The following is a 55,411-nucleotide window of genomic DNA, read 5'->3' on the forward strand; positions in this document are numbered from 1 at the left end:
TCAGGACGAACAGCCGTCACTTCGATCTCAACACGCCATGCCGGGTTAGCCAGCTTTGCCACCTGAACAGTAGTGCGGGCCGGAAGTTTGTCGGTGTTCTTTTCGTTGAAGAACTGGGAATAACCGGCCATAAAACCTTTGAAGTCCATATTGCCGTTAGTTTCATCGCCGCCGACCAAAAACACCTGCATTTTGACGACATCTTTCATTTCCAGCCCGATTTTACCTAGATGGCTTTGGATCTGTGCTAGCACATTAATGGTCTGTGCTTTGGTATCACCATATGAAGCCAGAACGCCTTCAGGTGCATCTTTCGCGATTTTCGTCGGGACTTTTCCGCTGAGGAAAACAATGGCTTTGTTGCTGCTGACTTCCACAGATTCGGCGATCGGCATACCTTCCAGTTTGTGGTAACGAACACCTTCAGCGTTGGCAACACCCCAAACGAATGGAATAACGAACAACATGTTTTTTAAACGCATAATACCCCCTATTTACGAATTGAAACGCGAGAGACTGAATGGTGTCGGGTCAATGACTGGCTTTTTGCCCATGACGATATCGGCCGTAATTTCTGAAGCTGCTGGCCCTTCAGTCATACCCCAAATCGTTGCCGTGTTAATGACAAGCCCCGGATATTCCTTCACTTCCGAAATGATCGGAAGCTCGTCTGGAGCTGGGCTTACTATCGCCCCCCATCGTTCGACAACTTTAGAATTTTGGAACACGGGAAATTCAGCTTTCATAAGCTCAAATACCGCATCCAAGTGCGCATTGCTTTGCGTTGCCGTTACAATACGGTGAGTTTCAAATGGCGAGATTTCATCCAACTTCCACTGAGTAGGCATTTTGAAAGAATTGAACAGATCTTTACCTAGCGAGAAATAGAGTGGTAGCTCGTCACCACTCAGCAAATGAACGAATTTCGGCCCCAGAAGGAAACTGTCTTTCACGATGGAACTGGTGAAAATTCTCGGCGCTACGGCATAGGTTCCGTCTGCTTGCTCGCGGAAATGAATGCCGGTCGGTAGATGAACGTTGCCATGAGGTGCGCCGGGTACGCCGGAAACACGTTGTTGTGACAGATAGACATCCAGTGTTGGAATATTCACGCCAAGGTTACCCATGAAAAGCCTTGACCAGATACCCGTTGCCAGCACAACGGAAGATGTTTTGACACTCCCCCTTTCGGTGACAACGTCGGACACTTTTCCACCAGATGTTTCGATACCACGTACGGCGCAGTGGGTGAAAATTTTGACGCCGATCTTCATGGCGTACTTCGCTAAAACAGGCACGCCAGTTTCGGGATCAACACTGCCGGAATCCTCTTCAAAACCGGCAATTTTCCACGGCGTTTTAGCGCCGGATAGACGTTGAGCCAGCTCCTTGCCTTCAATTAATCGGGTTTCCAAAGGTGTACCGAAATCGTCATAATGTTGGGCGGATTTAACCCAAGCGATGGCATTCGCCAGATCTTCTTCACTCGACGGAACTTCAACCCGTCCCTGCGTTCGATAGCTGGTATCATCCCCGATCTTTTCGTTCATTCCACGCCACAGCATTTTGCCATAGTGATGCATCGGAAAGACTTCAGGGGGGGTTTTGTAGCTGATGATTTGACTGTAAGCGCGCCCGGATTGTTCTCCTGCGATGTCACCTTTTTCAAACAGGGTAACGCTCATACCTCTTTCTGCGAGATTAATCGCTGTCAGAACACCTTGAATACCGCCGCCAATGATGACGACATCAGATTCTTTCGGTAACTCTTCAACTGTGCCATCCACTGGCAATGCTCTGGATTTGGTGACAATAAACGTACCTTCACGACGAATCATTGGCACTAAAGCCGAAGCTCCACCTGCCAATACACCAGCAGCACCAAGCCCTAACAGCAATTTTCTCCGAGAGATTTGCATATTCACCTCGACACCCCTGAATCGGGGAGTTAGTAACATACAGGAATCACCCTCATGATTTTTTGAGGGGATGACTCCACCCAGCCCACACAAAGAAAAATAAGCCCTGCCAGAATTAACCAAATAAAACGCTTGGTTTTCTGTTCTTCTTTCCGGCGCCAGATAGCTCTGGTGCAAAGGAAATCACAGCGAAGCATGTTCAGCGCCCGCTCTTCATTTGCCAAAAGAGTCGGTTTGTACACGGCAACACAGCACTCGTCATTCCCTCGGCGAGTCACTGAAATATTTCAAAAACAATGAAGCAGCTTACTTTCAGCTCATCGAATTTCGTTCGTATTTTTAGTTATTTTTTCAAATGAAACTTTTTCAATTTAAATTTATTTAAAAACAATGAGTTCAATTGAAATATTTTCAAAATTAACACTTTCAACTGAAATGTTTTCGCAAGTAATTTTTTCAAGGAAAATCATTTGAAACTCAATGTTTTCAAAAGAAAAATTTTTCAATATAAGGAATTAAATAATGTTTATTGAATAGGGTATAATAAATTTTGATATAGATGGTCAAGGAATATTCAACACTTTTTTGTTTCTTGCCACGGGCATCTCATAAATCACGGGTAGTTATTAATATGAAAACGATATTTAATAATTTCTTTAACTCTAAATAGCAGGCAAGTTCCCCCGACGTTTAAACGCAAGGATGAGCAATATGTCCCGCAATCTCTTGCGTTGATGTGAGTGGACTGAGCAAGGAAAGGAAAATTCCATAACGGGTACTGCCAAAACAGGCATGGATAGAAATGAATGTTCACTGCGCAAGTGAAATGAAGTGAAAATATGATGTTATTAAGGACGGCGATGGGAATGTTTCCCGGCAATATATTGCCGGAATGGTAGGCAAATACACTTCAATTATTGTCAGAATACTCAGTGGAAGAACTACCCCAATTTGCGGAGTATACATTAGGTCAATTTGGTGATGTGTGATACGTCGATACCGATAATCTGAAGGTCTGAGATATAAAGCGCACTGGATAAATTTAAGATAGTTTTAGAATTTATTTCCCATTCGCGATATGATTGCGTTTAATAAATTACCGTTTTTATTAAACGCAATCGATAGAATATTAAACCCCAATTGCTATTATTGAGGGTTCCATCCCAGTAATTATTTGAATTATGCAGTCATTGTGTAGTGTTTGCGTCTAGACTAGCAATCATTGGTGTTGCTGTTTTTGTCTTTTGTCGTGAATATTATCCCTGCTGTGGAGAATGTATGTCACTGAGTCGGCGCCAGTTTATTCAGGCATCTGGTTTGGCAATGTGTTTAGGGGCAATTCCTTTTGCGGTTCGGGCTAATAAAAGCCAACAAACCAAGCTACCCGTTCCTCCCTTATTGGAATCCCGAGGTGGGCGACCACTGTTTCTATCTATACAAAAAGCCCATTGGTCATTCAATGGCCAAAATAAAGCCCAGGTTTGGGGCATCAACGGACATTATCTGGGGCCAACTATTCGGGTTCGCCGGGGAGATGATGTCAAACTGATATACAGCAATCGCCTCTCTGAAGATGTTGCCATGACCGTGGGTGGCTTACTGGTGCCTGGAACGTTGATGGGCGGCTCATCACGCTTGATGTCGCCGGGAGAAAACTGGTCACCGGTGATTCCAATCGATCAGCCTGCAACAACTTGTTGGTATCACGCCAATACACCAAATCGCATGGCGCAACATGTATATGCAGGGTTGGCAGGTATGTGGCTGGTGGAAGATGAAAACAGCCGCAGTTTGCCTTTGCCGAAAAATTATGGGGTCGATGATTTTCCTGTCATTTTGCAGGACAAGCGATTGGATAATTTTGGCGTACCGGAATATAACCCACCCGCCAATCAAGGCTTTCTGGGAAACACGTTGGTTGTTAATGGTGTTGAAAACCCTTTTGTGGAAGTCGCCAGAGGTTGGGTTCGGTTGCGTTTACTCAATGCTTCCAATGCCCGTCGCTATCAATTGCAACTGAGTGACGGCCGGCCCTTTTATATGGTTGGGACTGACCAAGGCTTATTGCCTGCGCCGGTGGCTGTGCAGCAATTGTCGCTGGCGCCGGGAGAGCGCCGCGAGGTTTTGGTTGATATGTCCAAAGTGGAAAATGTTACCATTACGGCAGGAGAGTCTGCCGGTGTCATGGATCGTCTGAAAGGGCTGTTTGAGCCTTCGACCAAATTATTGTCAACGACGGTTCTGACATTGAAGGCTTCAGGCTTACTCCCTTTGGCCACAGATCAATTACCGGCTCAGCTTGTGGTTGATAACCCGCAAATCAGTTCCTCTATTCGAAGCCGTCAGCTTTCACTGGGGGACGCTTCGCAAGGCATCAATGGCACATTGCTGAATGACAATCGGATCGATATTACCAGTCAGCAAGGCACATGGGAGCGTTGGATAATCACAACATCGGTTCCTCAGCCTTTCCATATTGAAGGAGTAAGATTCAAGGTAATCAGCCTGAATGGAAATCGCCCGGAGCCTCAGGATTATGGCTGGAAAGATACTCTCTGGATCGAAGAGCGGGCTGAGTTATTGGTGAATATGATGCAGCCATCTTATGAACATTTCCCTTTCATGTACTACAGTCAAATATTAGAAATGGCAGATCGTGGCGTTGCTGGGCAATTGCTGATCAATCCAGCAGGCTTCTATGATAATCAGCAAATAAGATGAAGCTATTGTTTGGAGTGTTATTTGTTGAATAATGAATTGATAAACAAAGGATTGTTTAACAATTCATACACAAATTAACTATTTGTTCTGAATAAATTGCTAATCTTATCGACTGAGAGTTGCCCTTTCCGTATAGTGTCAAATTTTCATACTACTTGCCCGTAAGGTGATTTAATGAATATCAGCTTGATTGCTGCGATGGCTATGGATCGAGTTATTGGTATGGAAAACGCCATGCCGTGGACTCTGCCAGGTGATTTAGCCTGGTTTAAACGTAATACACTCGGAAAGCCAGTTATCATGGGGCGAGTTACTTATGAGTCAATTGGCCGGCCTCTGCCGGGACGACTGAATATTGTGATCAGCAGTCAGCCTGCAGGTGATGAACAGGTCACTTGGGTCAACACCATTGAAGCGGCTTTGGCGGCAGCCGGGGACGCTGAAGAAATTATGGTGATGGGGGGAGGAAAAATTTATGAGCAGTTTATTCCTCTGGCCAACCGGATGTATCTGACTCACATTGATGCAGAAGTTATTGGCGACACTCATTTCCCTGATTATGAGCCTGATGAGTGGAATTCTGTTTTTACTGAATATCACGATGCAGATGAAACCAACTCACATGGCTACTGTTTTGAGATTTTAGAACGCCGAGAGTGATTCGGATATTACATCACTACGGAGTGTTACAACTCACTCCGTAGTTATTGTTCAAGTGCTATTGATCAAAGGTTATTGCTCAGAAATCCGCCCAGAAGTCATTGTCAGGATTTCTTGATCAGTGCCGGTTGACGAAAATACTGTTTATCTTCCCAACGCAGCATCGTTAATTCACCTCCCCAACAGCAGCCCGTATCCAAAGCATAAATGCCCGCGGGTGTTCCCTGACCTTCCAGAGCAGCCCAGTGACCAAATACGATGGAGTAATCTTCGGGGATCTTGCGTGGTAATTCGAACCAGGGTTTCAAAGGGGCGGGGGCTTTTTCGGGCTTAGATTTACAGATCATATCCAACTGACCATTGGGAAAACAGTAACGCATTCGAGTCAGTGCATTGGTACTGTAACGCAGGCGCGCCAGCCCACTTAATTCGGGAGACCAGTTATTCGGCATGTCCCCATACATTTCATCGAGAAACAGGGGATAGCTGTCGCTGCAAAGGATGTTTTCCACTTCATGGGCGCACATTCTGGCTGTTTCCAAATCCCATTGTGGAGTCAGCCCTGCATGTGCCATAACCAGCTTCAAATCATCATCTATTTGCAACATCGGCTGTTTTCTCAGCCAATTTATCAATTCATCAATATCGGGTGCCGCGAGTAACTCATCCAATAAGTCTTTCGGCTTATTCCGGCTGATTTTTGCGTAAACCGCCAGCAGATGTAAGTCATGATTCCCCAGTACCAATTTAACCGCAGAACCCAGTTGTTTGACATGACGAAGCACAGCCAGTGAATCGGGGCCACGGGCGATCAAATCACCCGTTAGCCACAATGTATCTTTATCAGGATTAAAATCGACTTGCTCTAATAAGGCGAGAAATTCACGATAACAGCCGTGAATGTCGCCGATAAGATATGTAGCCATAAGTTAGTTTATCAGTGTTGGAATAGCGAGTCGGAATACGGGAATGGCAACACGAAACGAGCGGCCATCATGATCAATCATTTCATAGTGGCCTTCCATTGTACCCAAAGGCGTTTCCAAAATTGCCCCACTGCTATAGCGATATTCTGTTCCGGGCGGGATCAAAGGTTGCTTTCCCACAACCCCTTCCCCCTGAACCTCTGTTTGATGACCATCACTGTTGGTTATACGCCAGTAACGGCTAATGAGCTGTACGGGAGAATGCCCAAGATTACGAATCGATATCGTATAAGCAAACACAAAACGTTGTTGTTCCGGCTGTGATTGGTCTTCTACATAAGTACTTTGTACTTGAATATTAATTCTTGGTTCGTTGAGCATGGTAGCCTCCTGTTGCTGTTACGGCGTTTATTGGTTCCCGGCAACTTCAGGGTGTGATGATAGCCAATTTGCCATTTTACAGTATTGCTCGACAGAGATATTTTCAGCCCGAGTGCTGGGTTCAATGCCCAATTCCGATAACTGTTCAGCAGAAAAAATATTCCCAAGACTATTTCGGATAGTTTTTCGGCGCTGGTTAAATGCCTGAGTTGTAATGCGGGCTAACACACGAATGTCATGAACCGGATTAGGTATAACCTTGTGTGGGATCAGGCGCACAATGGCTGAATCCACTTTTGGCGCTGGCGTAAATGCTGTCGGTGGCACTTCCAGAATAGGAATGACATGGCAGTAGTACTGCGCCATTACAGTCAAACGCCCGTATGCTTTGCTGCCCGGCCCCGCGACAAGACGATTAACTACTTCTTTTTGCAGCATAAAGTTCATGTCAGCGATAGCATCAGTATAGCTGAAAAGATGGAACATCAGCGGGGTAGAAATGTTATAAGGTAAATTACCAAATACCCGCAGCGGCTGTCCGTACTCTTTGGCTATCTGACCAAAATCAACCGTCATTGCATCTTGCTGAATGATTGTCAGCTTATCTTTCAACTTAGGGTGGACATGCAGACGAGCTGCCAAATCACGGTCAAGTTCTACGACAGTCATTTTATCCATGCGCTCACCAACTGGTTCAGTTAGTGCACCCAGACCTGGGCCAATTTCCACAACGGCTTGACCCACCTGTGGGTTCATTGCATCGACAATGCTATCAATAATAAACTGATCGGTTAAAAAGTTTTGCCCGAAGCGTTTACGGGCGTGGTGCCCTTGATGGACTTTATTGTTCATTACTGTTTTGTATCATTTTAATTGCTAGATTTAATGCGGTAATAAAACTACCCACATCAGCTTGACCTGTCCCCGCCAGCTCTAATGCTGTGCCATGATCGACAGAAGTTCGGATAAATGGCAGGCCGAGAGTGATATTCACTGCTCTGCCAAAACCCTGGTATTTTAACACGGGTAGCCCTTGATCATGATACATTGAAAGCACCGCGTCAGCATTATCCAAATATTTGGGCTGGAACAGGGTATCTGCCGGCAATGGCCCTTCCAGCCATATACCTTCTGCCCGCAGACTCTCCAATGCAGGAATGATCACATCAATTTCTTCATGCCCCATATGCCCGCCTTCACCGGCATGGGGATTCAGGCCACAGACATAAATATGGGGGCGGGGAATGCCAAACTTGGTTTTCAAATCATGATTGAGGATGGTGACAACTTCCCGCAAGGAATCAAACGTGATTGCTTTGGGCACATCCAAGAGAGGCAGATGTGTCGTTGCCAGTGCGACCCGCAACTCTTCTGTTGCCAGCATCATGACGACTCTTGAGCACTGGCTGTGATCCGCAAAAAACTCCGTGTGCCCGGTAAAAGGAACGCCGGCATCATTGATGACCCCTTTATGTACCGGGCCTGTTACCAAAGCGGAAAATTCCCCATTCAAACAACCATCGCAAGCTTTCGCCAGTGTTTCCGTGACATAAATACCATTTTCTCGGTTCAACTCACCCACAATGGCGGGAGATTGGAGGTGAACAGGCAGGATAGTCAACGTTCCGGCAGCCTGAGAGGATGAGATATGTTCAGGAGAATAAGGCTGTAGTTGTAAGGGTAAATTCAGTTGCTTGGCTCGTGAAAGCATCAAATCGGGATCAGCGCAAACAACCAATTGAATGGGCCACTCTTTTTGGGCGAGGGCAATAACTAAATCAGGGCCAACCCCGGCTGGTTCGCCGGGGGTGATAACGATAGGTTTATTGTTTTGCATTGCTGCCATCTAAAATTTTCACATAAGCGGAGGCGCGTAATTCCTGCATCCAGTTTTGTGCTTCTTCATTGAATTTACGGTTGAATAGCAGACGGTAAGCGCGATCTTTCTCTGCCGCATCAGTTTTGTCAACTTTACGGGTATCAATCAGTTGAATCAAATGCCAGCCGAAAGAGGAGTGAATTGGTTGACTGATCTCACCTTTTTCCAACTTCATCAACGCATCACGGAAAGCAGGGTCATAAGCCGTTGGCAAATTCCAGCCCAATTCTCCGCCACGCATGGCTGAACCGGGATCTTCAGAATACTCTTTTGCTGCTTTTTCAAATGTAGTTTTACCGCTTAAGATCTCTTCTCTGAGTTGTGTCAGCTCAGTACGAGCCAGCTCATCGTCCATAACAGGCGAGGTTTTCAGCAGGATATGACGGGCATCCACTTCGGTAACTGAAGTCGATGCACGACCGCCGCGAATATCGTTTACTTTGAGGATATGGAAACCGACACCGGAGCGGATTGGGCCAATAACCTGCCCCTTGTGGGCAGACTTAAGCTGTTCAGCAAACAGAGATGGCAATTCCTGTAGCTTGCTCCAGCCCATGTTGCCCCCTTTCAGGGCTTGGGTATCACCGGAATAAGCGATGGCCAGTTTACCGAAATCTGCACCATTTTTGAGCTCAGACAAAATCTTCTTCACCGTCGCCTCAGATTTTTCAAGCTGCTCTTGGGTTGGGTTTTCTGGCAGAGGTATCAAGATATGGCTGATATTGAGATCGGTATCCAGATTGCTCTGGCCACTGATCTGATTGGCCAGTGAGTCAACTTCCTGCGGCAGGATAGAAATACGGCGGCGGACTTCATTATTGCGTACTTCCGCAATCATCATTTCCTTGCGAATTTGATTGCGATAGCTATCAAAGCTAATACCATCTGTAGTCAGATTCTGCTTCAACTGTGCAATAGACATGTGGTTTTGAGCAGCGATATCCGTAATCGCAGATTCCACGGCTTGATCCGGAATAGTAATCTGCATTTGCTTTGCCATTTGCAGGATGATGTCATCCGTAATCAGGCGCTCAAGGATCTGATGACGTAATGTTGCCTCATCCGGTATCTGCTGCCCTGCATGTTTTGCATTGAGTTTAACTGATTGTAAGAGGCTTCTGACGTCGCTTTCCAGTATGACATCATTGTTAACGACAGCAGCGACCTTGTTGAGTTCTTGTGGTGCTGCCGTGGCAACCGAGCTTACTGAAAACATCAATCCGAGAATGAGCGATCTCCAGTTCTTCATACATTTCCCATCATTATTAATCCCGCCTTGGCGGGGTTAGTGTGTTTACATTGTGTGTTTTTGACACCGTGTCTATCGATATCAGAATGCACGTTGGTACGGAAGAATACCTTGCTGCAACATTTTCTGGCTACCCAAACTATGATTGTTACTTAAGCCACGAAGTTCAACGTTGAATGACCATTTATTGTCATATTGACTGCTGCCGAATCTCCAGTTGTCTATCTTGCGCTCATAGCCCACATTGACCGCCCAGCAACAGGTATTGTATTGCACCCCGAGCATTTGGTTTGCCGGTTGCTTCTCCTTGGTATCGTAGTAATACGCGCCGACAAACGCCCAGCGTTCTGATAAAGGCCAGCTGGCTACCATACCGACTTGAGAAATACCTTGTTGGTATTCTGGCAATGTTCCGAGTGTGGATTGAATATAATCACGGTCAACAAAACGGTAATTCAACTGCAACAGACGATCAGCATCACGACGGTATTCCAATATCGCATTACCCATTGTTATGCTGTTCAGGCGGTTATTATATTGCATCCCGCCCTTGAGTCCCCAGGAGTCATTGATTCTCCAATATGCATCTCCGGCCCAAGTCGTGGGGCCTGTGCCTTTTTTGTTGCGGATAAGATCCCTGCCGTTTGGATTGGGGCCTTTGTCTCCGACACGTGGTGGCTCAAAGTAGTAGATTTGACCTATGGAAAGGTTAAAACGTTCAACTAATTCTTCATCATAAATTCGGGTTGTTATGCCAGACGTAAATTGATTGGCTGAAGAAACTCTGTCCAATCCACTGTAGAAGCGGTCACGGAACAATCCGGTATAGTTTGTTTGCAGCAAAGATGAATCAAAGTTATTAATGTTATCTTGATTCTTATAAGGAACATAAAGGTATTGAACGCGAGGCTCCAGCGTCTGGGTATAATCTTTATTCAGGTACATGGCGCGTTCAAACACCATAGTTGCGTCTGATTTAAATACAGGCAAAGCACGGTTAACGGATTTTTCCAGCAGAGGGTTGTTATTTTTGGCCTCCGTAGAAATATCCTGCTCGTAGTGGGTTGCCATCAACTTAAGTTCATTATTGATGCTGGCCCAACCATTGGAGAGTGGCAAGTTAACAGAAGGCTCTAAATGCCAACGCGTTGCATCCGGCCATTTGTTACCAACACTGGTAAATTTAGCTATCTGAGCATAAGTGTGGAAATCAAATGGCCCTAAATCATTTTTATAGTAATTGAGATCTAACTGAGGCGTGGCCCGATATGCTTTTCTGCTATCGCTCGCTGTAAAAATCTGGAACTGTTTGGTGGATAACGTCGCATCCCAGTTTGCTTGCGCATAGCCGAGGCTGAATTTCTGGCTGGCGTAGCCATCAGTACTGGAGCCATACTGTGAAGAAAAATCACTGAAATAATTGGGATCACTGACTTTGGTATAGTCAACACTGAAACGCCAGACTTGATCCATTACCCCACTGTGATTCCAATAGAATAACCAGCGGTTATCGCTATCGCGTGCTGGCCTTATGTTGAGTTTTTTGTCATCGGCATACAGGCGGTCATGGCCAATCCAGTCCAGCGCGATAGTACCGGCACCGGCTTTGGTTAAATAACGGAATTCATTATCCAGCTTCAAGCCGCGCTTGGTAATAAGATGCGGAGTAATCGTGGCATCATAGTTCGGCGCGATATTCCAGTAATAAGGCAGTTGGAATTGGAAACCGTCTTTGTTGGAGAAACTGGCATTGGGGAGCAAGAAACCAGATCGGCGTTTATCGCCAATGGGCAACTGCAAGTATGGGCTATAAAACACAGGCACATTGGCAATCCGGAAACGGGCGTTCCAGATTTCCGCCACTTCTTCTTCACGGTCGAGGATGACTTCGGAACCCACAACACTCCAGCTATCGTTGCCCGGCAAACATGAAGTGAATATCCCATTATTCAAAATGGTGTAGCGGTTTTCATCACGCAACATCATCTTATCTGCGCTACCGCGTCCCTGACGGCCAACCATCTGATAGTCGCCTTGTTCCACATCCGCATCTTTATTATTTAGATTAGCCCAGGCACGTGGCCCTTTTAAAATAATTTGCGGGTCATCATAACTGACATTACCTGTTGCGGTAACGGTACGGATGGGTTCTTTATCTTCTGATTGTTCGAGCCGTACTTTATCGGCTGTCAGCGTTTTATTGCCCTGTTGGATATCAACATTACCAACGAACTCAACGGCACTGGGATATTCCCCGTGAGTATCATCGGATTTAATGTGAACGGGCATTTTGTTGGGATCCCCTGCGATAATGGGCTTATCGTAAACAGGGATACCTAGCATGCATTGTCTTGCAAGGTCAGCATGTGCCTGCTGACTGTAAAGTGCTGCCCATACCATTGTGGCCAGCAGAGTGGGATAACATTTATTCATAGATGTTTATGTGGTTCCGTCATCAGTGGCATCGTGCCGGCAAACGCTCAGAGACTAACGTAATTGAGATATAGGTACCAGCGTAAAGTTTAACTTTGCTAATCTTGCTGTTAGGCACAGAGCTTAATGAATAGTATGATAATGCAAAATTGCGCTCAGGGCATTGGGGAATTGAAGACTATATGCAGTATTGGGGAAAATTATTTGGATTAATATTTGGTATTGCATCCGGGGCTGGGTTCTGGGGGATTGTGATTGGCGTGTTGCTGGGGCATTTACTTGACAAAGTCAGGGCGCGAGGTCAACGTTTCGACGAGAAAACAAAAGGCCCGACCCGGCAAGCGCTGTTTTTTCGCAGTACTTTTCAGGTATTGGGGCATTTGACCAAAGCCAAAGGCCGGGTAACGGAAACCGATATTCAGCTTGCCTCCCAGTTGATGGACAGAATGCAGCTGCATGGCGAAGCGCGCTTATCTGCACAACGGGCATTTCGTGAAGGCAAGCAACCGGAGTTTCCCCTGCGCGAAACATTACGGAAATTAAGGCGTGCCTGCTTCGGCCGTTTTGATCTTATCCGCATGTTCTTGGAGATCCAGCTACAGGCAGCATTCGCAGACGGTGAACTTCATCCCAATGAAAGAACAGTTCTCTTTGTCATTGCCGAAGAACTGGGGATTTCCCGCGTCCAGTTTGAACAATTTCTTGCCATGATGGAAGGTGGCCGCCATTTTGACGGGCATCAATCCGGCGGGCATTATCAACAACGCGGGAACTACCAAGGTTATGGGCAGCCGCGTGCAACATTGGCAGATGCCTGCAAGGTTTTGGGCGTCAATGAACAAGATGATGCCACAACCATCAAGCGGGCTTATCGGAAGCTGATGAGTGAGCATCACCCGGACAAGCTGGTGGCAAAAGGTTTACCACCAGAAATGATGGAGCTTGCCAAACAGAAGGCGCAATCCATCCAAGCCGCTTATGATTTGATTAAAAAAGAGAAAGGCTTCAAATAGCGCCTGCTAAAAATCGGCTTTGCATTCAAAATGCATCGGGGTGCCATAAGCGGGATGCGTAATGAACAGTTCTTGGGCGTGCAATTGCAGGCGAGGTGCCAATTCCCTTGCCTGTGCATGGGCATAGAACCGATCGCCCAAAATTGGGTTGCCAAGTGCCAGCATATGAACGCGCAACTGATGTGAACGCCCGGTGATTGGTGCCAGCCTGACTCGTGTTGCCTGTTCTTCATATTCCAATACTTGGTATTCAGTTTGCGCTGATTTTCCGGTTTCAAAACAAACTTTCTGTTTAGGGCGGTTTGGCCAGTCACAGATCAACGGTAAATCCACTAATCCTTCTTCCTGCTCCATTTTTCCCCAGACGCGCGCGATATAGACTTTTTTCGGTTCACGTTCACGGAACTGCCGTTTCAGCTCCCGCTCGGCCGCTTTAGTCAAGGCAACAACCATAATGCCGCTGGTAGCCATATCCAATCGATGAACGGATTCTGCAGTTGGAAACTCAGCCTGTACCCGAGTCATGATACTGTCCTTGTGCTCTTCAGCTTTACCCGGCACGGAAAGTAGCCCGCTAGGCTTATTGACAACCATAATGTGCTCATCTTGATACAGCACATATAACCAAGGATCTGTCGGGGGATTATAAGACTCCAGCATGAGTGGCTCCAATTGGGTCTGCAAATAAATCGGGTCGGAAAAATAAATCAGGTCAGAAAAATGACGGGGCGCATTCTATCAGTATATGACTGAGGGTGTGAGAATAAATCAGGGGCATCTTGTAGAAAGTGCCCCTGATTTTAATATTGGCCGGGCTATTTACGGGAATTTATAGGAAGCGGCCTATTGGTGGGAAACTACCACCAATCGAATTGCATCCAAACGCCAGTTAGCCTGATCAAGATTGAGCAGAATGTTTTTATGCTCGGATTGAATGGCTTCCAGCTCATCATCACGAATATTCGGGTTAACCGCTCTCAGGGCTTCCAGACGTGACAACTCGGCTGACAGGGCTTCATCAGCCTCTTTCTTCGCTTTTTCAATCAATTCACGCGATTGTTTTTCAATCAAAGGTTCAGATTGTTGTAAAACGGTGTGAACTTCTTGCTGTACCGCATTGACCAGCTTGCTGGCATTGTGGCGATTGATGGCATTCAACTGGCGGTTAAAGCCTTCAAATTCCACTTGAGGAGCCAAATCAGTGCCTTTCAGATCCATCAAAAGGCGAACTGGCGTTGGAGGCAGGAAGCGGGTCAATTGCAGATGCTTGGGAGCCTGCGCCTCAACCACATAAATTAACTCAACCAACAGCGTGCCAACTGGCAGTGCCTTGTTTTTCAGGATGGAAACCGCACAACTGCCAGTATCCCCGGACAGAACTAAATCCAGGCCATTGCGAATGATTGGATGTTCCCAGCTCAGGAATTGAGTATCTTCGCGGGACAGGGCTTTTTCACGCTTGAATGTGACGGAGCAACCATCTTTTGGCAATCCCGGGAAATCCGGTACCAGCATATGGTCGGATGGATGCAGGGCAATAATGCTGTCACTGCGATCTTCCTGATTAATGCCGACAATATCGAACAAATTCAGGGCGAAATTCACCAGATCAGTATCATTATCTTGCGCTGCAATTTTCTCTGCCAGTTTCTGGCCTTGTTCCCCACCGTTGGAATTCATTTCCAGCAGACGGTCACGGCCTTGTTCCAATTGCTGTTTGAGGTGTTCATGATGCTCGCGGCACTCTGAGATAAATTCATTGAAATCCGTTTGCTCATTTGGCTTGGCAAGGTAATTCAGCAACGTTTCATAATACTTGTCATAGATGGTACGACCCGTCGGGCAGGTATGCTCAAAAGCATCCAGACCTTTATGATACCAATTCAGAAGAATGGATTGTGCTGTGTTTTCCAGGTATGGCACGCTGATTTTGATATCGCGGCTCTGGCCGATACGATCCAAGCGACCGATGCGTTGTTCCAGCAAATCAGGATTGAACGGCAGATCAAACATAACGAGCTGATTGGCGAACTGGAAGTTACGGCCTTCGGAACCAATTTCAGAACACAGCAACACTTGGGCGCCTTCTTCTTCAGAGGCAAAGTATGCTGCGGCGCGGTCACGTTCCAACAGGGACAAACCTTCGTGGAACACCGCACTGCGGATACCTTCACGTTCACGCAGAATCTGTTCCAATTGCAACGCGGTTTCGGCCTTGGCGCAGATTACCAGCACTTTCTCGTCACGGTTTGCCATCAGGAAGCCCATCAGCCATTCTACGCGCGGATCGAAGTTCCACCATGTGGCATTTTCACCTTCGAATTCCTGATAGATCCGCTCAGGATAGAGCATATCTTTGGCGCGTGCTTCTACGCTCTTTTTGGCACCCATGATCTCAGACACTTTTATGGCTGTCTGATATTGGGCTGGCAAAGGCAATTTGATTTCGTGCAGTTCACGATGCGGGAAACCCTTCACACCAGAACGGGTATTACGGAACAGCAAACGGCTGGTGCCGTGGCGATCCATCAGCATGCTGACCAGTTCACGGCGAGCATTGTTGCTCTCTTCATCCTGATGGCTGTTTATCGCTTTCAGCAGAGGCTCGATATCTTGCTCGCTGATTAACTCAACAATGGTATTTTGTTGATCATTGCTCAACGCTTTGTCAGACAGCAGCAACGCAACAGCATCTGCAACAGGGCGATATTTCTGTTGCTCATCTATAAACGCCTGATAATCGTGGAAACGACTTGGATCCAGCAGGCGCAGACGGGCAAAGTGGCTCTCCTGTCCCAACTGTTCTGGTGTTGCAGTCAGTAGCAGGACAGCAGGGATTTGCTCCGACAATTGTTCGATAACTTGATACTCGCGGCTTGGGGATTTCTCGCTCCATTCCAGATGGTGAGCTTCATCCACGACCATCAAGTCCCAACTTGCTTCCAGCAAATGCTCGAAACGTTGCTTGTTGCGACGAACAAAATCCAAAGAGCAGATAACCAATTGCTCAGTTTCAAATGGATTGTCACTGTCATGAAGGGCTTCGCTATAGCGGCCATCATCAAACAATGAAAAACGCAAGTTGAAGCGGCGCAGCATTTCCACCAACCACTGGTGTTGCAGGCTGTCAGGCACGATAATCAATACGCGCTCTGCACGTCCTGCCATCAATTGCTGGTGGATAATCATGCCGGCTTCAATGGTTTTACCCAAACCAACCTCATCTGCCAGCAACACGCGGGGAGCGTGACGCTTGCCGACTTCATTGGCAATGTGAAGCTGGTGGGGGATCAGGCTGGCACGAATGCCACGTAGCCCGCTTTCCGCCAAGCGAAATTGCTCGCTTTGGTGTTTACGGGCGCGAAAACGTAATGCAAAGCGATCCATGCGGTCAATTTGACCTGCAAACAGACGATCCTGCGGTTTATTAAACGTCAGCTTGCTATCCAGAAAAACTTCCCGCAGGCAGGTATTTTCTTCTTCAGTATCCAGACGAGTACCGATGTAGATCAGCAGGCCATTATCTTGCTGAACGTCATCGACCTTGATTTTCCAGCCCTCGTGACTGGTCACAGTATCACCCACATTAAACATGACACGGGTAATAGGGGAGTCATTGCGTGCGTAAAGGCGGTTTTCTCCGCTGGCAGGAAAAAGTAACGTCACCATGCGCGCATCAAGCGCGACGACAGTTCCTAATCCAAGTTCGCTTTCTGTATCGCTTATCCAGCGTTGACCAAGAGTAAATGGCATAAATTTTGGCTCAGTTTTCTGTTAGACAATATTAATTTATGGTTGCAGGATGGCTGCTTTTGTTGGATATCGATCAATTATTGGTTATCGATAGGGATAGTTTTCAATGGCACTTTTACAACCCCGTGTTTTGGAAACGGAGTCACAAATGTGTCGTTGCCCGTTAGAGAGGCGATATGTTAATTGAAGCGGAGCAAGCCGTCACCTGCAAAAATCACCATTATTCGAAAGACATGTTCATTTGGCCTGTCAACAGTGTTGTAAAATCATCCTGAATAAATGGCAAGATAGCATCAGCAACGGGCATCAACTGCTTATTGATATAGTGCTCGTAATCCAGTGCAGTAATTTGATTTTCCAAAGGCTCTGGGCCGGCTTGAGTGATGACGTAGTTGATCCAACCACCATTTTGGTACTGTAGTGGACGATTATTCTGTCGATTATACTCATCAGCCAAACGGGCGGCCCGGACATGGGGAGGAACATTGCGCTGATAATCGGATAATTTGCGGCGCAGTCGCTTGCGATACACAAGGCGATCATCAAACGCCCCCGACAATGTATTGGCAATATACTCACGAATATAGTCCTGATAGGGCTGCCGATGAAAAATCAGCGTATACAATTCCTTTTGGAAGATCTGAGCGAGCGGAGTCCAATCGGTTCTTACGGTTTCCAATCCCTTGAAAATGACCTCATCGCCACTTAATCCGGCATACCGTTTTTTGCTGCCTTGCTCTGCTCCCCGCACGGTCGGCATCAGAAAACGCCGATAGTGCCTCTCAAACTCCAACTCCAACGCACTTTCAAGATTAAACTTCGTTTTTAGATGGCTCTGCCACCACTGATTGACAAATTGTGCCAGAGAATGACCAATCTGTTGGGCTTCCTCCTCCGAATGGGGGCGTTTGAGCCAGACAAAGGTGGAATCCGTATCACCATAAATAACCTGATAACCCTGAGATTCAATTAACGCGGAGGTTTGATGCATGATTTCATGCCCACGCATGGTAATCGATGATGTCAGGCGGGGATCAAAGAAGTGACAACCCGAAGCACCGAGTACACCATAAAATGCGTTCATGATAATTTTCAGCGCCTGAGCAAGTGGCGCATTTTGTCGTTTTTTGGCTTTGTCACGCTCATGCCAGATTTTTGTGACAATATCAGGCAAACAATGTTGTGTGCGGGAAAAAAACGCTTGCCGGAAGCCGGGAACAGCATGTTCATTATCGGGGGAAGCCAGCCCTTCGACCATACCAACCGGATCAATCAGGAATGTGCGAATAATTGAGGGATAAAGGCTCTTGTAATCGAGCACCAATACTGAATCGTACAGCCCCGGAAACGAATCCATCACAAAACCCCCGGGACTGCTATCATCATAATAAGAGGGCAAGACAGGAGCTACATAACCAATGCGATGCATTTTTGGCAGATAAAGATGCGTGAACGCGGCCACGGAACCGCCTGCACGATCGACTTCTAACCCGGTTACAGTCGCACGTTCCAATAAGAACGCCATTAAATCCGTCTTCTCGAAAACACGATTGACCAGAATGCAGTCCTGCAAATTGTAGTGCGCGAGGGCAGGTTTATCTTCCTGAAAGCGGCGATTAATTTCATCCATGCGGGCATAAGGATTATCAATAGCTTTTCCTTCCCCAAATAGCGCTTGCGCCACATATTCCAGACTGAATGAGGGAAAATTCCACGTTGCTGTTTTCAATGCATCAATGCCATCAATAATCAGGCGGCCTTCCGCTGATGCAAAAAAGTGACCGGGTTTGAAACCGTGCTCCCGCCAGTCGAGCAATCCCTTATTGCGGCCAAATTTGAGTGGTACGTTACAGCGTTCAGAATGTTGCTGTAACACCCGTAAATCGAACTGGATCAGATTCCAACCGATAATGGCATCGGGATCGTAATGCTCCAGCCATTCATTGAGTTTTTCCAGCATCATCGGGCGGCTGGCTACATACTCCAATTTGAAATCGAGCTTCCGTGGAGCGCCATTCTCTGGCCCCAACATAAACACGGTATTTTCACCGCATCCGGCCAACCCGATGGAATACAATTCGCCATGCTGGCTGGTTTCGATATCTAACGACACCCATTTCAGCTTGGGTCGATAAGTAGGATTGGGTTTTATCTGGTAGCTTCCATCGGATTTTTGATTGAACCAAATGGGAGCAGTAATAAAGCGCTCCATCATAAACCGATTGTGGGGACGGATATCGGCTTCGTAGAGCGGGATATCTAACTCTTTCAGCGTTTTTTCTAAAGACTGCAATTGACGATATTGCTGGCAATACAATGCAGCCACAGGCTGGCGGTTGAAATCTTTCAGCGGCAAGGTCTTTAACTCACAGTGCCGTTCTTGTTCCAGCAACGATTTTACTTTAGGCAAATCACATTGGGGAATGAAGGCAACCGCTTTTTGATGGGGAATGGTGATACGGCGAGCACCCGTATCCGTCGCCAGCCAATAGATTAATTCGACACCTGATGGCGTATCTTTCCAATGACGGGTTAGTACAAAGCCTTGCTCAATGTGATTTAGCTGCATAGTTTTTCTGCTTAAATGCGATCTACGATAGAGTCAGTATTATCTATGAGGGTTTCGACTATAACACTTTTATTGGATATTTATACAGTGTTATTTTGAAGGATAGATGAAAGATGAAAGTTGATCATTAAGAATCACTTCATCATCGCATTTCAGAGCCTTTTGTAATTATTCTCAATTGTCTACTATGATTGACGTTTTTTTATGGAGTAAATAAATATTAATTTTTCTTGGTAAATATTGATGAATAACCTTAATAAGCTGAATCAAACAGATATCAAAGCCTTACTGTTATTTATAGCTTTCATGCTGTTCTATTTGTTACCGGGTATTTATGGGCATACTCCCTGGAAACAAGATGAAAATTATAGTTTTGGCATCATTCAAACTATGTATGAAACCGGAAATTGGCTGGTTCCGATTAACGCAGGCCAACCTTTTATGGAGAAGCCGCCACTATATTATTGGACGGCAACCACATTCATACATTTGTTGTCTCCCTGGCTGCCAATGCATGATGCAGCCAGAACCGCATCCCTATTATTTTCCATAATTAATTTTTCCTTTTTTATTCTTTTGGTCCGCCGCGTATTTGATGTTAAAAATTTTACAGATCACCGAATATGGATTGCCTTTGCTCTGTATGCGAGTGCACCCGGATTAGTTCGCCATAGCCATGATATGTTTACCGATACTGCCTTGGTGGCGGGAACGGTTATTGGTTTATATGGGTTGATGGGGTTAATCAAAAACGAAAAAACAGGTTATTCTTGTTTATGGCTAACTGTGGGGACAGCTACAACACTGCTGGCAAAAGGCGTATTTATTCCGGGATTATTATGGATCTGCCTTATCCTGGCTCCTGTTTTTCTTAAATCTTGCCGAACAAAACAATACTGGCTAAATACTATATTATCAGGAATTATTGCGCTGGTTTTAATTTTACCGTGGCCTGTGATGTTATTAATGGAACATCCGGATTTATTTAAAACCTGGTTTTGGGATAACAACATTGGCCGTTTTTTAGGTTTCTCTGTTGAAGATCTCGGCGCCAGAAGCAATTTAACCATTATTCCGGAAGCAGTCCTGTTTTTTGCTCTGCCGTCAGGAATATTGGCTTTAATTTTCATATTAAAACACCCAATTAAATCGCTGTTAGATGAACACTATTTCCTTTGTGCTGCATTTGCTGTATTGGGTGTTGTTATATTACAAATATCAGCTTCCGGTCGGGCATTGTATTTATTACCCTTTATTGCACCAATGGCAATATTAGGCACAGAGGTTTTCATTAAACTGCCGGAAAAGATCCATAAATATTCCAATATATTTTCATCTATTCTTTGGTCTTTTCTGCTTATCTTTTTATGGTGCAGCTATTTCTTATCACTTTCCAGTGATTACAAACATTGGCTAGAACCTTTGGGTCGATGGCTGCCAATGAGCTATCAAATGCACTTTTCGGCAGTGGCATTTAGCCTTGCTGTTCTGATTACCGCAGTATGGATCATGAAACGCCGGATCATTTCTCAATCTCCTGCTTTGCGGGCAGCACAGAATTGGGTTTTAGGCATTGCGACTGTTTGGGGCGTCATCTTTACATTATTTGTTGGCTGGATTGATTATGCCAAAGGTTATCAGGATGTCTTTATTGACCTAAAGCAGAAAATTTCCGGGATATATCAAAAAAATCAATGTATGGCGTCATATAATGTCGGTGAATCTGAATCTCCTATGCTTTATTACTACGCCCATATTTTACTGCATAAACAGAATCAATTTGAGACACCTGAAAAGTGTGAGTGGCTGATGGTGTTATCTGAAGAGATTGAACCGGCTCCAGAAGATATGTCACTGTTTTGGCATGGGCATAGACCTGATCAAAATCGTGAGAATTTAGTCGTTTATAAGAAAGAAAAATTAAACGATATAAAATCGAATCCGTAAAAATAAGTTAATTAAAAGTTGAATGGTGGGCTTTAATGCCACCATTTCACTTGACTGCCAGTTGCGGCTTATCCACTTAATGACTTTATTTTTAAAGCTAATTGGTATAAATAATAGTACTACCCTCCATTAAATATAAGTGAGGTGGTTTATGCCATTCAATGCTCCTTTTAGACATAAATTCTACAAGAGTGATTTAATATATGGGCTGATGGATGAAATCCATAGATATATTTATAAAGTCATTTATTTTAGAGACGCAATAACTCATTTTGAGCATAATGATTACCCTCCAGCACTTGTGAGTGATTATTTGATTCCCTTAGAGGTGGAAAATTTTAACGATTTTATGGCTGAATCCAGAGGATCAGAAGATCCGAATGATATACGAGATCAAAGGGAGGTTAATACAAAACTTAAATACATTGATAATGCTGATTATAGAAAATATAAAGAAAGTTTATTTGGATATTGGAAGCGAGATACTAAATATAGCAGTGTGACGACAAGAACAGATTACAACACACAAATAATGGGGAGGAAATGTAAAGGCGCAATGTCTTGGATAAATATAAATAATGATCCATTGATAAAGGGTATTCATCTACACTTTATACTTGATGGCATCAATATGGAAGAGGTTATTAGTAAATATTATTTTGATATTAATGAGCATGAAGCTCAAAACCAATATTATTCAAATGAAGATAATATGAATGAAAATAATGGATTTGTGTCTATAGATTTAAATCAGAAAAGGGTTAGAAGTGAAAAAAGTATAGTTGGAAAAGAATTAAGATGGATTTTCAGAAATAGAGGTAATACCAATGTCGCTAAAAAGATACAATTTTGGAAAAATGGATGCCCTACGAACCCACCTTGGGTAGGGAATGAATGCCTTATATGGGATAAATATGCTCTACATTTAGAGGCAAAAGGAAAAAAGATGAAGAGAGATATGATGGCCTATCCCGGCTATTTAATATATATAAATAACTATGAAAATTAATAATATTTCTTACTCCTCATGCTGTGAGGAGTAAGAAATATTCATAAAATAAATATAATGCATTATAAGTCTTGATTTAGTTCAGTGCTTCATTAGCAGCTATATCTTTACTTGGGAACTGGCCTTATTTTGAAATTAGTTCATTTCTTGAAATATGTTTATTTTTACTATCGTAAATAGTTATATTTAATTTATTGTCATGACCTAGATCGAACTTTTTTCCCGGTAAGTCAAATTCAAAACTATCCCTTAGATAAGAGGAAATAAAATTGTAACTTCTAATGGTTATTTAATTATTTTTCATAACCCATCTCTTTTTTTTTTATGTTTTTCACAATTACTCCATTAACATTTAGTCTATACGCGTCGTACTTAAAGGTGCACGTATTATCATCCCGCGACGCGGGATGATAATACGTTGCTTCCTGAAACTTGGAGTTAATAGGGTATATAAAATATAGAAAATCCTATAGTTGGCGTTGTTTTTTTTGTTTTTTTTGTTTTTTAAAGTTAATGTTGGAATGTGTTTAATGAGGTTTAATTAATGATTTTATTTATTCAGCATTTATCAGTGGGTTATTTGTCGGTTTTTTATTGATATTATATTTACGAAAAAATCATGATGATATTTTCGTAAATATACCTACTGTCTTTAAAATTACAGCGTTGTTAGCTGTAGCTTGAAATCCTATAGGATAGAGCCCATAGGATTTTCTGGATTAAATGTTGGTGATGCCCAAAATTACCGCTTCATTCGCTTCTCCACTCACCAATTTCTCCGTCTCTCCATCATAATGGATTTTTCCATCTACAATCAGCAACGAACGCGGGGCAATTTTCGCGGCATCATCAAGATTGTGGGATACCATCAATAGCGTGATTTGCCGTTCACTGCATATTTGATCCAGCAGTTCCAACATCTCATTACGTAAAGCGGGATCCAGTGCCGAGAACGGTTCATCCAGTAATAAAATCGGTTGATGTCGAATTAAACAACGAGCCAGTGCCGCACGTTGCCGTTGCCCGCCAGAAAGTTGGGCGGGCAGGCGAGGCAAACATTCCTCCAATGAGACCTGAGTGGCAATTTGCTGAAGGATTTTCTTTTGTTCAGCGCTCAATCGTAATCCGGGATGCAAACCTAATCCCATATTTTGCTCAATGGTTAAATGGGAGAAGAGATTATTTTCCTGAAACAGCATCGAAACTGGTCGTTTAGAAGGCGGCGTTTTTGTATGGTTTTTTCCATCAAGCCGGATATTACCTTGCTCCGGAAACTGAAACCCCGCAATTAAACTTAGTAATGTGCTTTTTCCTGCCCCGCTTGGGCCGAGGATTGCAATGCGCTCCCCGGCTTTAACCGTTACATCAAACTGCATGGCGAGATGCTCATAATGATATGAGACATTTTCAAGTTTAATCATGGTGTCGGCCCGGTAAACGTTCAATGAGGGTAAACAGAATGAAACAAAGGAACAGCAGCAGAAATGCGGTTACTGCGCCATCCTGACTGCGATATGCCCCAATTTGTTGATAAAGGTAATAAGGTAACGTGCGGAAATCTTCGTTGCCAAATAAAGCAACCACGCCAAAATCCCCGATTGATAACACACTGGCGAAAGCCAGCGCCTGAGCCAATGGAATTTTCAGCGCCTTAAGTTCTATCCAGCGCAGGCGATGAATTCCCTGAATATTGAGGGAGTGGCAGAGCGGGTTGTAACGCTCTGCCAGATCACGCATTGGGTTTTCCAATACTTTTAGGGCGTAGGGAATTGCCATCAACGCATTGGTCAAAATAATCAACCCATACGGTGACTGAGGAATACCGATGATTGTGTTTAGCAGAAGAAAAAAGCCGGTAGCAAGAACAATTCCTGGCATGGCAAGGATCAGCAAGCCGCTGATTTCCATTGTTTGCGCCCAGCGGCGAGCACGACGCAGGCGCAATTCCCGGCTGCTCCACAGCAGCATCATGGTCAGTATGACGCACACTAACCCCGCACCGAGCGCAATGATGATGGAAGTTGTAAGGGCTTGCCATAACGCTGGTTGGCGTAAAACGGCGAAAATACCGCTATTCAATCCATCGGCAATAACTGCAAAGAGGGGAGGGAGTAAAAGCAATAGAGCCAAGCTAATCAGCAGGCCATCAGAAAGTTTTCGCAGCCATGAATCTTGTGGATTGCGCCATTGCGGTTGGTGTCCATAACCAACAGACAGCGCGCCTTTGATTTTTTGACTAAGCAGCACCAAACCGAGGCAACAAAAGAGTTGTATCAGGGCAAGCAGGGCTGCATGACCCAGATCGTAGTCGTAACTGAGTGCCTGATAAATGGCAAGTTCAATGGTGGTTGCTGCCGGCCCGCCCCCTAACGTAAGAACGGTGGCGAAACTGGCAAAGCACAACATAAATATCAGGGCGCCAGTTGGCAGAATTTGGCGGCGCAGGTAGGGCCATTCTACAAAACGAAAATGTTGCCATTCACTCATGCCAAGCTGTGCCGCGAGCTGGCGCTGTTCAACGGCAATATTTTCCAGCGATTGCAGTAGCAAGCGCGTTGCCATTGGCATATTGAAGAATATGTGTGCCAGTAAAATCCCTTGTAGCCCGTAAGGCGTAAAACGATATTCAAGGCCCAGCCAGCCTGAAATTGTTGCTAACCAGCCTGTTTGACCATAAACGGTGAGAATGCCAAACAGTGCAACTAAAACAGGGAGGATCAACGTCATGGCGCACAGGCGCAAAAACAGTGTTTTCCCTGGAAAATTGCGGCGATAAAGTGCCCTGGCAAGGAAAATGGCTGGGATCACCGACAAGACGGCAGATAAAAATGCTTGCCAGAAAGTGAAGCGAATAACGTGCCAAAGATAGCTATCATGCAAAAACTCCAGCAAATCGCTGTCCGGCGCATTAAGCCACAGCACTCCAAATGCTGACAAGGCAACGGTCGTCAGCAAGCCGGAGGCGATAACCCCCGGCAATAGCCAACCTGCAATTAACGGCTTACTGAACTTTGCCATGTACGGATCCATTTTGTACGATTTTTTGCCACTTCATCCGCATTGAATAGCAGTGATTTTTCAGGAACAGGAAGCTGTTTGAAAACTTCAGGCAAGGGTATATCAATCACGGGATACATCCATTGAGTGGTCGGAATGACTTGCTGAAATGCCGGTGAAATCATGAATTCCATGAATTTCTGTGCCAATTCAGGTTGTTTGCTTGAAGCTAATTGCGCAGCCACTTCGATTTGCAAGTAGTGGCCTTCTTTAAATATGGCTGCTGCATAATTATCTTTTTTCTCTGACATGATGTGATAACCCGGAGATGTGGTATAGCTCAGAACCATATCCCCTTCACCTTTCAGAAACAGACCATAGGCTTCACTCCAGCCTTTGCTGACGGTCAGTGTTTTTTTGGCAACTTTTTGCCATTCATTTGAAACTTTTTCCCCGTAAAGTTTTTGCATCCACAGTAACAACCCCAAGCCCGGGGTGCTGGTTCGGGGGTCTTGGTAAATAACCTTCAAATTCTGGTGACTATTGATTAGTTCATCCATACTTTTCGGTGGATGAGGTAAGGTATTCTTGTTGTAAATAAAGGCAAAGTAGCCGTAATCGTAGGGGATAAACGTGGTGTTTTTCCATGCGATAGGTAATTTCAGTTTTGACGTATCAACTTGGCTTGGCGTGAATAATCCAGTTTGCTGGGCGGCTTGGAGCAAGTTGTTATCCAGCCCCAGTATGATGTCGGCTGGCGTTTTTTTGCCTTCCATTCGCAAACGGTTCAGCAGGGATACCCCATCTTCCAGAGCTACGAGTTTCAACTCGCAATGGCATTCTGCTTCAAATGCCTTTTTGATGGCAGGCCCTGGCCCCCATTCAGAGGCAAACGAATCATAAGTATAAACTGTCAGTGTGGGCTTTGCTTGGGGCTCTTGAGCAAAAACACTGGCAGAAATAGATAGTGTACTGATGGCGATAAAGCGGAAAAATAATTTCTTAAACACTTTGCTCTCCTGTCGTTACTAACATTAGTTATGAGTGGATTGGCAAAGGATCTGAGAAGGTGCTAAATAAAATATATTTAATTAATTATCAATTATTAGCGTCCCAAATCCCTACACCGGTACTAGCCGGCTCAGGTTCGACGGGTTTGTTCTCAGCTGCATGATTTTACTATAGCCGCACCCCGTTGAGATGGGGGTATTGTAGAGACTTAGGTTACGCCTGCAAAGTCTAATCATAGAGGTTTACCGCTTGAGATGAGTGTGAAACAATTAGCTATCTTTTCAAATTTGTTTTATCGAGAGGTAGTCTGGTGATCGATGATGATGGCTACCGCCCGAATGTAGGAATTGTAATTTGTAATCGCCAAGGGCAAGTTTTATGGGCCCGCCGTTATGGGCAGCATTCCTGGCAGTTTCCTCAGGGGGGTATCAATCCAGGGGAATCACCAGAGCAAGCGATGTATCGCGAGTTATTCGAAGAAGTTGGTTTAAGTCGCAAAGATGTTCGGGTTCTTGCCTCAACCCGGAATTGGTTGCGTTACAAATTACCCAAGCGTTTGGTGCGTTGGGATACAAAGCCTGTTTGTATCGGGCAAAAGCAACGTTGGTTTTTATTACAGTTGCAGTGTAATGAAGCAGATATTAATGTGCAGCGCAGCAATACACCTGAGTTCGATGGCTGGCGTTGGGTCAGTTATTGGTACCCCGTCCGGCAGGTGGTTTCTTTTAAACGGGATGTGTATCGCCGTGTGATGAAAGAATTCTCTTCCATTGTAATGCCAATGCAGGAGTCCGCTTCACAACAATATTATCCACCCTATTTACATCGTCGTAGAAGAAGTTAGGTAACAGCTATGCTCATGCGCTTACGGGAAATTGTTGAAAAGGTTGCGATGGCAGCCAATTTATCTGAAGCGCTTGAGCTGCTGGTTAATGAAACCTGCCAAGCCATGCACACTGATGTCTGTTCTATTTATCTGGCAGACCATCAGCGCCGGTGCTATTACCTGATGGCAACCAAAGGACTGAGGAAGCCCAAAGAGCGAGTAATCAGTCTGGCCTTTGATGAAGGTGTTGTAGGTGAAGTCGGGCGTTTATCTGAATTAATCAATCTCGCCGATATTCGTGACCACCCCAGTTTCAAATATATTCCTCAAGTTCGGGAAGAAAGCCTTCGGGCTTTTTTAGGTGTTCCGATTATTTATCGCCGGCAGTTGCAGGGAATATTAGTTGTCCAGCAACATGAGCGTCGTTTTTTCGATGAAAGTGAAGAGTCTTTCATGGTAACTCTGGCGATGCAACTTGCTGTTATTCTTGCTCAGGCACAGGCAAAAGGGCTATTTGGGCAATATCGCCAAACTCGCATTAAAGCTCTCGCCATTTCTAATGGCATTGTGATGGCGCAGGGATGGCAAGATCGCTCACAGCCTTTGCTGGATCAAGTATTTGAGGCATCAACGCTGGATTATCAGGCTGAACGTGTGAGACTTACCCGCGCTCTGGAAGAATCAACAGCGGAATGCAGGCGTATCAGCAAGCGCTTTACCACCAGCTCACAAAAAGAAAGTGCAGCTATTTTCGATCTCTATTCTCATTTATTAAACGATCCCCAGCTTAAGCAAGATCTGTTTTGCTCGGTTGATAATGGTTCTGTGGCTGAGTGGGCCGTCAAGGTTGTGATTGAAAAGTACGCGGAGCAATTCGCCAGCCTGCAAGATCCTTACATGCGTGAAAGGGCATCTGATTTGCGTGCGCTTGGGCAACGGGTGTTGTTCCATCTGGATGATTCGTTTAATCATGCGGCTCAGTGGCCTGAGCGCTTTATTCTGGTTGCTGATGAACTCAGTGCCAATTTGTTGGCTGAGATGCCGCAGGAGCAGTTAGTCGGCGTTATTGTGCGGGACGGAGCAACCCATTCCCATTCTGCAATACTGGTTCGTGCCATGGGAATTCCCGCGATTATGGGAGCTGATATTCAACCTGAGCTACTGCATAGCCGGACTATTATCCTTGATGGTTATCGCGGAGAAATTTTTATCGACCCGGAGCCGCTGATTGCCCATGAATACCAGCAAATCATTGAGGAAGAGCAGGTCCTAAGCAAATTGGCGGAAGGGGAACAGCAGCAGCAGGCACAGCTCAAGAGCGGAGAGCGAGTGTTGGTGCAGTTAAACGCAGGCTTGAGTTTAAAACATGAGCAACAGATAGTGGACAGCATTGACGGTGTCGGCCTGTACCGTACTGAGATCCCTTTTATGCTGCATAGTGGTTTCCCCTCAGAAGATGAGCAAAAGAACCGCTATCAGGAAATATTGGCACTTTTCCCTGATAAACCCGTTGTGCTGCGCACATTGGATATTGGCGCTGATAAACAACTTCCTTATATGCCTATCAGTGAAGACAATCCTTGCTTGGGTTGGCGGGGGATCCGCATCACACTGGATCAACCGGAAATCTTCTTGATTCAGCTCAGAGCGATGCTGAAAGCAAATGTACATATTGGTAATCTGAAAATACTTTTGCCTATGGTGTCATGCATTGAAGAGATTGATGAGGCCCGCAAACTGATAGAAAGAGCGAAATTTGAGGTTGAGCAGTCTGTTGGTTGTACTATCGCCACGCCACAGATTGGCATTATGCTTGAAGTACCTTCTACTATTTTTTTACTGCCACAACTAAAGAAACGGATTGATTTTGTTTCCATTGGATCAAATGATTTAACCCAATACTTGCTTGCGGTAGACCGCAATAATACCCACGTAGCCCAGCTATATGATAATTTGCATCCTGCGGTGATTCGAGCCTTAAAACTGGCGTTTGATGAGTGCCGGCGGCTTGATCTTCCGGTGAGTATATGTGGCGAAATGGCAGGCCTGCCGATGGGAGCATTAATATTGCTTGGCCTGGGATATCGGAGCCTGAGCATGAGTGGCCGGAGCATTCCGCGTATCAAGTATCTGCTGCGCCATCTGGAGGTTAATGAGCTTGAGCATCTTATCGAAGTGATATTACAAGCTGAAACCAGTCAAGAAGTTAAGGCTCTGGTAGCCGAATTTATGGAAGCCAAAGGGGTGGGAGGGCTTATCCGGGGCGGAATTTAGCATTTCTTTGACCAGAAGCCTTTCCGCTCAGAAGTAACCCATTCCGTGAATATTGCCGTAAATTCTCATCTTGGGCAGATGGGGATATAAGCGACCTATGCTATTATTTGCAATTACTTGCCTTGAGTTATTCGAGCAATATAATTCGTTCGCGAAAGAGAATTCACCATATCATTCACACAACATTATTATTAGTGGGGAACGATGAGCACTAGCTATCTTGCATTTCCTAATATTGACCCTGTCATATTTTCAATTGGGCCCGTATCTCTCCACTGGTACGGTTTTATGTATCTTGTGGGCTTTGTTTTTGCCCTGTGGCTGGCAAATCGGCGTGCAGCAAAGCCAAACAGCGGCTGGAACAAGAACGAAGTCGAGAATCTGCTGTATGCCGGGTTTGTCGGGGTATTTATCGGTGGGCGGCTCGGTTACGTCCTATTCTATAATCTTCCTATGTTCCTTCATAATCCTCTTTATCTGTTCAAAGTTTGGGATGGGGGCATGTCTTTCCACGGCGGCTTGGTAGGGGTGATATGTGCTATGTGGTGGTTCTCACGCCGCACTAAACGCCACTTCTTGCAGGTCGCTGATTTCGTGGCTCCTCTGGTTCCTTTTGGCTTGGGAATGGGGCGTATCGGTAATTTCATCAATGGCGAATTGTGGGGGCGGGTTACTCTTGATACACCGTGGGCGATGCTGTTTCCTGGCTCCCGTAGTGAAGACATCGCACAAGCCACACTCAACCCCTCTCTATGGCCAATTTTGGAAAAATATGGCGTCCTTCCCCGTCATCCATCACAGTTATATGAGATGGTACTTGAAGGCATTGTCCTGTTTATCATCCTCAATTTATTTATCCGCAAATCACGCCCGATGGGTAGCGTTTCGGGCCTGTTCCTGATTGGTTACGGTGCATTCCGCATTATAGTTGAGTTTTTCCGCCAGCCTGACGCACAACTCGGGTTGTTTGAAGGAATTAGTATGGGACAGATCCTTTCCGTTCCAATGATTTTAGTGGGTATTTTAATGATGGTATGGGCATATAAATGTCCCCGCAATAAGACTCCCGATAATAAGATACAAGAGGCAAAATGAAACAGTATCTGGATTTAATGAAAAAAGTGCTTGAAGAAGGCACAGCAAAAGATGACCGTACAGGTACGGGAACGCTTTCTATCTTTGGTCATCAGATGCGTTTCAATTTGCAAGAAGGTTTTCCATTAGTTACAACCAAGCGTTGCCATATTCGTTCCATTATTCATGAGCTTCTGTGGTTTCTGAATGGAGATACCAATACCAAATACTTACATGAAAATGGTGTAAGCATTTGGGATGAATGGGCTGATGAAAATGGGGATCTGGGGCCTGTTTACGGTAAACAATGGCGTGCTTGGGGCGCAGCAGATGGTCGTCAAATCGATCAATTGGCTCAAGTCATTGAACAATTAAAAAGTGATCCTGATTCACGCCGAATCATCGTTTCTGCATGGAATGTCGGAGAATTGGATAAAATGGCATTGGCGCCATGCCATGCTTTTTTCCAGTTCTACGTAGCTGACGGCAAACTATCCTGCCAGCTATATCAGCGTTCCTGTGATGTATTCCTGGGGCTGCCGTTCAATATTGCAAGCTATGCGCTATTGGTACATATGATGGCTCAACAGTGTTCGCTGGAAGTGGGTGATTTTGTCTGGACTGGTGGTGATACCCACCTTTACAACAATCACATGGAACAGACCAAGCTCCAGCTCAGCCGTGAGCCGCGTGCGTTGCCTAAATTGGTGATTAAGCGTAAACCAGATTCACTGTTTGATTACCGATTCGAAGACTTTGAAATTGTGGATTACGATCCATACCCAGGCATCAAAGCTCCGGTTGCGATTTAAGAACCAGACAGGTTCAAAAATCAATATCAGGCCAATCAATACCAAATTGTTAAAGAGCGGGTTTTGCCTGCTCTTTTTACATTTATTCTCAGAGTGGCTCAACATTAAAAATGAGGCATCTGTGACTTTTGCGTTCCGCTTCGCAAATAAAATGAAAAAACTGTTCAATGGTTATTATTTCCTGAAAGCCCTTCAAGTAATTTAACAAATCATCTTTTCATTACTCTGTGAATAAAAGATATTTCCTGTCAGAAAAAAGCGTGTTGTAAATAGGGGGTGAATTAATGGAGAAAATATAATTACAAAGCAATGCAATGGCAAAAAAACAGAATGAAAACTAACAAACAACAGTCAGGGTTTACATTATTGGAATTATTGATAGGAATGTTTATTCTTTCTATCAGCTTATCCTGGGGATTATATTATTGGGGTAAATACCAGAATCGTCAGCAGTTACAGTCAGCAGCGAATAATGTGCTGTCTTTTATGGAAAGGCAACAAGCTCTGGCAAACTATCTCAATCAGGAACGTACATTATGGCTCGTGTTGGGGCAATCGTGGTGTTTGGTTTCTTCTGCCACTAAGATTTCTGATTGTGATGAACACGATAGCGAACGGGTTAATTCTCCCCATGATAATGTAGTTTTGGCATCATCTACGACAGATCGTATAGATTTTTACGGTATTAGAAATACAGCGATGCCTGCCAGTTTTATATTGGCTAACCCGGCTGGTGAGATCAGCGTAGTTATTTCAGGTCGAGGCAGGATAAGAACATGCAGCAATACAATTAGCCAGCTTCCTAATTGTGAAGGAATAAAAAATCTATGAGGCCAGCGGGTTTCTGTTTCAGGAAAAAACAGGCCGGGTATTCTTTGTTGGAAATTATAATAGCGATGCTAATCAGTAGTGTGATTTTTATCGCTATGACAAAAACTTATCCGGTTTTATCAAATCAAGTTCTCGATCTATATCGAAAATATCGATTGAATTATTTGGTGAACAGGACGGTTCATTTGATGGAAAAAGATATTAGGCGTGCCGGTTATTGTCAGAATATAAAATTGTGTGAAGGTGCCCCTTTGATAATTAAAAATAAAAATACAGAACCGGATAATTCCTGCATTATTGTGGCTTTTGATCTCAACTTGAATGATCGTTGGGAAAAACCGGAACATATTGAATCTGAATTTTTTGGCTATCGCTTGAATAAGCGTGCTCTTGAATGGAAAAGGGGGGCTGCCCATTGTCAGGAAAATGGCTGGGAGAGGTTATTCGATCCCAACGAAATTGTGGTTGATGCTTTTAGACTTGAAAAAGCACTGGCAAAAGGAGGTGAGGTTTTTATTACCTTATCCATTGTCACCCATTGGGTGAAGTCTCCATCCGTTGTGCACCGCCATCGAACGGCGATTAGGTTGCGTAATATCAGGGAATGAAGAATATATGGCAGAAAGTGAGCGCAGGCCAAAATAGCGGAAAACAATTAACAGTCAAGCAGCAGGGAAATATCTTGCTGGTATCGATCATGATGTTGCTGGCATTGAGTTTAATGATGCTGAAAGCGCTCCATTATCAACAGGAAAACGCAATGCTTATGATGATGGATGAACAAAATTATTTAGATGCCTTTTTGCAGGCTGAATCATCATTAGAATGGGGAAAAGTGCAGTTATGGCGCATCGATCCACAAGAACCAGAAGGTTGGGTTTGTTTGCAGCAATCTGAAGTTCACTTGAAAAGCTGCGTTAAACGCTATTCGGACACCACCTTTCTATTAAAAGGCATCGCTCAATTAAAAGGTATGGCGCAATTTACATCGCGAGAACAAATTGAACTTTATCAATGGATGAAACTGATGAAACAGGCAAACCAAGATACACTTATAGTTATTAAGTTAACTCCAGTAGAAAGTGGTTGGCTGGATTTTTGCCCTGTTTCTCAGGCAGCATTTTGTTTATGAAAGTATTTTGTCGGTCTAGGCAACAAGAGGGAATGAGTTTACCGGAGGTGATGGTGGCATCTGTTGTGTTTGCTATTTCTCTATTGGGATTGATGCGCTACCACCAAGCCTTGTCTGCAAATTTCCAGCAATATTGGGAGCAACTCAAGGCCGTGAAATATGCCCATAAACAGTTGGAACAATATGAGCGCTTGGAAGGGCAAATTGAGTCCAATGATGCGACGGAAGAAATGGCATTAAGGCAAAAGTGGAAAATCGAATTTCAACGGGAATTTCATTCTTTGGGATGCTATCGGGTAACAGTTAAATTGACAGTACCTTACAATAAACCAAGTAAATTAGAGCGCTGGTTTTGTGCAAATGGGAGCATTGATGTTTAGAGTTTATCATTCAAATCAACTTGATATCCTTAAAGAGTTGATGGCGATACTGATTGGGGATAATCCCCTTTCTAACCCATTTGACAAAGAAGTTATTTTGGTTCAAAGCCCGGGCATGTCACAGTGGTTGCAGATCCAAATGGCAGAAAAGCTAGGCATTGCCGCAAATATGGAATTCCCGCTTCCCGCGACTTTCATTTGGCAGATGTTCACTCAAATATTGCCCAATGTTCCCAAAGAGGGGGCATTCAGCAAGGATGCGATGAAATGGAAATTAATGACGTTGCTGCCAACCCTGTTGACAGAGCCGGAGTTTCTGTCACTTGGTCACTATCTCGATCAGGATATTGATAAACGTAAGATCCACCAGTTGGCTGGCCGCATAGCTGATTTGTTCGACCAATATTTGGTTTATCGCCCGCAGTGGTTGGAGAATTGGGAAAATGGTCAGCTCATTGATGGATTGAGCAACAATCAATTGTGGCAACAAAAGCTATGGGCTGAGCTGACGGAATATACTCGTCAATTGCAACAACCTTTGTGGCACCGTGCTAACTTATACGAGCGGTTTATCGCCACCTTGGAAGAAGGCAATTTCCCGCTGGAAAAGTTACCTTCACGCATTTTTATTTGTGGGATCTCTTCGTTGCCACCCGCTTACCTGCAAGTTTTCAAGGCGTTGGGAAAACATATTGATATTCATCTTATGTTTACTAACCCATGCCAATATTATTGGGGGGATATCCAGAGCTATGCGTTTCTCGCCAGATTAAATAGCCGTAAGCCCAAACATTACCAAAACAGCCAATCAATGGAACGGTTCAAAGATCCCGAAAATGCCTCATCGCTTTTCAATGAAGATGGTGAACAGAGTCTAAATAATCCCTTGCTGGCGTCGTGGGGAAAATTAGGCAGGGATAATCTCTATCTGCTGTCGCAACTGGAACCTGATTCCGATGTTCATGCTTTTGTTGAATTGGAGCCTGACAACATTTTGCATCAAATCCAACAAGATATCCTGAATCTTGAAGATCATGCCCAGATTGGCTCGACCGAAGATACATTTAAAAACAGCCTGAAAAAACGTCCGCTTAACAGTGAAGATCGCTCGCTGACATTTCATTCATGCCATAGCACGCAAAGGGAAATTGAAGTCTTGCAAGATCAAATCCTGCACTTGTTGGATGATGATCCTTCTCTGACACCACGGGATATTATTGTGATGATGGCGGATATCGACAGCTATGCGCCCTATATTCAGGCTGTTTTTGGCAACGCACCGGAAGAGCGGTATATCCCTTTTGCGATTTCTGACCGAAAAGCACGTCAGGCACACCCTGTTTTACAAGCATTCATTACCTTACTGGATTTGCCACAGAGCCGATTCACCGCTGAGCAGGTACTGGCATTACTGGAAGTGCCTGCTTTGGCCAGTAAATTCTCAATTCAGGAAGAAGGGTTGCGTTTGTTGCGGCGTTGGGTCAAAGAATCCGGTATTTGCTGGGGCTTGGATGACGACAACATTGAAGAGCTATCTTTGCCCGTGACCGGGCAAAATACCTGGCGTTTTGGTTTAACCCGGATGCTATTGGGCTATGCAATGGACAGCCATGCAGGCCCGTGGAGTGACGTCCTGCCCTATGATGAATCCAGTGGTCTTGCGGCCGAATTGGCGGGTCAACTGGCTGAATTCTTAATGGAACTGAACCATTGGCGCAAAATTTTGGGTGAAGAACAGACGTTGGCGGATTGGTTAGTTGTGTGCCCACAGATGCTGGAAACCTTTTTCGAATCAGACGACGAAATTGAGCTGGTATTGGCACTGATTACCCAACAATGGCAAAAAGTCATCGAACATGGATTGAATGCGCATTATGAAGAAAGCGTGCCTTTGGTTCTGCTGCGTGATGAATTGGCGCTCCGTTTTGATGATGAGAAGATTAGCCAGCGTTTTTTAGCAGGTTCACTTAATTTCTGTACCCTGATGCCCATGCGCTCTATCCCCTTTAAGGTTGTTTGCCTGTTGGGAATGAACGATGGGATTTACCCGCGCACGATCCCACCGCTTGGGTTTGATCTCATGGCAGAAAAAATGCAACGTGGGGATAGAAAACGGCGTGATGATGACCGTTATCTCTTTTTGGAAGCGCTGGCTTCCGCGGAGCAATTTCTTTACATCAGTTATATCGGTAAATCGATTCGGGATGATACCGAATGCAATCCATCCGTGTTGGTTAATGAACTGCTGGATTATGTTTGCCAGAGCTTTTACCTGATCGGTGATGAGATGCTGAATGTGGATGAGAGTGCTAAAAACGTCAGGAACCATCTGTTGTTCCAGCATACCCGTGTGCCTTTTGCGACAGAAAACTTCCTGCCTGACCATTATTCCCAAAGTTATGCGTCAGAATGGTTGCCTGCGGCGACTCAACAGGGAATTTCGGCAATGGATTTTTGTCAGCCGATTGAATTTGACCGCAGCGAAATAAAAGAAGTCTCGCTGGATGAATTGATCCGTTTTTATCGGCATCCTGTCCGGGCCTTTTTCCAGCAGAGATTGAAAGTTCATTTTGTCATAGAAGAGATGGAATTGCCGGAAGAAGAACCTTTTGTATTGGACAATTTGCAACGCTATCAATTTAACCAATTATTGCTGAGTATTTTGATAGAACAAGGGCCGCCTGAATCCTTGTTTCATCACCTCCGGGCTTCGGGGGGGTTGCCTTATGGCGCTTTTGGGGAGGTGTACTGGAAGACACAACTGGAAAGCATGCAACCATTGGCAAATAAAGTGCGTGAGGAGTTAACGGAGTCTTTTTCCGTCGATTTGTATCAGGAATTAAACAGCGTATTACTGGTCGGCAAAATTAATCAGGTGCAGCCCGATGGAATTTTACGTTGGCGTCCAGCGAACTTAACTGCCAGTGATGGTATCCAATTATGGATTGAACATCTTGCTTACTGTCTTTCTGGTGGCGTCAGCGAAAGCCGCATGTATGGAACAGGCGGAAAAGAGAGGAAAAAAGGCACTGAATGTCGTTTTTCTCCACTCAGTTCGGATGAAGCGAAAAAATATCTGAATCAGTTAATAGATGGTTATTTTAAAGGGATGTCTGAACCTCTCCCCCTATTTTGCCGCAGTGGTTGGGCATGGTTGGAAGGTTGTTTTAACAAGGAAAGCCTGGAAATAGATTTCAGTGAGGAAGCTCAACTCAATGCTGAGAATAAATTGATAGAACAATGGCAGGGAACGCATGACAGAAAAGGAGAGAGCGCTGACCATTATATACAGCGAGCTTTTCGGCAAGTTGATCAGCCACTTTTAGAACGCATAAAGCAAGAAACCCAGAGCTATTTGTTACCGATGGCTTGTTATTCAAATGGCTTGTTATTTAAATAATTAGGGAGAATATTAGGTTATGCCTAAATATGTTATCCGTATCATGATGGTGTTATCTCTGCTCTTTTTTGGAGTGACGGCATATGCCCAATCATTATGGCAACCATTGCCGGATACAATTAATAAAAGCGCCCGAGATCCCCGCCAATATAAAGTTATTCAATTGCAAAATGACATGACTGTATTGCTGGTGTCTGATGAAAAAGCCGTTAAATCATTGGCTGCTGTTGCGCTTCCGGTCGGTCATATGGAAAATCCAGATAACCAGCTTGGTTTGGCCCATTATCTGGAACACATGGTGTTGATGGGCTCCAAACGTTACCCCCAACCGGGTGATTTAGCTGAATTTCTGCAAAAACATGGCGGAAGCCACAACGCCAGTACAGCAGCTAACCGAACGGCATTCTATTTGGAAGTGGAAAATGACTCCCTGAAAGAAGCCGTTGATCGCTTGGCTGATGCTCTTGCTGAGCCATTGCTGGATCCGAAGAATGCTGATCGTGAACGCCATGCTGTTGACAATGAAATGACGATTGCCCGTGCGAGCGAAGGCCACCGCATTTGGCAGATCCGCTCTGAAACTATCAATCCAGCCCATCCCAACGCTCGTTTTGCTGGTGGAAATCTGGAAACCCTGAAAGATAAACCTGGCAGTAAGTTACAAACCGCATTAGTCGATTTTTACCAGCGTTATTACTCTGCTAATTTAATGAAAGGCGTTGTGTATGGTAATCAATCAATAGATAAACTGGCTCAAATTGCGGCAGAAACCTTTGGGCGTATCCCAAATCGGCATGCATCCGTGCCTGCGATTACCGCGCCGGCGGTGACGGATAAAGAAAAAGGCATCGTTATCCATTATGTGCCTGCCCAGCCTCATAAGGCTTTGCGCCTTGAATTCAATATAGCTGACAACAGTGCAGATTTTCGCAGTAAGTCAGATAGTTATATCAGCTATTTGATTGGCAACCGCAGCCAGAATACGCTATCTGATTGGTTGCAGAAACAGGGGTTAATTGAATCAATCAGTGCGGCTGCAAGCCCTAGAACAGATGGAAATTCAGGGACATTTGGTATTGATGTTTCGTTGACGGATAAAGGGCTTAAACATCGAGATCAAGTCATTGCAGCCATTTTTTCTTATATAAATCTGTTGAAGCAAAAGGGGATTCAAAAAAGCTATTTTGATGAAATGGCTAAGGTACTCAATTTGTCATTCCAATACGCATCAATCGCGCGAAACATGAATTATATTGAGGGGCTGTCAGATGCGATGCTGGAATTGCCTATTTCCCACGTATTGGATGCTGATTATCTGGCTGAAGATTTTAATCCGACAGCAATAGCCAGCCGTTTGGATGAATTGACGCCTGAAAATGCACGTATCTGGTTTATCAGCCCGTCGGAGCCACACAACAAAGAAGCTTACTTTGTTCAGGCCCCTTATCAGGTGAATAAAATTACTCAAAAACAGATAACGCAGTGGAAAAACCTAGAACAAAAAACCGCGTTCTCTTTGCCTGAGTTGAATCCCTATATTCCGGATGATTTGTCTCTGATAAAAACAACTGGCAGCCAAAAACATCCTAAAATGATTTTGGAAAAACCGGGCGTTCGTTTGCTTTACATGCCGAGTCAATATTTTGCAGATGAGCCCAAGGGTACTATTTCACTGGAAATGCGTAACCCGAATGGTTTGAAAAGTCTCAAAGACCAGCTTAATGATACCTTGCTGAATTATTTGTCTGAACTGAAACTTGATCAACTGGGCTATCAGGCGATGGTTGGCGGAATGGGAATTTCTACCGGCTATGCAGATGGGTTGCAAATAGAAGTCAATGGTTACACACAACATCTGCCGGAATTATTAACTTCGGTCATTCATCAGTACACTTCGTTTAAGCCGACTCAGGAAGAGTTGAATCAGGCGAAATCATGGTATCGGGAGAAGCTTGACGTTGCCAATAATGGTAAAGCCTTCCAAATGGCCATGCAGCCAGTGACTCGCCTTTCCGGTGTGCCATATTTTGAACAGAAAGAAAAATTGAAAGCGTTGGATAGCATCACTGTTGACGATATTGTCGAATATCGTCAGAAGATGATCCAACATTCCGCGATACAGGCGCTGGTCTTCGGGAATTTAACCGAACAGCAGAGTATCAATATCATTCAATCAGCACACAAACAACTCGGTAATCAGGGCACTGAATGGTGGGCTGGCAATCATATTGTCATTGATCGTAATTACGCCGTTGACTTTAAAGGAACGGCCAACAGTACTGACAATGCATTGGCAGAAATCTATATCCCAACAGGATATGACCGAATTCACGGCAATGTTTACTCCAATTTGCTGAGCAGTATTTTGTCACCGTGGTTCTATGACCAATTGAGAACAGAAGAGCAACTGGGTTATGCCGTTTTTGCATTTAATCAATCCGTCGGCAAGCAATGGGGCTTGGGCTTTTTGCTGCAAAGCAACAGCAAGCAACCCGATTACCTGCACCAGCGTTATCAGAGCTTTTATCAGCAGGCTGACAAAAAACTAAGGGCAATGTCTGATACTGAGTTCGAACAATATAAAACTGCATTACTGAAAGAAATGCAGGAGCCGCCACAGACTTTCTATTCAGAAATAGCTCGTTATAACTCGGACTTTGGTATCAACAACTTCAATTTTGATACACGTGCAAAAACCATCGCCGTACTGGAAAAAGTGACGAAAGCACAGTTGATCGAGTTTTATGAAAAAGCGGTTATCAAACGTCAAGGATTGGCACTGATTTCCCAAATTACCGGTAAAAAAGGCACACTTCACCAGTATGCTGAGTTGAAAGACTGGAAAACTTACCAATATGTGTCAGATTTCCAGAAACAATTACCGGTTAAGGTGAATGCTCAGTGAGCAAAGAAATACTGAACGATGAAATATGGGGCCGTCACATGCCAGATAATCCATTGCAGCCCCATAAGCTACCGTCTCATAAACTTAATGCGTTAACTTTGCCGCTGTATGGTCAGCGGCTTATTGAAGCGTCGGCAGGTACGGGAAAAACCTACACAATAGGTTTGCTTTATCTCCGCCTGTTATTGGGATTAGGCGGCTCTGCCGCTTTTTCCCGCCCTTTGAATGTTGAAGAAATTCTGGTTGTTACTTTTACAAAAGCGGCAACGGATGAATTGCGTGGCCGTATCCGTGAAAACATCCATCAGCTTAGGTTGGCTTGTATACGGGAAGAAAATGTTGTTATAGACCCCTCTTACCAGCAATTACTGGATGAAATCCCGGATAGGGAGAGTGCCGCCAATTGGCTATTGATCGCAGAGCGGCAAATGGATGAAGCTGCTATTTATACCATTCACGGTTTTTGCCAGCGCATGCTGGTACACAATGCGTTTGAATCCGGAGTGTTATTTGAGCAAACACTGATTCAGGATGAGGGGCAATTACGTAAACAAGGTTGTGCTGATTTTTGGCGACGTCACTGTTATCCCCTGCCGCTTCCGATAGCCGGGGAAATAAGTAAGTTATGGAGCGGGCCGGAAGCGCTGCTGAAAGATATTTCTGACTATTTGTACGGCGATATGCCGTATATCGCCAATGCACCTGATAGCGATGAAACTGTGTTTAGCCGGCATCAGAAGATCACCGAGCATATTGAGGCAATTAAGCAGCAATGGAACGAAGTCGCATCCGACTTACATGATTTGATCGCAAATTCTGATGTTGATAAGCGCAGCTATACGAAAAAGAACCTGCCAAATTGGATAAGCAAAGTATCTGAATGGGCTAAATTACCGACTGAAGATTATCAGCTTCCCAAGGAGCTGGATAAGTTTTGCCAATCACGTCTGGTGGAAAAAACCAAAAAGGGCAGCGCACCACAGCACTCCTTGTTTGAATCTATTGATGAGTTATATCAATACCCACTGACGCTGAAAGATATCATTATCTCTAAAGCGATTATTGAAGTTCGTCAATCCGTGCATCAAGAGAAACTGATGCGGGGTTACATGGGGTTTGATGACTTGTTAACCCGTCTGGACAGCGCCTTGAAGCATGTAGGAGGCGCACAACTTGCGGCAGCCATCCGGCAACGTTATCCCGTCGCGATGATCGATGAGTTTCAAGATACTGACCCTCAACAATATCGTATTTTTCAGGCTATATACCGTTTCCAGCCCGAATTTGGCTCATTGGCGTTATTACCTGAAGATCAATTATCGGAAGAGCAGAAATCGGCAAATGGTTTGTTGTTTATCGGGGATCCCAAACAGGCTATTTACGCCTTCCGCGGTGCGGATATTTTTACTTATATTCGTGCTCGTTCTAACGTTAGTGCTCATTATACCTTAGAGACTAATTGGCGCTCTTCCGCACCGATGGTACACGCTGTCAATAAGCTGTTTTCCCGCACAGAGCGGCCATTCTTGTTTGCACAGATCCCGTTTATCAACGTGAATGCAGCGGAAAATAATCATGGGCTGAAATTTGCTTTACATAATGAAGAACAATCTGCATTGCGATTTTGGCTACAACCCGGTGAGGGAATTTCTAAAGGGGGATATGAACAGAACATGGCACGGCTGTGTGCTGCTCAAATTCGGGATTGGTTGCAGGCAGGGCAAGAAGGCAAGGCACTGTTGCATCGGGGGGAGAAAGGTCGTCCGGTTGTAGCGGCAGACATTACAGTGTTGGTTCGTGATCGCAGGGAAGCCTCATTGATTCGTAATGAACTGAATGCATTAAAAATACCATCGGTATTTCTTTCTAATCGGGAAAGTGTGTTTGATACGTCAGAAGCCAAGGATTTGCTTTGGTTATTGCAGGCGGTATTGGCGCCAGAAAAAGCGCGAGAGCTGAGAAGTGCACTGGCCAGTAGTTTATTTGGCATGAGCGCACAGCAAATTGATCAACTAAATAATGATGAAGCCGCATGGGATCGTCTGGTTGATGAATTTGATGGCTACGCCCGTATATGGCGCTCTCGCGGTGTATTGCCAATGTTGCGGAGCGTGATGGTTAAATACCAGATAGCCGAAAACCTGCTGGCAGGTGATGATGGTGAACGCCGCTTGACTGATATTATGCATATTGGAGAGTTATTGCAGGAAGCATCGCAGCAACTAGACAGCGAACATGCGGTTGCCCGTTGGTTGGCACAACAAATTTCCCGGCCTAATCCCCAATCAGAAAGCCAGTTGATGCGTTTGGAGAGTGATAGGCATCTGGTGCAGATCTGCACGATTCATAAATCAAAGGGGCTGGAGTACCCATTGGTGTGTTTGCCTTTCATCTGCGGTTACAAGAAGCAAAAGCAGGCGATTTATCATGATCGCCATAACTTCGAGGCACACCTGAGCATTTCCCACGATAATGAAAAACTGAAAGAAGCTCTGGAGCTGGCTGATGAAGAGCGTTTGGCGGAAGATTTGCGTTTGCTGTATGTTGCATTAACACGAGCGGTTTATCACTGTAGTGTTGGCGTTGCACCGCTTATCAAGGGGAATAAAAGTAAAGAAGGGGATACTGATTTACATCTGTCTGCCTTGGGATATTTGTTGCAAAAAGGAGAGCAGGGAAATGCCGAGCTATTGAGAAATAGCCTGAATGAACTTGATGGTGATGGAATCGAAATCACACAGATCGAGAATATCGGTGATGCATCATGGAGTGCGCAAAATGAAAATCGGGCATCACTGGTCGCCAAAAGATTTCAGCGTTCCATCCGAGATGATTGGCGGGTAACGAGTTATTCAGGATTACAGCATTCCGCCTCCCGTGCCATGTCTTCCACGATTTTTAATAATCGCGCCAATGCATTGGGAGAATCCGTGGATGTGATTGTCCAATCTATTTCCCCAAAACTGGATATTGATGCCCGTGGTGAAAAACAGGAAGGATCTTTGCCGCAAATGACGCCACATACTTTCCCGCGGGGCGCTACAGCAGGTACATTCCTGCACTCTATTCTGGAAGATCTGAACCCTGACAACCTGCCCGATCAAGCCTCGCTGGAAGAAAAACTGACGGCATCAGGATTTGATGAAAAATGGGCTGCTGTATTGGAAGAGTGGATAGATAATCTATTGCAAGCAGATCTGAATGGCGAAGGGTTGAGGCTTGTTGATGTACCTTATCATCATCAACAAAGTGAAATGCAGTTTTATTTGCCAGTGGATAAATTATTGCATTCAGACGCAATGGATGCATTGACCCGGCGTTATGATCCGCTGTCTGCACAATGTACCCCGTTAGCTTTCCATCAGGTCAAGGGAATGCTGAAAGGCTTTATTGATTTAGTTTTTTGCTGGCAGGATAAGTTTTACGTGGTGGATTACAAATCTAACTGGTTGGGGGAAGATAGCCAGTCTTATACGCAGGAAGCAATGGCGGCATCCATGATAGAGCATCGCTATGATTTACAATATCAGCTTTATACCTTGGCCCTGCATCGCTATTTGCGTCACCGGTTAGCCAATTATGATTACAAGCAGTATTTTGGCGGTGTTATCTATTTATTTTTACGGGGTATTGATAAAGATAATCCTGGTCATGGTGTTTACTATTATCTGCCACCGTTTGAATTTATTGATGAACTGGATGCGCTTTTCAGTGCTGAGGGTGAGGAACAAAGCGCATGAACTCTATGATGTCACTATTGCAGCAGGCTGTCAGCCAGAAGCTATTGCGTCCTCTGGATGTGCAGTTTGCTTATGTGATGATTAAAGATGAAAACCCGCTGTTATTGCTTATTGCAGCCCTATTGAGCGCTGAATCGGGGGCAGGGCATGTTTGCTTGCCTCTGGAGCGGATCTCGCCTGAATACCTGTTTGAAGGCAGGCATCCGGAGTTAGCTAATTCACTTTGGTCTTTGGCTGGGGAACCGAGCCAGGAGCAAATTATTGCTGCTTTGCAGGCATGCCCGGCGGTCAGTCAGGGGGATTTTCCTACACCTATTATCCTTTCTCATCCAAGTATCTTGGATAACCGATTGTATTTGCAACGTATGTGGCAAAGTGAACGTCGTGTGGCAGATTTTTTTTCTAAGGTTGAATTGACCGACACGTTTGATGAAATACAGCTACGCAGCATCCTGGATGAACTTTTTGGTGCAACTGTTCCGGGAGAGATCGATTGGCAAAAAGTGGCAGCAGCCGTTGCTGCTACAAGCCGGATCTCTGTCATTTCCGGTGGGCCGGGAACCGGCAAGACAACAACCGTGGCTAAACTGTTGGTAGCCTTGATCAAGTTGTATGAAGGTCAGCAACTGAGGATCCAATTAGCTGCGCCAACAGGTAAAGCGGCGGCGAGGTTGACGGAATCGTTAAGGGAGGCTGTCAAAAAACTCGCGTTGGCACCAGAGCAATGGCGCAGTATCCCAGAACAGGCACAAACGCTTCACCGTTTATTGGGAGCACAGCCTGACAGTCAGAAACTGCGTTATGGGCGCGATAATCCCCTCTCCCTTGATATTTTGATCATAGATGAAGCCTCAATGGTGGATTTACCGATGATGGCCCATCTGATAAACGCGTTGCCTCCGATGGCGAAGGTGATTTTTCTGGGGGATAAAGATCAGTTGGCGTCAGTTGAGGCAGGGGCAGTATTGGGAGACATTTGCCGTTTTGCTGAACAGGGATACAGTGCACAACGTGCAGAGCAGTTAGGGCGATTGACCGGATGTTCATTGATGCCTTATTCCGTGCCGGATTTAGAAAATAATGCTCCTGCCGTGCGGGACTGTCTCTGCTTGCTGCGCAAAAGCTATCGTTTCAATTCGGCTTCCGGTATCGGACAATTGGCATCGGCCGTGAATCAGGGGGATCGCAAGGCAGTATCCAATGTGTTGAATGACGCCCTCCCAGATGTTTATTTCAATCCACTTTCCCAGGATGAGGATTACCAGCGTTTATTGACTGAAACCGCAGCCGGTTATTATCAATATTTGGCGATGGTGAATGAACGAGGGGCAGAGAAAGCCATTCTGGCAGAATTTAATCGCTTTCGGTTACTGTGTGCATTAAGGGAAGGGCCATTTGGTGTTGCCGGATTGAATCAGCGAGTGGAGCAATTGCTGCACAGGAAAGGCATTATTGCGCTGTCTAAGAATGCGGAAAACCGTGGTTATGTCGGGCGGCCGATCATGATATTGCGTAATGACAGCACCCTTGGGTTGTTTAACGGTGATATCGGGATCATGCTCAAAAATCGGGATAATGAACTGAAAGCCTATTTTCAGTTATCAGATGGCCAGATTAAAGGTTTTCAGCCGAGCCGATTGCCCCAGCATGAAACGGCTTATGTCATGACGGTACATAAATCTCAGGGTTCAGAATTTGAACATACTGCCTTGGTCTTGCCGACTCAATACTCGCCGATAGTCAGTCGGGAACTGGTGTATACCGCATTGACCCGGGCGCGGGAGAAATTGACCATTTATGCCCATAAACCTGTCTTGGACAAGGCGGTGGCGACTGTCACACAACGGCGAAGCGGGTTAGCGGAGTGGCTTGGCCCGCGCGACCTAGGCTGATGGCTCTATAAATTCAGCATCAATATCTTGGAACGGCGCTGGTAGTTATACAGTGCCTGTTTTTCCACGGGCAGCATCTCGATTTCTGCGGGTTCAAACCCCCGTTCCTGAAACCAATGAAGGCTGCGTGTCGTCAGTACAAATAGCTTTTCCAAACCTATTTGTCTGGCTTGGGCGGAGATGGCATTGAGCAGCACTTCACCACGGGAAGAGTTCCGGTAATCGGGATGCACGGCAACACAGGCCATTTCCCCTATCTTTTCTTCAGGATAAGAATACAGTGCGGCGCAGGCAATGGTGAGATTATCGTGTTCTATCAGCGTGAATTTATCCACTTCCATCTCTAATTGTTCCCGTGAACGGCGTACAAGAATTCCTTGTTGTTCCAGCGGTCGGATAAGTTCAAGAATACCGCCGATATCATTGATATTTGCACGACGGATTTGTTCGGAACGCTCCATAACGATTTGGGTTCCGATGCCTTCCCGTGAGAATAGCTCCTGAACCAGCGAGCCATTTTCTTGATAGCTGATCAAATGGCTGCGGCGAACTCCACGGCGGCAGGCGGTAATGGCTCCCCGCAAAAAACGTGATGTTCCTGAATAATGATCCCCGGCACTTTCCAGTTCATGCAGTCTGGCCTCTCCTTCATGCGGAAACATTTCTGATAAGGTATTGCCTTCGGCATCAAGTACCCCTTGTGATGAGCAAAAACCGATTAATTTTTCTGCTCTTAATTTGATTGCCAACTGTGTGGCAATTTCTTCGGATGTGAGATTGAAACTCTCTCCTGTCACGGAAACGGCAACCGGCCCAATTAACACAATAGCGTTATTGTCCAGTTGTTGGTTGATGGCTTCTTCATCAATACGGCGGATCTTGCCACTGTGATAATAATCAACGCCATCATCGATCCCTAAAGGCTGGGCGATAATAAAGTTACCGCTGACAACATTGATATGGGCACCTTGTAACGGAGTATTGTTCAGGCTCATGGAAAGTCGCGCCGTTATATCCAGTTGCAACAGCCCTGCTGCTTGTTTCACCAAATCCAGTGTCTTGGCATCCGTTACTCTGATGTGTTTATGATAAACCGAGCGGCAATTATGTCTGGCAATGTTTTGTTCAATTTGTGGGCGGGCACCATACACGACAATCAAGCGAATGCCTAGGTTATGCAACAATCCGACGTCATTGACAATGTTGGGAAAATTCTCATGGGCGATGGCTTCTCCTCCCAACATAATGACAAAAGTTTTCCCCCGATGTGCATTAATATAGGGAACGGATTGCCGGACGATTTCAACTAATTCGGTACCGCACTCTTTCATGGAGCCCTCTTTGAGTGAATTTATATTCATTATTTTTGTATTTTTATTCCATTTGGAATGAAATGGCAAGAGCAACATAGATAAAAATGACGTTATTATTTATATTGAAATAGATAAATGAAGTAAGCATAAAATACTTTTTTTGATGACAGAGATACTCTAATTAATTAGAGTTTCTGCCTAAATATTGTTTTTGGCAAAAATCACTGTGTACATTTGTTTTTAATTGGAATAAACGATGAGTCACTCAGACTATAATTTTTCACGCCGTCGCCTGCTGAAAGGTGCAGCAGCTGTGTGGTTATTGAGTATCAGCCCGGTAGGGAATGCAGCAAACTCAAAAGTGATTGCTGTTCGTATTTGGCCAGCATCGAGCTATACCCGAGTGACGCTGGAATCGAATATTCCACTTAAGTATCGCCAATTCTTACTTTCTAACCCTAACCGCATTGTTATTGATTTGCAGGGGATCCAGCTTAATAGCGTTTTGAACAGCTTGGGCACACAAGTTCAGAAACGTGATCCTTACCTGAAACTCGTTCGGGCCGGACAATTTAATCCCCAAACAGTGCGTTTGGTGTTTGAGATTAAGCAACCCATTGCCCCGCATATTTTTACACTGCCGCCTATTGCTAAATTCAGACACCGCCTAGTGTTGGATCTCTACCCTAAAAAAGCGGTAAATATAGATGATGACCCGCTACAGGCCCTGCTTGAAGAATATAACAGCGGGAATTTAGAAAAACACATGCCTGTGGAGACGCGTAAACCAGGTAAGGCAGGAAAAGATCGGCCAGTAGTGATTATGCTCGATCCTGGCCACGGCGGTGAAGATCCTGGTGCGATTGGGAAAAACAAAACCCGTGAAAAAGATGTCGTATTGCAAATTGCCCGCCGGTTACAAGCGCTGATTAAACGTGAACCGGGTATGAAAGTTTACATGACGCGTAATGAGGATGTATTTATTCCTTTAAAAGTCAGAGTGGCAAAAGCACGTAAGATGCGGGCAGATCTCTTTGTTTCTATTCACGCTGATGCCTTTACGAATCGAGCGGCGAAGGGGTCATCCGTATTTGCTCTTTCGACGAAGGGAGCGACCAGCAATACCGCCCGTTATTTGGCTCAAACTCAGAACGAAGCTGATTTGATTGGTGGTGTCAGTAAAAGTGGTGATAAATATTTAGACCACACTATGCTGGACTTGGTGCAAACCGCAACCATTAACGATAGCCTGAAATTTGGTGATGAAGTACTCAAACGGATGGGTAATATCAATAAGTTGCATAAAAATAAAGTTGATCAGGCGGGTTTTGCGGTATTGAAAGCGCCGGATATTCCTTCCATTCTGGTTGAAACCGCATTTATCAGTAACCTGGAGGAAGAGAAAAAATTACGTACTGCGAAATTCCAGCAACAAATAGCAGAATCTATTTTTTCAGGCATCAAAACCTATTTTAAAAATGGAGCTGAATTAGCTCGGCGGTGAAATATACCCCCTAAATCGCATTTAAAAATGATATACTCGTCGTCGTTCAAGTTGCAGCTTTGTTGGCTGCATCTTGAAATCCATTGGATATAGTTAAATAATAAAAAGAAACAGAGAACATTATGGGATATTAAATAATTCAGAAAAAAATTTAGAATAATCATGATACATATATCTACTCCAGTCACTTGAACCAAACCCCGTCCATGGCGGTAAAGTGGGTTTATTATCCATCCAGAATTGCACCTTCTTAGCGACTAAAGGATGGTGTCTGTGTCTGTAGAGCCACCTTAATTCTTTTCCAGTTATATATTTACCTTGCTTATCTATCACTTGTGCTTGGTTTATACCGTCAAGAAGGAAATGTATATGTATGCGGTTGATTAATCTATCTTTAGTTTTTTTCATGGTTACCCATGATATCCCTGCCTTACATTTTCTGCCTAAAGTTAGATCTAAATCAGCTAGTGGCTCTTTATTTGATGATTTTCCTCTTTTTTCGAGCACAGTATAGTATTCATTATGTTTACCCAAGTAGTTGAAGTATTTATCTTTATATTCTTCGTACTTCGGTTTTTGTGTATATATATTGCCTCATATTTTCATTATATATATTAATTAATTCTTTATTTTCATCAGTATTTGGACAATCATTATCTTCTAATTCATTATTCATATATAGATGAATAATCAATATATGTTCTAGATCAATGAGGGTTAAAAATTGATCAATGAACACTGGTGGATATCGGTTGTTATCATAATGCGTTTTAGCAATTATAAATTTAGGATTGTTATTAAGATATTTTAATCTATATTCATGTAAACCATATATTAAATCACCTACGGCAAAGCTTTCTCTGAAAGGTGGTAGAAATGGCATGATATTTATTCTCAGTATTAAAAAATTTTTAATGCTGATTTTATAACGTTATTTGTAAAATTTTTCTTTTTATTTTTTTATAGAAATGATGTTTTTTGTTTGAAATGTATAAAATTGAATATTTTTAATATTTATTATGATTTTATTTATTGCTGAAGAGTTACTATAGTAAATCATTAAGCATATGGGGAATAAAATGGGAATGCGAGAAAGTATGGAAAAGATGTTTTTGTAATCTAAGAACTCAAGGAGTTTTTAATTAGGAAGTTGGTTGCGGGGGCCGGATTTGAACCGACGACCTTCGGGTTATGAGCCCGACGAGCTACCAGGCTGCTCCACCCCGCGTCCGTCTATTTGCAATTTTTGATTATCAATCTCTTAATCATCAAAATCAGGCAAATATTGAATGATGACATTATACAGTATTGGTTGCGGGGGCCGGATTTGAACCGACGACCTTCGGGTTATGAGCCCGACGAGCTACCAGGCTGCTCCACCCCGCGTCCGTCTATTTGCAAACTTTGATTATCAATCTTTTGATTATCGAAATCAGGCAAATACTGAATGATGACATTCATTAATAGCAGATTTTTACTTTTATCGGCATCTGTGCGCTATCGCAAGATGTTGGTTGCGGGGGCCGGATTTGAACCGACGACCTTCGGGTTATGAGCCCGACGAGCTACCAAGCTGCTCCACCCCGCGTCCGATGTCGGCACACTATACTCTCGAACGGCAACGTTGCAAGTTTTTTTATTGATATTTACCGAATTTGTTAGTTTTCTGATTAAAATATGTTCTTGTTGTTCTGTTTTTGCACGTTCGGGCTTATTGAATGCTAAGCTATTTTTTTCTAACTACATTTCATTATTTATTTGTGTTTGATATTGTTCGTCGTCGGATCGCGATGGTTGGAGATAAGGCATAAATATGAAACTTTGGGGCAAATATATTTTATGTGGATTTGTCATTTCGTTATTAGCGGGATGCCAGCGGCCAGTAGATCAAGCTCAGCAGTATAAAGATGGCCGTATCACCCAAGATCTTCAGTTGGTTAATATACCTAATGCTCAAGGCATTCCTGTGAATGCCCGGGATTTTGCTGCCCAAGTTAAATTCATCAGTGAATCGTCTCCCCGTCTTTATAACACTAACCGAGAAACATTTGATGCTATCACTCATTGGATGCTTTCTGGTGGGGATACTCGCTATCTGAATCAATACGGCTTGCTCGCCTATCAAATGGAAGGGGAAGATAATTACGGTAACGTGAAATTTACCGGTTATTACACGCCGGTAGTGCATGCTCGGTATATTAAACAGGGGGAGTTTAAATATCCGTTGTACAGAATGCCGACTAAATCACGTGTTCGGTTACCAAATCGCGCAGCTATATACAGCGGCGCGCTGAATAAGAAATTCATTATCGGGTACAGCAATTCCCTGATGGATAATTTTATGATGGAGGTACAGGGAAGTGGTTATGTTGATTTTGGTGATGGCCTTCCATTGACCTTTTTTGGTTATGGCGGAAAAAATGGGCATGCTTACCGCAGTATTGGCAAGGTGCTGATTGACAAGGGAGAAATTCCCAGAGATAAAATGTCAATGAAAGCAATTCGTCAGTGGGGAGAACAGCACAGCGAAGCTGAAGTCAGAGAATTGCTGGAACACAACCCTTCATTTGTCTTCTTTCGACCAGAACCTTATACCTTTGTCAGAGGAGCCAGTGCTGTGCCTTTGGTTTCTGAAGCATCAGTGGCATCTGACAAATCACTGATCCCGCCCGGAACGGCTTTGCTGGCGGAAGTTCCAATACTGGATGAAAAAGGCAAATTTACCGGGCAGTACCGGATGCGCCTGATGGTGGCATTGGATGTCGGCGGCGCAATTAAAGGGCACCATTTTGACATTTATCACGGAGTTGGGGAAAAAGCGGGCGAAACTGCGGGTTTTTATAATCACTATGGCCGTGTTTGGGTATTGAAGAAACCCTCATCTGGTTTTTTGGCGGCAAACCAGTAAGATCTCTTCCAGTTCAACTAATCAATTCACCTATTTCAACGAGAAATAGGTGTTATGCAGGATTTATCTAACAATGCAAGTTTCTCTCTCTGATGCTTATCTTCAGCGTTTTGCCGGTACTGCCCGGTTATATGGCCAGAAAGCGCTTTCATTATTTGCCCGCTCACATGTTTGTGTGGTGGGGATTGGCGGTGTGGGCTCATGGGCGGCGGAAGCGCTGGCACGTACAGGCATTGGTGCTATCACGCTGATTGATATGGACGATGTTTGTATCACCAACACCAATCGCCAGTTGCACACGTTGGTACAAAATATCGGTTCTCCAAAAACAGAGGTGATTGCTGAACGGATACGTGCCATTAATCCAGAGTGCCGCGTGACTTGCATTGATGACTTTGTCACCCCGGATAATGTGGCAGACATGATGTCCACTGAATTCAGTTATGTGATTGATGCCATTGACAGTATACGGCCAAAAGCGGCACTGCTGGCTTATTGCCGTCGCTACAAGATCCCCGTTGTTACAACGGGTGGAGCGGGCGGGCAGCTTGATCCGACCCAAATTCAGGTCGTGGATTTGGCAAAAACAGTACAAGATCCCTTGGCTGCCAAACTGAAAGAACGCCTGAAATCGGATTACCGTGTTGTGAAAAATGGTAAGGGAAAATTAGGTATTGATTGTGTTTTTTCAACAGAACAGCTGGTTTACCCGCAATCTGACGGTACTGTTTGCGCTGCAAAGAGTACTGCTGATGGTTCAAAACGGATGGATTGCGCATCTGGTTTTGGAGCTGCGACAATGGTTACGGCAACCTTTGGTTTTGTTGCGGTTTCCCATGCATTGAAAAAGATGGTTGCAAAAGCCGAGCGGGAAAATACGTTGTAATGGAATAAATTGTAATGAAATGCCTATTCAATACTTATTGAATAGGTTTTGTCGTTTTTAAAGATGCCGCATAACCATAATGCGGCATCTTTAAATCCCATAGGGATATTTTAAATAAGTTTCGTATCAATAATAACACCGGTAATATACCTTTCACCAAATTGTCCGACATGGTGATCTGTTATTAATGATATTTTTAAATCATGGTGTAGAGCAAGCAATAGAGTTCTAAATACGGCTTCCCCTTCGATCTGCCCGTCAGGGTTGGCTAAATAAAAGGCACTTTGAACATCGCCATATCTATCTCTAAATATCACCTCAACATTATTTTTTGCCGCGTCTTCAAATAATTTATGGGTTTCTAGTTGGATTATTCTTACTCGATAATAATCAACATATTCTTCATCAGATTGAATACTCTTTTTTTCATAATGATCATTTTGTTGGGGAACGTATGAATTTTCACTCATAGTGTTGATCCTTTAGTTTTTGACTCAAGATTATTTTCTTTAGGAAAATTTAAATTATTCCTGCTGTTTTTCACATTACAGTGTTGTTAGTTAACTTTAGAAATCGATTAGACATAATTTAATATTTAATGTCAGTTATTCCAAGTTTCATATTGGTATTTTTCTATCATTGAAATTATTTTTAAAATAGTAAAAATTTATAATTAATTGTTTACTTGTGGAGACTTTCTTGCTGTGCTCGTCAATAAACTAATTAATCATTTGAAATAACAACGCCGCTTATGTATCTTTCGTTGTACTTTCCAACGACACCATCTGTTTTTACTGTAATGCGTTTCTTATACAACATAGCGTATAATAATGTGGCATATACAGCGCCACCTTCTATTTCCCCATCCGGATGCACTAAATAAAAATTTGAATATGGTTTTTCATCTAGATCTTCAAAACTAACTTCGACATTATTTTTTGCTTCAGGTTGAAATAATTTATGAGTATATAGTTTTTTTATTTTTACATTCTCGTAGTTTACAGAATCGTTTGAATTGTCACTCATGTTTTAAACCCTTTAATTTATTTAAATGAAAAGAAGTTTATTAAATATCTGCGGTTATTCTAAAATCACAGAATTTTTCCTGCTACAGAATTATACTCTGTATTGTCTTATGCTTGATTTGTGACAATAACACCAGTAATGTATCTTTCACCGTGAGAACCAACGAATCCATCTGTTTTTATTGTAACCGGTCTTTTATCCAATAGAGAGATTAATAGAGTGATATAGACCCCTCCACCTTGTATTTCCCCATCAGGTTTTGATAGGTAAAAATTTTCGTGCCTATTTCCCTGTGCATCAAAAAATATAACTTCAACATTGTTTGCCGCTTCGGGTCTAAATAATTTATAAGTTTCCAGTTGTTGTACTACTGATTTGCCAAAATAAGTAGGTTCGTCGTTAGTGATTTTATTAGTCATAATTAAGATCCTTGATTTTTTAATGAAGTTCAATATGCATATTACATATGGCGATCAATAAAACTTTTACTTTATAAATAAATGCTTGTTTTAGAGTGAATAAATGGTCGTATTTATAGGGAGCCAAATAAAACTCTACTTTAAAGCTAGTAAACAACTTTCATTATGTCAAAGAATCAACATGGATATTTTTATTTTCTAGATTGCAAGCTAAATTTATTATTTTTCATTATATTTAATTAACTATAGTTTATTGATTAATCATTGTTGTGATATATTTGTTGTTTTATTCAGCCAGTTAAACTTAAAGGAAAATAATTTAATTTTATTTTTTTAAAATTTATTTATTAGTTTAATTTTAATTGATTAATTTAATGACTATTAAAAGTATATTTTTATGAATGCAAAGTCCATTTAATTTCATTAAGAGCAAGGCAATGAATGTTTGCTGAATTTGATTCGATGATTGGCAGGCGTTATATGAACCAATTCTGGGTATCTGATTTTGATACGGTTGCCTACACATTGAAAAAAGGGGATGGAGGCTAAGTGGGAAAATACGTTGTAATACGATATCCACAGGACAGCGACTGAATACGTATTGAATTCAGTCGCTATTGAATTGAAATGCCATGAATCTATTAAATATAGTTACGGGCAATTTCCTGAATGGTATTAATCAGGGATTTCACGCCATTGAGCCTCGATCCGCTGAGTTGTTGCTCAAGGCCGAGTTGCTGGAATAGTTCAGTTAAAGGAGCTTGCAAAATCTGCTCCGGCGTTTTGCCTTCCACTGCTGTCAGGATAACGGCCAATAATCCTTTTACTATCCGGCCTTCGCTGTCACCGTAGAAATGCAAAAAGCTGCCAGATAATCGTTGATGCCCCAACCAAACGCGATTTTCGCAGCCGGACATTTCAATATTTTGTTGTTTAAGTTCATCGGATAAGGACGGGAGCTTCTTGGCAAGACCGATAAGTTGCCGATAGCGATCTTCCCACAATTTACACTGCCGGAAGCTTTCAATGAGTTGCTGCTCCGTGATTTCCGTTCCAAACGGATGTGGGGCAAGGATAGTGTCTAGAGGTTGTGTCATTGGTTATTTATCTTGCTGTGGGTTTATCGCTTATTCCTCTGAATGAGGTTTCCGGATCATAGCAGGTGTGTGCTTAAACGAAAGCCGTTTAATACTAAAATTTTTTGGCTGATCGATAGTCATAACCAGCATTGCCATTGTTGGCTAAGAACAAAGAAAAAATGTGATTAATACCAACTTATTGTTGAGGTAATAAATTTTCAGACTATTGGAAAAAATGTTTATTTCTTAAAAGCATTTAATAAAATTACAGCTCATGATCATGCCTTGCCGCCATAAACCCTACCATTTCAGAATATTTCACTAAATTCCCTAATATTACTTTTCTGTATTAATTAATATTATTTATTAATTAATTTTAATTTAGCCATCAAATTGTTTAGCATCCTTTTCTATTTTTAGGTTATCGGACTTAAGCATAAAGGGCTGTTTGATGGATCAATTTGAACGCTATTTTCAGCAGGAACTGGCTTACTTGCGGGAGCTGGGAAAGCTGGCGTGTGAAACAAAGCCCCATCTGAAGGA

At 44.0% G+C, this 55,411-nt stretch carries 41 protein-coding genes, 3 tRNA genes and 1 riboswitch (1 of these 45 only partly in view); of the genes, 20 read left to right on the forward strand and 24 right to left on the reverse strand.

From position 1 onward, the window contains the following. Positions 1-482: the 5' portion of a RidA family protein gene (locus BM100_RS10835; protein WP_092510788.1), read on the reverse strand. The gene continues 4 nt to the left of window position 1, outside the view; 482 of the gene's 486 nt are visible here — the first part of the coding sequence; its start codon is at positions 480-482; its stop codon lies off the left edge, out of view. 12 nt (positions 483-494) lie between these two features. Beyond that, positions 495-1,919, reverse strand: coding sequence for an NAD(P)/FAD-dependent oxidoreductase (locus BM100_RS10840; protein ID WP_092510889.1), 1,425 nt, complete (start codon positions 1,917-1,919; stop codon positions 495-497). 1,278 nt (positions 1,920-3,197) lie between these two features. Between BM100_RS10840 and ftsP the strand changes: the two genes are divergently transcribed. Together ftsP and folA are read left to right on the forward strand one after the other, a co-directional pair. Next, positions 3,198-4,640 carry a cell division protein FtsP gene (gene ftsP, locus BM100_RS10850; protein ID WP_092510792.1) on the forward strand — a complete coding sequence of 481 codons (1,443 nt, stop codon included), beginning with the start codon at positions 3,198-3,200 and terminating at the stop codon, positions 4,638-4,640. Positions 4,641-4,814: 174 nt separating this feature from the next. Then, positions 4,815-5,300: a type 3 dihydrofolate reductase gene (gene folA, locus BM100_RS10855; protein WP_092510794.1), complete on the forward strand. Its 486-nt coding sequence runs from the start codon at positions 4,815-4,817 to the stop codon at positions 5,298-5,300. Between the two features lie 104 nt (positions 5,301-5,404). Here folA and apaH read toward each other — a convergent pair whose 3' ends face one another. From apaH to lptD, 6 genes are all read right to left on the reverse strand, one after another. Then, positions 5,405-6,226: a bis(5'-nucleosyl)-tetraphosphatase (symmetrical) ApaH gene (apaH, locus tag BM100_RS10860; RefSeq protein WP_092510795.1), complete on the reverse strand. Its 822-nt coding sequence runs from the start codon at positions 6,224-6,226 to the stop codon at positions 5,405-5,407. Between the two features lie 3 nt (positions 6,227-6,229). Next, a complete protein-coding gene (gene apaG, locus BM100_RS10865) occupies positions 6,230-6,607 on the reverse strand; it encodes a Co2+/Mg2+ efflux protein ApaG (RefSeq protein ID WP_092510797.1) in 378 nt (125 codons plus the stop codon). A 27-nt stretch (positions 6,608-6,634) separates the two neighbouring features. Continuing rightward, entirely contained in the window at positions 6,635-7,459 is an 825-nt protein-coding gene (gene rsmA / locus BM100_RS10870; RefSeq protein ID WP_092510799.1) for a 16S rRNA (adenine(1518)-N(6)/adenine(1519)-N(6))-dimethyltransferase RsmA, read from the reverse strand. Beyond that, positions 7,449-8,453: a 4-hydroxythreonine-4-phosphate dehydrogenase PdxA gene (pdxA, locus tag BM100_RS10875; protein ID WP_092510801.1), complete on the reverse strand. Its 1,005-nt coding sequence runs from the start codon at positions 8,451-8,453 to the stop codon at positions 7,449-7,451. The genes rsmA and pdxA overlap by 11 nt, the downstream gene beginning before the upstream one ends. Continuing rightward, positions 8,431-9,735, reverse strand: coding sequence for a peptidylprolyl isomerase SurA (gene surA, locus BM100_RS10880; RefSeq protein WP_092510803.1), 1,305 nt, complete (start codon positions 9,733-9,735; stop codon positions 8,431-8,433). The genes pdxA and surA overlap by 23 nt, the downstream gene beginning before the upstream one ends. A gap of 81 nt (positions 9,736-9,816) precedes the next feature. Then, complete coding sequence (gene lptD, locus BM100_RS10885) at positions 9,817-12,168, reverse strand: LPS assembly protein LptD (protein ID WP_092510805.1); 2,352 nt, start codon at positions 12,166-12,168, stop codon at positions 9,817-9,819. Between the two features lie 182 nt (positions 12,169-12,350). On the opposite strand from lptD, the gene djlA reads away from it, so the two are divergent. After that, a complete protein-coding gene (gene djlA, locus BM100_RS10890) occupies positions 12,351-13,181 on the forward strand; it encodes a co-chaperone DjlA (protein ID WP_092510807.1) in 831 nt (276 codons plus the stop codon). A 6-nt stretch (positions 13,182-13,187) separates the two neighbouring features. On the opposite strand, the gene rluA is transcribed toward djlA, so the two are convergent. The 3 genes from rluA to BM100_RS10905 all read right to left on the reverse strand — a co-directional run bounded on the left by rluA (position 13,188) and on the right by BM100_RS10905 (position 19,503). Then, positions 13,188-13,841 (reverse strand): bifunctional tRNA pseudouridine(32) synthase/23S rRNA pseudouridine(746) synthase RluA, encoded by a 654-nt coding sequence (rluA, locus tag BM100_RS10895; RefSeq protein ID WP_092510809.1) that lies wholly within the window; start codon positions 13,839-13,841, stop codon positions 13,188-13,190. Between the two features lie 183 nt (positions 13,842-14,024). Beyond that, positions 14,025-16,934 carry an RNA polymerase-associated protein RapA gene (gene rapA, locus BM100_RS10900; protein ID WP_092510811.1) on the reverse strand — a complete coding sequence of 970 codons (2,910 nt, stop codon included), beginning with the start codon at positions 16,932-16,934 and terminating at the stop codon, positions 14,025-14,027. A gap of 220 nt (positions 16,935-17,154) precedes the next feature. After that, complete coding sequence (locus BM100_RS10905) at positions 17,155-19,503, reverse strand: DNA polymerase II (RefSeq protein ID WP_092510813.1); 2,349 nt, start codon at positions 19,501-19,503, stop codon at positions 17,155-17,157. Positions 19,504-19,746: 243 nt separating this feature from the next. Here BM100_RS10905 and BM100_RS10910 point away from each other — a divergent pair, with 243 nt between their 5' ends. Together BM100_RS10910 and BM100_RS10915 are read left to right on the forward strand one after the other, a co-directional pair. Continuing rightward, positions 19,747-21,450 carry an ArnT family glycosyltransferase gene (locus BM100_RS10910; protein WP_092510815.1) on the forward strand — a complete coding sequence of 568 codons (1,704 nt, stop codon included), beginning with the start codon at positions 19,747-19,749 and terminating at the stop codon, positions 21,448-21,450. 151 nt (positions 21,451-21,601) lie between these two features. After that, positions 21,602-22,459: a hypothetical protein gene (locus BM100_RS10915; protein ID WP_092510817.1), complete on the forward strand. Its 858-nt coding sequence runs from the start codon at positions 21,602-21,604 to the stop codon at positions 22,457-22,459. 719 nt (positions 22,460-23,178) lie between these two features. On the opposite strand, the gene thiQ is transcribed toward BM100_RS10915, so the two are convergent. The 3 genes from thiQ to thiB are packed head-to-tail and all read right to left on the reverse strand — an operon-like array spanning position 23,179 to position 26,439. Beyond that, positions 23,179-23,880, reverse strand: a complete 702-nt coding sequence (gene thiQ / locus BM100_RS10920; RefSeq protein WP_092510819.1) for a thiamine ABC transporter ATP-binding protein ThiQ — start codon at positions 23,878-23,880, stop codon at positions 23,179-23,181. Continuing rightward, a complete protein-coding gene (gene thiP / locus BM100_RS10925) occupies positions 23,873-25,477 on the reverse strand; it encodes a thiamine/thiamine pyrophosphate ABC transporter permease ThiP (protein ID WP_092510821.1) in 1,605 nt (534 codons plus the stop codon). Before thiP ends, thiQ begins: the two co-directional genes overlap by 8 nt. Next, entirely contained in the window at positions 25,453-26,439 is a 987-nt protein-coding gene (thiB, locus tag BM100_RS10930) for a thiamine ABC transporter substrate binding subunit (RefSeq protein ID WP_244590633.1), read from the reverse strand. Before thiB ends, thiP begins: the two co-directional genes overlap by 25 nt. A gap of 117 nt (positions 26,440-26,556) precedes the next feature. Further along, a riboswitch (TPP riboswitch) is annotated at positions 26,557-26,661 on the reverse strand. A 116-nt stretch (positions 26,662-26,777) separates the two neighbouring features. On the opposite strand from thiB, the gene rppH reads away from it, so the two are divergent. The 12 genes from rppH (at position 26,778) to recD (ending at position 45,733) form a co-directional block, all read left to right on the forward strand. Further along, positions 26,778-27,311 carry an RNA pyrophosphohydrolase gene (gene rppH / locus BM100_RS10935; RefSeq protein ID WP_092510825.1) on the forward strand — a complete coding sequence of 178 codons (534 nt, stop codon included), beginning with the start codon at positions 26,778-26,780 and terminating at the stop codon, positions 27,309-27,311. Positions 27,312-27,320: 9 nt separating this feature from the next. Further along, positions 27,321-29,567, forward strand: coding sequence for a phosphoenolpyruvate--protein phosphotransferase (gene ptsP, locus BM100_RS10940; RefSeq protein ID WP_092510827.1), 2,247 nt, complete (start codon positions 27,321-27,323; stop codon positions 29,565-29,567). Between the two features lie 204 nt (positions 29,568-29,771). Further along, on the forward strand, positions 29,772-30,662 hold the full coding sequence (gene lgt / locus BM100_RS10945) for a prolipoprotein diacylglyceryl transferase (RefSeq protein ID WP_092510829.1): 891 nt from the start codon (positions 29,772-29,774) through the stop codon (positions 30,660-30,662). Continuing rightward, entirely contained in the window at positions 30,659-31,453 is a 795-nt protein-coding gene (thyA, locus tag BM100_RS10950; RefSeq protein ID WP_092510831.1) for a thymidylate synthase, read from the forward strand. The genes lgt and thyA overlap by 4 nt, the downstream gene beginning before the upstream one ends. A gap of 330 nt (positions 31,454-31,783) precedes the next feature. Then, the gene (locus tag BM100_RS10960; RefSeq protein ID WP_092510891.1) at positions 31,784-32,284 is read left to right on the forward strand and encodes a prepilin peptidase-dependent protein; all 501 of its coding nucleotides are present in this window, start codon (positions 31,784-31,786) and stop codon (positions 32,282-32,284) included. Then, positions 32,281-32,892, forward strand: coding sequence for a prepilin peptidase-dependent protein (locus BM100_RS10965; protein ID WP_092510835.1), 612 nt, complete (start codon positions 32,281-32,283; stop codon positions 32,890-32,892). The genes BM100_RS10960 and BM100_RS10965 overlap by 4 nt, the downstream gene beginning before the upstream one ends. Continuing rightward, a complete protein-coding gene (locus BM100_RS10970; protein ID WP_092510837.1) occupies positions 32,889-33,416 on the forward strand; it encodes a YgdB family protein in 528 nt (175 codons plus the stop codon). Before BM100_RS10965 ends, BM100_RS10970 begins: the two co-directional genes overlap by 4 nt. Further along, entirely contained in the window at positions 33,413-33,796 is a 384-nt protein-coding gene (locus BM100_RS10975; protein WP_092510839.1) for a prepilin-type N-terminal cleavage/methylation domain-containing protein, read from the forward strand. The genes BM100_RS10970 and BM100_RS10975 overlap by 4 nt, the downstream gene beginning before the upstream one ends. After that, entirely contained in the window at positions 33,789-37,196 is a 3,408-nt protein-coding gene (recC, locus tag BM100_RS10980; RefSeq protein ID WP_092510841.1) for an exodeoxyribonuclease V subunit gamma, read from the forward strand. The genes BM100_RS10975 and recC overlap by 8 nt, the downstream gene beginning before the upstream one ends. Before the next feature lie 19 nt (positions 37,197-37,215). Continuing rightward, positions 37,216-40,101, forward strand: coding sequence for a pitrilysin (gene ptrA, locus BM100_RS10985; RefSeq protein ID WP_092510843.1), 2,886 nt, complete (start codon positions 37,216-37,218; stop codon positions 40,099-40,101). A 38-nt stretch (positions 40,102-40,139) separates the two neighbouring features. Next, the gene (recB, locus tag BM100_RS10990) at positions 40,140-43,841 is read left to right on the forward strand and encodes an exodeoxyribonuclease V subunit beta (RefSeq protein WP_092510893.1); all 3,702 of its coding nucleotides are present in this window, start codon (positions 40,140-40,142) and stop codon (positions 43,839-43,841) included. A 5-nt stretch (positions 43,842-43,846) separates the two neighbouring features. Then, complete coding sequence (gene recD / locus BM100_RS10995; RefSeq protein ID WP_175494942.1) at positions 43,847-45,733, forward strand: exodeoxyribonuclease V subunit alpha; 1,887 nt, start codon at positions 43,847-43,849, stop codon at positions 45,731-45,733. Positions 45,734-45,738: 5 nt separating this feature from the next. On the opposite strand, the gene argA is transcribed toward recD, so the two are convergent. Beyond that, entirely contained in the window at positions 45,739-47,064 is a 1,326-nt protein-coding gene (argA, locus tag BM100_RS11000; RefSeq protein WP_092510847.1) for an amino-acid N-acetyltransferase, read from the reverse strand. Positions 47,065-47,302: 238 nt separating this feature from the next. Here argA and amiC point away from each other — a divergent pair, with 238 nt between their 5' ends. Continuing rightward, positions 47,303-48,550, forward strand: a complete 1,248-nt coding sequence (amiC, locus tag BM100_RS11005) for an N-acetylmuramoyl-L-alanine amidase AmiC (protein WP_092510849.1) — start codon at positions 47,303-47,305, stop codon at positions 48,548-48,550. Positions 48,551-48,670: 120 nt separating this feature from the next. Here the strand turns inward: amiC and BM100_RS11010 are convergent, their stop codons facing one another. The 5 genes from BM100_RS11010 to BM100_RS11030 form a co-directional block, all read right to left on the reverse strand. After that, the gene (locus BM100_RS11010; protein WP_092510851.1) at positions 48,671-49,057 is read right to left on the reverse strand and encodes a hypothetical protein; all 387 of its coding nucleotides are present in this window, start codon (positions 49,055-49,057) and stop codon (positions 48,671-48,673) included. Between the two features lie 46 nt (positions 49,058-49,103). Beyond that, the gene (locus tag BM100_RS11015; RefSeq protein WP_092510853.1) at positions 49,104-49,433 is read right to left on the reverse strand and encodes a hypothetical protein; all 330 of its coding nucleotides are present in this window, start codon (positions 49,431-49,433) and stop codon (positions 49,104-49,106) included. Between the two features lie 268 nt (positions 49,434-49,701). Then, positions 49,702-49,778, reverse strand: a tRNA-Met gene (locus tag BM100_RS11020). Positions 49,779-49,859: 81 nt separating this feature from the next. Beyond that, a tRNA-Met gene (locus BM100_RS11025) sits at positions 49,860-49,936 on the reverse strand. A gap of 125 nt (positions 49,937-50,061) precedes the next feature. Then, positions 50,062-50,138, reverse strand: a tRNA-Met gene (locus tag BM100_RS11030). A 225-nt stretch (positions 50,139-50,363) separates the two neighbouring features. On the opposite strand from BM100_RS11030, the gene mltA reads away from it, so the two are divergent. Together mltA and tcdA are read left to right on the forward strand one after the other, a co-directional pair. Next, positions 50,364-51,458: a murein transglycosylase A gene (mltA, locus tag BM100_RS11035; protein ID WP_092510855.1), complete on the forward strand. Its 1,095-nt coding sequence runs from the start codon at positions 50,364-50,366 to the stop codon at positions 51,456-51,458. A gap of 73 nt (positions 51,459-51,531) precedes the next feature. Further along, positions 51,532-52,344: a tRNA cyclic N6-threonylcarbamoyladenosine(37) synthase TcdA gene (gene tcdA / locus BM100_RS11040; RefSeq protein ID WP_092510857.1), complete on the forward strand. Its 813-nt coding sequence runs from the start codon at positions 51,532-51,534 to the stop codon at positions 52,342-52,344. Between the two features lie 110 nt (positions 52,345-52,454). On the opposite strand, the gene BM100_RS11045 is transcribed toward tcdA, so the two are convergent. The 4 genes from BM100_RS11045 to csdE all read right to left on the reverse strand — a co-directional run bounded on the left by BM100_RS11045 (position 52,455) and on the right by csdE (position 54,886). Continuing rightward, positions 52,455-52,814 (reverse strand): hypothetical protein, encoded by a 360-nt coding sequence (locus tag BM100_RS11045; protein WP_092510859.1) that lies wholly within the window; start codon positions 52,812-52,814, stop codon positions 52,455-52,457. 253 nt (positions 52,815-53,067) lie between these two features. After that, complete coding sequence (locus tag BM100_RS11050; RefSeq protein ID WP_092510861.1) at positions 53,068-53,370, reverse strand: hypothetical protein; 303 nt, start codon at positions 53,368-53,370, stop codon at positions 53,068-53,070. A gap of 107 nt (positions 53,371-53,477) precedes the next feature. Beyond that, positions 53,478-53,789 carry a hypothetical protein gene (locus BM100_RS11055; protein ID WP_092510863.1) on the reverse strand — a complete coding sequence of 104 codons (312 nt, stop codon included), beginning with the start codon at positions 53,787-53,789 and terminating at the stop codon, positions 53,478-53,480. Positions 53,790-54,430: 641 nt separating this feature from the next. Next, entirely contained in the window at positions 54,431-54,886 is a 456-nt protein-coding gene (csdE, locus tag BM100_RS11060; protein ID WP_092510865.1) for a cysteine desulfurase sulfur acceptor subunit CsdE, read from the reverse strand. Between the last annotated feature and the right edge of the window lie 525 nt (positions 54,887-55,411).

Origin of the sequence: Xenorhabdus mauleonii (genome assembly GCF_900113945.1) — a bacterium.
Taxonomy (GTDB): domain Bacteria; phylum Pseudomonadota; class Gammaproteobacteria; order Enterobacterales; family Enterobacteriaceae; genus Xenorhabdus; species Xenorhabdus mauleonii.

Coding starts and splice junctions, on each gene's coding strand:
- BM100_RS10840 (WP_092510889.1), bottom strand. CDS start 1,919: ATGCAAATCTCTCGGAGAAAATTGCTGTTAGGGCTTGGTGCTGCTGGT.
- ftsP (WP_092510792.1), top strand. CDS start 3,198: ATGTCACTGAGTCGGCGCCAGTTTATTCAGGCATCTGGTTTGGCAATG.
- folA (WP_092510794.1), top strand. CDS start 4,815: ATGAATATCAGCTTGATTGCTGCGATGGCTATGGATCGAGTTATTGGT.
- apaH (WP_092510795.1), bottom strand. CDS start 6,226: ATGGCTACATATCTTATCGGCGACATTCACGGCTGTTATCGTGAATTT.
- apaG (WP_092510797.1), bottom strand. CDS start 6,607: ATGCTCAACGAACCAAGAATTAATATTCAAGTACAAAGTACTTATGTA.
- rsmA (WP_092510799.1), bottom strand. CDS start 7,459: ATGAACAATAAAGTCCATCAAGGGCACCACGCCCGTAAACGCTTCGGG.
- pdxA (WP_092510801.1), bottom strand. CDS start 8,453: ATGGCAGCAATGCAAAACAATAAACCTATCGTTATCACCCCCGGCGAA.
- surA (WP_092510803.1), bottom strand. CDS start 9,735: ATGAAGAACTGGAGATCGCTCATTCTCGGATTGATGTTTTCAGTAAGC.
- lptD (WP_092510805.1), bottom strand. CDS start 12,168: ATGAATAAATGTTATCCCACTCTGCTGGCCACAATGGTATGGGCAGCA.
- djlA (WP_092510807.1), top strand. CDS start 12,351: ATGCAGTATTGGGGAAAATTATTTGGATTAATATTTGGTATTGCATCC.
- rluA (WP_092510809.1), bottom strand. CDS start 13,841: ATGCTGGAGTCTTATAATCCCCCGACAGATCCTTGGTTATATGTGCTG.
- rapA (WP_092510811.1), bottom strand. CDS start 16,934: ATGCCATTTACTCTTGGTCAACGCTGGATAAGCGATACAGAAAGCGAA.
- BM100_RS10905 (WP_092510813.1), bottom strand. CDS start 19,503: ATGCAGCTAAATCACATTGAGCAAGGCTTTGTACTAACCCGTCATTGG.
- BM100_RS10910 (WP_092510815.1), top strand. CDS start 19,747: ATGAATAACCTTAATAAGCTGAATCAAACAGATATCAAAGCCTTACTG.
- BM100_RS10915 (WP_092510817.1), top strand. CDS start 21,602: ATGCCATTCAATGCTCCTTTTAGACATAAATTCTACAAGAGTGATTTA.
- thiQ (WP_092510819.1), bottom strand. CDS start 23,880: ATGATTAAACTTGAAAATGTCTCATATCATTATGAGCATCTCGCCATG.
- thiP (WP_092510821.1), bottom strand. CDS start 25,477: ATGGCAAAGTTCAGTAAGCCGTTAATTGCAGGTTGGCTATTGCCGGGG.
- ptsP (WP_092510827.1), top strand. CDS start 27,321: ATGCTCATGCGCTTACGGGAAATTGTTGAAAAGGTTGCGATGGCAGCC.
- lgt (WP_092510829.1), top strand. CDS start 29,772: ATGAGCACTAGCTATCTTGCATTTCCTAATATTGACCCTGTCATATTT.
- thyA (WP_092510831.1), top strand. CDS start 30,659: ATGAAACAGTATCTGGATTTAATGAAAAAAGTGCTTGAAGAAGGCACA.
- BM100_RS10960 (WP_092510891.1), top strand. CDS start 31,784: ATGAAAACTAACAAACAACAGTCAGGGTTTACATTATTGGAATTATTG.
- BM100_RS10965 (WP_092510835.1), top strand. CDS start 32,281: ATGAGGCCAGCGGGTTTCTGTTTCAGGAAAAAACAGGCCGGGTATTCT.
- BM100_RS10970 (WP_092510837.1), top strand. CDS start 32,889: ATGAAGAATATATGGCAGAAAGTGAGCGCAGGCCAAAATAGCGGAAAA.
- BM100_RS10975 (WP_092510839.1), top strand. CDS start 33,413: ATGAAAGTATTTTGTCGGTCTAGGCAACAAGAGGGAATGAGTTTACCG.
- recC (WP_092510841.1), top strand. CDS start 33,789: ATGTTTAGAGTTTATCATTCAAATCAACTTGATATCCTTAAAGAGTTG.
- ptrA (WP_092510843.1), top strand. CDS start 37,216: ATGCCTAAATATGTTATCCGTATCATGATGGTGTTATCTCTGCTCTTT.
- recB (WP_092510893.1), top strand. CDS start 40,140: ATGCCAGATAATCCATTGCAGCCCCATAAGCTACCGTCTCATAAACTT.
- recD (WP_175494942.1), top strand. CDS start 43,847: ATGATGTCACTATTGCAGCAGGCTGTCAGCCAGAAGCTATTGCGTCCT.
- argA (WP_092510847.1), bottom strand. CDS start 47,064: ATGAAAGAGTGCGGTACCGAATTAGTTGAAATCGTCCGGCAATCCGTT.
- amiC (WP_092510849.1), top strand. CDS start 47,303: ATGAGTCACTCAGACTATAATTTTTCACGCCGTCGCCTGCTGAAAGGT.
- BM100_RS11015 (WP_092510853.1), bottom strand. CDS start 49,433: ATGCCATTTCTACCACCTTTCAGAGAAAGCTTTGCCGTAGGTGATTTA.
- mltA (WP_092510855.1), top strand. CDS start 50,364: ATGAAACTTTGGGGCAAATATATTTTATGTGGATTTGTCATTTCGTTA.
- tcdA (WP_092510857.1), top strand. CDS start 51,532: ATGCAAGTTTCTCTCTCTGATGCTTATCTTCAGCGTTTTGCCGGTACT.
- BM100_RS11045 (WP_092510859.1), bottom strand. CDS start 52,814: ATGAGTGAAAATTCATACGTTCCCCAACAAAATGATCATTATGAAAAA.
- BM100_RS11050 (WP_092510861.1), bottom strand. CDS start 53,370: ATGAGTGACAATTCAAACGATTCTGTAAACTACGAGAATGTAAAAATA.
- BM100_RS11055 (WP_092510863.1), bottom strand. CDS start 53,789: ATGACTAATAAAATCACTAACGACGAACCTACTTATTTTGGCAAATCA.
- csdE (WP_092510865.1), bottom strand. CDS start 54,886: ATGACACAACCTCTAGACACTATCCTTGCCCCACATCCGTTTGGAACG.